The organism is Paracoccus sp. NIOT.M2S5SZ12 (assembly GCF_057748165.1).
The window spans coordinates 108,785-163,741 of record NZ_JBYLFR010000005.1 but is presented as its reverse complement, the minus strand read 5'-3'; the positions used below and the strand labels follow the sequence as shown (position 1 = coordinate 163,741).

General features: G+C 69.3%; 56 protein-coding genes (2 of these 56 only partly in view). 28 read left to right on the top strand and 28 right to left on the bottom strand.

Going from position 1 to position 54,957, the window contains the following annotated elements:
* On the top strand, positions 1-893 hold the final stretch of the coding sequence (metH, locus tag AC2SGK_RS06790) for a methionine synthase (protein ID WP_488322826.1). 1,822 nt of this gene lie to the left of the window's left edge; 893 of the gene's 2,715 nt are visible here — the last part of the coding sequence; its start codon lies off the left edge, out of view; it ends in the stop codon at positions 891-893.
* 33 nt (positions 894-926) lie between these two features.
* On the opposite strand, the gene betA is transcribed toward metH, so the two are convergent.
* Genes betA through betI form a run of 3 tightly spaced genes read right to left on the bottom strand, consistent with a single transcriptional unit; the run spans position 927 to position 4,571 of the window.
* A complete protein-coding gene (gene betA, locus AC2SGK_RS06785; RefSeq protein ID WP_488322825.1) occupies positions 927-2,576 on the bottom strand; it encodes a choline dehydrogenase in 1,650 nt (549 codons plus the stop codon).
* Complete coding sequence (betB, locus tag AC2SGK_RS06780; RefSeq protein ID WP_488322824.1) at positions 2,563-4,008, bottom strand: betaine-aldehyde dehydrogenase; 1,446 nt, start codon at positions 4,006-4,008, stop codon at positions 2,563-2,565. The genes betA and betB overlap by 14 nt, the downstream gene beginning before the upstream one ends.
* A complete protein-coding gene (gene betI, locus AC2SGK_RS06775) occupies positions 4,005-4,571 on the bottom strand; it encodes a transcriptional regulator BetI (protein ID WP_488322823.1) in 567 nt (188 codons plus the stop codon). Before betI ends, betB begins: the two co-directional genes overlap by 4 nt.
* 88 nt (positions 4,572-4,659) lie before the next feature.
* Between betI and choX the strand changes: the two genes are divergently transcribed.
* Genes choX through choV form a run of 3 tightly spaced genes read left to right on the top strand, consistent with a single transcriptional unit; the run spans position 4,660 to position 7,506 of the window.
* A complete protein-coding gene (choX, locus tag AC2SGK_RS06770; protein WP_488322822.1) occupies positions 4,660-5,601 on the top strand; it encodes a choline ABC transporter substrate-binding protein in 942 nt (313 codons plus the stop codon).
* Positions 5,602-5,656: 55 nt separating this feature from the next.
* Positions 5,657-6,505: a choline ABC transporter permease subunit gene (gene choW, locus AC2SGK_RS06765; protein ID WP_488322821.1), complete on the top strand. Its 849-nt coding sequence runs from the start codon at positions 5,657-5,659 to the stop codon at positions 6,503-6,505.
* Positions 6,502-7,506, top strand: coding sequence for a choline ABC transporter ATP-binding protein (gene choV, locus AC2SGK_RS06760; RefSeq protein ID WP_488322820.1), 1,005 nt, complete (start codon positions 6,502-6,504; stop codon positions 7,504-7,506). Before choW ends, choV begins: the two co-directional genes overlap by 4 nt.
* Here the strand turns inward: choV and AC2SGK_RS06755 are convergent.
* Positions 7,503-8,369, bottom strand: coding sequence for an ABC transporter permease (locus AC2SGK_RS06755; protein ID WP_488322819.1), 867 nt, complete (start codon positions 8,367-8,369; stop codon positions 7,503-7,505). The genes choV and AC2SGK_RS06755 overlap by 4 nt on opposite strands.
* A 138-nt stretch (positions 8,370-8,507) precedes the next feature.
* Here AC2SGK_RS06755 and AC2SGK_RS06750 point away from each other — a divergent pair, with 138 nt between their 5' ends.
* From AC2SGK_RS06750 to AC2SGK_RS06740, 3 genes are all read left to right on the top strand, one after another.
* Complete coding sequence (locus AC2SGK_RS06750) at positions 8,508-9,893, top strand: KpsE/RkpR family capsule polysaccharide export protein (protein WP_488322818.1); 1,386 nt, start codon at positions 8,508-8,510, stop codon at positions 9,891-9,893.
* A complete protein-coding gene (locus AC2SGK_RS06745) occupies positions 9,890-10,558 on the top strand; it encodes an ABC transporter ATP-binding protein (protein WP_488322817.1) in 669 nt (222 codons plus the stop codon). The genes AC2SGK_RS06750 and AC2SGK_RS06745 overlap by 4 nt, the downstream gene beginning before the upstream one ends.
* A gap of 109 nt (positions 10,559-10,667) precedes the next feature.
* On the top strand, positions 10,668-11,843 hold the full coding sequence (locus tag AC2SGK_RS06740) for an NAD-dependent epimerase/dehydratase family protein (RefSeq protein ID WP_488322816.1): 1,176 nt from the start codon (positions 10,668-10,670) through the stop codon (positions 11,841-11,843).
* Between the two features lie 36 nt (positions 11,844-11,879).
* On the opposite strand, the gene AC2SGK_RS06735 is transcribed toward AC2SGK_RS06740, so the two are convergent.
* Complete coding sequence (locus AC2SGK_RS06735) at positions 11,880-12,695, bottom strand: alpha/beta fold hydrolase (protein ID WP_488322815.1); 816 nt, start codon at positions 12,693-12,695, stop codon at positions 11,880-11,882.
* 85 nt (positions 12,696-12,780) lie between these two features.
* Positions 12,781-13,164, bottom strand: coding sequence for a DUF2147 domain-containing protein (locus AC2SGK_RS06730; RefSeq protein ID WP_411836893.1), 384 nt, complete (start codon positions 13,162-13,164; stop codon positions 12,781-12,783).
* A gap of 133 nt (positions 13,165-13,297) precedes the next feature.
* Between AC2SGK_RS06730 and hisA the strand changes: the two genes are divergently transcribed.
* The 6 genes from hisA to aat all read left to right on the top strand — a co-directional run bounded on the left by hisA (position 13,298) and on the right by aat (position 17,830).
* Entirely contained in the window at positions 13,298-14,014 is a 717-nt protein-coding gene (gene hisA, locus AC2SGK_RS06725; RefSeq protein WP_488322814.1) for a 1-(5-phosphoribosyl)-5-[(5-phosphoribosylamino)methylideneamino]imidazole-4-carboxamide isomerase, read from the top strand.
* A 122-nt stretch (positions 14,015-14,136) separates the two neighbouring features.
* A complete protein-coding gene (gene hisF, locus AC2SGK_RS06720) occupies positions 14,137-14,898 on the top strand; it encodes an imidazole glycerol phosphate synthase subunit HisF (RefSeq protein ID WP_488322813.1) in 762 nt (253 codons plus the stop codon).
* Entirely contained in the window at positions 14,895-15,212 is a 318-nt protein-coding gene (locus AC2SGK_RS06715) for a phosphoribosyl-ATP diphosphatase (RefSeq protein ID WP_488322812.1), read from the top strand. The genes hisF and AC2SGK_RS06715 overlap by 4 nt, the downstream gene beginning before the upstream one ends.
* A gap of 107 nt (positions 15,213-15,319) precedes the next feature.
* Positions 15,320-15,832, top strand: coding sequence for an acetyl-CoA carboxylase biotin carboxyl carrier protein (gene accB / locus AC2SGK_RS06710; protein ID WP_488322811.1), 513 nt, complete (start codon positions 15,320-15,322; stop codon positions 15,830-15,832).
* Positions 15,833-15,837: 5 nt separating this feature from the next.
* A complete protein-coding gene (accC, locus tag AC2SGK_RS06705; RefSeq protein ID WP_488322810.1) occupies positions 15,838-17,184 on the top strand; it encodes an acetyl-CoA carboxylase biotin carboxylase subunit in 1,347 nt (448 codons plus the stop codon).
* A 7-nt stretch (positions 17,185-17,191) separates the two neighbouring features.
* Entirely contained in the window at positions 17,192-17,830 is a 639-nt protein-coding gene (gene aat, locus AC2SGK_RS06700; protein WP_488322809.1) for a leucyl/phenylalanyl-tRNA--protein transferase, read from the top strand.
* On the opposite strand, the gene AC2SGK_RS06695 is transcribed toward aat, so the two are convergent.
* The 5 genes from AC2SGK_RS06695 to AC2SGK_RS06675 all read right to left on the bottom strand — a co-directional run bounded on the left by AC2SGK_RS06695 (position 17,811) and on the right by AC2SGK_RS06675 (position 21,161).
* Positions 17,811-18,164: a DUF2155 domain-containing protein gene (locus AC2SGK_RS06695; protein WP_488322808.1), complete on the bottom strand. Its 354-nt coding sequence runs from the start codon at positions 18,162-18,164 to the stop codon at positions 17,811-17,813. The genes aat and AC2SGK_RS06695 overlap by 20 nt on opposite strands.
* A complete protein-coding gene (gene mlaD / locus AC2SGK_RS06690; RefSeq protein WP_488322807.1) occupies positions 18,161-18,640 on the bottom strand; it encodes an outer membrane lipid asymmetry maintenance protein MlaD in 480 nt (159 codons plus the stop codon). Before mlaD ends, AC2SGK_RS06695 begins: the two co-directional genes overlap by 4 nt.
* Position 18,641: 1 nt before the next feature.
* The gene (locus AC2SGK_RS06685) at positions 18,642-19,016 is read right to left on the bottom strand and encodes an NADH:ubiquinone oxidoreductase subunit NDUFA12 (protein ID WP_488322806.1); all 375 of its coding nucleotides are present in this window, start codon (positions 19,014-19,016) and stop codon (positions 18,642-18,644) included.
* Positions 19,017-19,099: 83 nt separating this feature from the next.
* The gene (gene clpX / locus AC2SGK_RS06680) at positions 19,100-20,365 is read right to left on the bottom strand and encodes an ATP-dependent Clp protease ATP-binding subunit ClpX (RefSeq protein ID WP_411836903.1); all 1,266 of its coding nucleotides are present in this window, start codon (positions 20,363-20,365) and stop codon (positions 19,100-19,102) included.
* A 163-nt stretch (positions 20,366-20,528) separates the two neighbouring features.
* Positions 20,529-21,161, bottom strand: a complete 633-nt coding sequence (locus tag AC2SGK_RS06675; protein WP_488322805.1) for an ATP-dependent Clp protease proteolytic subunit — start codon at positions 21,159-21,161, stop codon at positions 20,529-20,531.
* A gap of 154 nt (positions 21,162-21,315) precedes the next feature.
* Between AC2SGK_RS06675 and pth the strand changes: the two genes are divergently transcribed.
* Genes pth through AC2SGK_RS06660 form a run of 3 tightly spaced genes read left to right on the top strand, consistent with a single transcriptional unit; the run spans position 21,316 to position 23,423 of the window.
* Entirely contained in the window at positions 21,316-22,005 is a 690-nt protein-coding gene (pth, locus tag AC2SGK_RS06670; protein ID WP_488322804.1) for an aminoacyl-tRNA hydrolase, read from the top strand.
* The gene (locus tag AC2SGK_RS06665; RefSeq protein ID WP_488322803.1) at positions 22,002-23,027 is read left to right on the top strand and encodes a DUF2332 domain-containing protein; all 1,026 of its coding nucleotides are present in this window, start codon (positions 22,002-22,004) and stop codon (positions 23,025-23,027) included. Before pth ends, AC2SGK_RS06665 begins: the two co-directional genes overlap by 4 nt.
* Positions 23,028-23,048: 21 nt before the next feature.
* Positions 23,049-23,423: a DUF2237 family protein gene (locus AC2SGK_RS06660; RefSeq protein WP_488322802.1), complete on the top strand. Its 375-nt coding sequence runs from the start codon at positions 23,049-23,051 to the stop codon at positions 23,421-23,423.
* 21 nt (positions 23,424-23,444) lie between these two features.
* Here AC2SGK_RS06660 and trpB read toward each other — a convergent pair whose 3' ends face one another.
* Positions 23,445-24,671: a tryptophan synthase subunit beta gene (gene trpB / locus AC2SGK_RS06655; RefSeq protein ID WP_411836908.1), complete on the bottom strand. Its 1,227-nt coding sequence runs from the start codon at positions 24,669-24,671 to the stop codon at positions 23,445-23,447.
* A 250-nt stretch (positions 24,672-24,921) separates the two neighbouring features.
* Here trpB and AC2SGK_RS06650 point away from each other — a divergent pair, with 250 nt between their 5' ends.
* From AC2SGK_RS06650 to AC2SGK_RS06630, 5 genes are read left to right on the top strand one after another with little or no spacing between them, the layout of a single operon-like run.
* Positions 24,922-25,734 carry a MetQ/NlpA family ABC transporter substrate-binding protein gene (locus AC2SGK_RS06650; RefSeq protein WP_488322801.1) on the top strand — a complete coding sequence of 271 codons (813 nt, stop codon included), beginning with the start codon at positions 24,922-24,924 and terminating at the stop codon, positions 25,732-25,734.
* A complete protein-coding gene (locus AC2SGK_RS06645; protein ID WP_488322800.1) occupies positions 25,734-26,531 on the top strand; it encodes a MetQ/NlpA family ABC transporter substrate-binding protein in 798 nt (265 codons plus the stop codon). The genes AC2SGK_RS06650 and AC2SGK_RS06645 overlap by 1 nt, the downstream gene beginning before the upstream one ends.
* A complete protein-coding gene (locus tag AC2SGK_RS06640) occupies positions 26,528-27,643 on the top strand; it encodes a methionine ABC transporter ATP-binding protein (protein WP_488322799.1) in 1,116 nt (371 codons plus the stop codon). Before AC2SGK_RS06645 ends, AC2SGK_RS06640 begins: the two co-directional genes overlap by 4 nt.
* Entirely contained in the window at positions 27,624-28,277 is a 654-nt protein-coding gene (locus AC2SGK_RS06635; RefSeq protein WP_488322858.1) for a methionine ABC transporter permease, read from the top strand. The genes AC2SGK_RS06640 and AC2SGK_RS06635 overlap by 20 nt, the downstream gene beginning before the upstream one ends.
* A 56-nt stretch (positions 28,278-28,333) precedes the next feature.
* Positions 28,334-29,071 carry a sulfite exporter TauE/SafE family protein gene (locus AC2SGK_RS06630; RefSeq protein WP_488322798.1) on the top strand — a complete coding sequence of 246 codons (738 nt, stop codon included), beginning with the start codon at positions 28,334-28,336 and terminating at the stop codon, positions 29,069-29,071.
* Here the strand turns inward: AC2SGK_RS06630 and AC2SGK_RS06625 are convergent, their stop codons facing one another.
* Genes AC2SGK_RS06625 through AC2SGK_RS06600 form a run of 6 tightly spaced genes read right to left on the bottom strand, consistent with a single transcriptional unit; the run spans position 29,072 to position 35,442 of the window.
* Positions 29,072-30,457, bottom strand: a complete 1,386-nt coding sequence (locus tag AC2SGK_RS06625) for an LLM class flavin-dependent oxidoreductase (protein ID WP_488322797.1) — start codon at positions 30,455-30,457, stop codon at positions 29,072-29,074.
* A complete protein-coding gene (locus AC2SGK_RS06620; protein ID WP_488322796.1) occupies positions 30,458-31,657 on the bottom strand; it encodes an SfnB family sulfur acquisition oxidoreductase in 1,200 nt (399 codons plus the stop codon).
* A gap of 3 nt (positions 31,658-31,660) precedes the next feature.
* Positions 31,661-32,869 (bottom strand): SfnB family sulfur acquisition oxidoreductase, encoded by a 1,209-nt coding sequence (locus tag AC2SGK_RS06615; protein WP_488322795.1) that lies wholly within the window; start codon positions 32,867-32,869, stop codon positions 31,661-31,663.
* A 9-nt stretch (positions 32,870-32,878) separates the two neighbouring features.
* On the bottom strand, positions 32,879-33,625 hold the full coding sequence (locus AC2SGK_RS06610; protein ID WP_488322794.1) for an ABC transporter ATP-binding protein: 747 nt from the start codon (positions 33,623-33,625) through the stop codon (positions 32,879-32,881).
* 3 nt (positions 33,626-33,628) lie between these two features.
* The gene (locus AC2SGK_RS06605) at positions 33,629-34,450 is read right to left on the bottom strand and encodes an ABC transporter permease (RefSeq protein WP_488322793.1); all 822 of its coding nucleotides are present in this window, start codon (positions 34,448-34,450) and stop codon (positions 33,629-33,631) included.
* 20 nt (positions 34,451-34,470) lie between these two features.
* The gene (locus AC2SGK_RS06600; protein WP_488322792.1) at positions 34,471-35,442 is read right to left on the bottom strand and encodes an aliphatic sulfonate ABC transporter substrate-binding protein; all 972 of its coding nucleotides are present in this window, start codon (positions 35,440-35,442) and stop codon (positions 34,471-34,473) included.
* Positions 35,443-35,761: 319 nt separating this feature from the next.
* Between AC2SGK_RS06600 and AC2SGK_RS06595 the strand changes: the two genes are divergently transcribed.
* Genes AC2SGK_RS06595 through AC2SGK_RS06580 form a run of 4 tightly spaced genes read left to right on the top strand, consistent with a single transcriptional unit; the run spans position 35,762 to position 39,744 of the window.
* Positions 35,762-36,304 (top strand): NAD(P)H-dependent oxidoreductase, encoded by a 543-nt coding sequence (locus AC2SGK_RS06595; RefSeq protein ID WP_488322791.1) that lies wholly within the window; start codon positions 35,762-35,764, stop codon positions 36,302-36,304.
* 8 nt (positions 36,305-36,312) lie between these two features.
* Positions 36,313-37,440, top strand: a complete 1,128-nt coding sequence (gene ssuD, locus AC2SGK_RS06590) for an FMNH2-dependent alkanesulfonate monooxygenase (protein ID WP_488322790.1) — start codon at positions 36,313-36,315, stop codon at positions 37,438-37,440.
* 10 nt (positions 37,441-37,450) lie between these two features.
* Positions 37,451-38,314, top strand: coding sequence for an amidohydrolase family protein (locus AC2SGK_RS06585; RefSeq protein ID WP_488322789.1), 864 nt, complete (start codon positions 37,451-37,453; stop codon positions 38,312-38,314).
* Positions 38,311-39,744: an FAD/NAD(P)-binding protein gene (locus tag AC2SGK_RS06580; protein WP_488322788.1), complete on the top strand. Its 1,434-nt coding sequence runs from the start codon at positions 38,311-38,313 to the stop codon at positions 39,742-39,744. Before AC2SGK_RS06585 ends, AC2SGK_RS06580 begins: the two co-directional genes overlap by 4 nt.
* Here the strand turns inward: AC2SGK_RS06580 and guaD are convergent.
* From guaD to xdhA, 4 genes are read right to left on the bottom strand one after another with little or no spacing between them, the layout of a single operon-like run.
* A complete protein-coding gene (guaD, locus tag AC2SGK_RS06575) occupies positions 39,711-40,991 on the bottom strand; it encodes a guanine deaminase (RefSeq protein WP_488322787.1) in 1,281 nt (426 codons plus the stop codon). The genes AC2SGK_RS06580 and guaD overlap by 34 nt on opposite strands.
* On the bottom strand, positions 40,979-41,710 hold the full coding sequence (gene xdhC / locus AC2SGK_RS06570) for a xanthine dehydrogenase accessory protein XdhC (RefSeq protein WP_488322786.1): 732 nt from the start codon (positions 41,708-41,710) through the stop codon (positions 40,979-40,981). The genes guaD and xdhC overlap by 13 nt, the downstream gene beginning before the upstream one ends.
* On the bottom strand, positions 41,707-44,016 hold the full coding sequence (gene xdhB, locus AC2SGK_RS06565; protein WP_488322785.1) for a xanthine dehydrogenase molybdopterin binding subunit: 2,310 nt from the start codon (positions 44,014-44,016) through the stop codon (positions 41,707-41,709). Before xdhB ends, xdhC begins: the two co-directional genes overlap by 4 nt.
* Positions 44,017-44,019: 3 nt before the next feature.
* Positions 44,020-45,468 carry a xanthine dehydrogenase small subunit gene (gene xdhA / locus AC2SGK_RS06560; protein WP_488322784.1) on the bottom strand — a complete coding sequence of 483 codons (1,449 nt, stop codon included), beginning with the start codon at positions 45,466-45,468 and terminating at the stop codon, positions 44,020-44,022.
* Between the two features lie 105 nt (positions 45,469-45,573).
* On the opposite strand from xdhA, the gene AC2SGK_RS06555 reads away from it, so the two are divergent.
* Positions 45,574-46,467 (top strand): LysR family transcriptional regulator, encoded by an 894-nt coding sequence (locus AC2SGK_RS06555; RefSeq protein WP_488322783.1) that lies wholly within the window; start codon positions 45,574-45,576, stop codon positions 46,465-46,467.
* 93 nt (positions 46,468-46,560) lie between these two features.
* Here the strand turns inward: AC2SGK_RS06555 and AC2SGK_RS06550 are convergent, their stop codons facing one another.
* The 5 genes from AC2SGK_RS06550 to AC2SGK_RS06530 all read right to left on the bottom strand — a co-directional run bounded on the left by AC2SGK_RS06550 (position 46,561) and on the right by AC2SGK_RS06530 (position 51,609).
* Positions 46,561-47,964, bottom strand: a complete 1,404-nt coding sequence (locus AC2SGK_RS06550) for a PepSY-associated TM helix domain-containing protein (RefSeq protein WP_488322782.1) — start codon at positions 47,962-47,964, stop codon at positions 46,561-46,563.
* A 72-nt stretch (positions 47,965-48,036) separates the two neighbouring features.
* Complete coding sequence (locus tag AC2SGK_RS06545) at positions 48,037-48,387, bottom strand: hypothetical protein (RefSeq protein ID WP_488322781.1); 351 nt, start codon at positions 48,385-48,387, stop codon at positions 48,037-48,039.
* Positions 48,388-48,429: 42 nt separating this feature from the next.
* A complete protein-coding gene (locus AC2SGK_RS06540) occupies positions 48,430-49,683 on the bottom strand; it encodes a urate hydroxylase PuuD (RefSeq protein ID WP_488322780.1) in 1,254 nt (417 codons plus the stop codon).
* A 1-nt stretch (position 49,684) separates the two neighbouring features.
* Positions 49,685-50,035 (bottom strand): hydroxyisourate hydrolase, encoded by a 351-nt coding sequence (gene uraH / locus AC2SGK_RS06535; RefSeq protein WP_488322779.1) that lies wholly within the window; start codon positions 50,033-50,035, stop codon positions 49,685-49,687.
* 95 nt (positions 50,036-50,130) lie between these two features.
* Positions 50,131-51,609, bottom strand: a complete 1,479-nt coding sequence (locus AC2SGK_RS06530) for a nucleobase:cation symporter-2 family protein (protein ID WP_488322778.1) — start codon at positions 51,607-51,609, stop codon at positions 50,131-50,133.
* Between the two features lie 290 nt (positions 51,610-51,899).
* Between AC2SGK_RS06530 and bhcR the strand changes: the two genes are divergently transcribed.
* On the top strand, positions 51,900-52,712 hold the full coding sequence (bhcR, locus tag AC2SGK_RS06525) for an HTH-type transcriptional regulator BhcR (protein ID WP_488322777.1): 813 nt from the start codon (positions 51,900-51,902) through the stop codon (positions 52,710-52,712).
* 18 nt (positions 52,713-52,730) lie between these two features.
* On the opposite strand, the gene AC2SGK_RS06520 is transcribed toward bhcR, so the two are convergent.
* Entirely contained in the window at positions 52,731-54,032 is a 1,302-nt protein-coding gene (locus tag AC2SGK_RS06520; protein ID WP_488322776.1) for an NCS2 family permease, read from the bottom strand.
* Between the two features lie 238 nt (positions 54,033-54,270).
* On the opposite strand from AC2SGK_RS06520, the gene puuE reads away from it, so the two are divergent.
* Positions 54,271-54,957 carry the beginning of an allantoinase PuuE gene (gene puuE / locus AC2SGK_RS06515; RefSeq protein WP_488322775.1) on the top strand. 720 nt of this gene lie beyond the right edge of the window, so 687 of the gene's 1,407 nt are visible here — the first part of the coding sequence; it begins with the start codon at positions 54,271-54,273; its stop codon lies off the right edge, out of view.

The following is a 54,957-nucleotide window of genomic DNA, read 5'->3' as shown; positions in this document are numbered from 1 at the left end:
GGGATCTGGCCGAGATCGCGCGATACATCGACTGGACGCCGTTCTTCCAGACCTGGGAGCTGAAGGGCGTCTATCCGCGCATCCTGGAGGATGAGAAGCAGGGCGAGGCCGCCCGTGCGCTGTTCCAGGACGCGCAGGAGATGCTGGCCCGGATCATTGAAGGGCAGTGGTTCCGGCCCCGCGCCGTGCTGGGCTTCTGGCCCGCCAATGCCATAGGCGACGACATCCGCCTGTGGACGGACGGCACGCGCCGGACGCCCCTGGCCACGCTGCACACGCTGCGCCAGCAGGTGACCAAGCGCGGCGACCGCCCGAACGTGGCCCTGTCCGATTTCGTGGCCCCCGAAGGCATCCCCGATCATGTCGGCGGCTTCGTCGTGACCGCCGGTCCCGAGGAGGCCGAGATCGCCGCCCGCTACGAGCGCGCGAACGATGATTACGGCGCGATCATGGTCAAGGCGCTGGCCGACCGCTTTGCCGAGGCGATGGCCGAGATGCTGCATGAACGCGTCCGCCGCGAGCATTGGGGCTATGCCCCGGACGAGGCGTTCAGCCCCGAGGAGCTGGTGGCCGAGCCCTATGCGGGCATCCGCCCCGCGCCCGGCTATCCGGCGCAGCCCGACCATACCGAGAAGCTGACCCTGTTCAGCCTCTTGGATGCCGAGGCCGCGACGGGGGTCACGCTCACGGAAAGCATGGCGATGTGGCCGGGGTCGTCGGTCTCGGGCCTCTATATCGGCCATCCCGACAGCTATTACTTCGGCGTGGCCAAGATCGAGGAGGATCAGGCCCGCGATTATGCGACCCGCAAGGGCTGGTCCCTGGAGGAGGCCGAACGCTGGCTGGCCCCGGTGCTGAACTATCAGCCGGGCCGCACCGCGGTCGACGCGTAGGAAAAAGGCCCGGAGCGATCCGGGCCTTTTGCATTACAGGGTCTCGCGCAGCATCGCACGGCCCAAGATATGATCGGCGGCCTTCTCTCCGGTCATGATCGACGGGCCGTTCAGGTTGCCGTTGGTGATGCGCGGAAAGATCGAACTGTCCGCGACGCGCAGGCCCTCGACTCCGATCACCCGCAGCTCCGGGTCCACGACCGCCATCGGATCGTCCGCCGCCCCCATCATGGCCGAGCCGCAGGGGTGATAGGCCGATTCCGCATGCTCGCGGACGAAGGCGTCGATCTGATCGTCGGTCTGGACGTCCGCGCCCGGCTGGATCTCGTCGCCGCGATATTCGGCGAAGACCGGCTGATCGAAGATGCGGCGCGTGTGGCGGACGCAGGCGCGGAACTCCTCCCAATCCTCGGGCTGGGACATGTAGTTGAAGCGGATCTCGGGGGCCACGCTCGGATCGCCCGAGGCCAGCCGGATCGTGCCGCGCGACTTCGACCGCATCGGCCCGACATGGGCTTGGAACCCGTGCCCCTTGGCCGCCGACTTGCCGTCATAGCGCACGGCCAGCGGCAGGAAGTGATACTGGATGTCGGGATAGTCCTTGTCGTCGCTGGACCGGATGAAGCCGCAGCTTTCGAACTGGTTCGACGCGCCGAGGCCCGTCTTCTGCAGCAGCCATTCGACCCCGACCCGGCCTTTGCCCAGCAGGTTGTAGTAGGTGTAGAGCGTCACCGGCTTCAGCGACTTGTACTGCATGTAGATCTCCAGGTGATCCTGCAGGTTGCCGCCCACGCCCGGCCGGTCGGCCAAGGCGGTGATGCCGTGCTGGGCCAGATGCTCGCGCGGGCCGATGCCCGACAGCATCAGGAGTTTCGGTGTGTTGATCGAGCTGGCCGAGACGATCACCTCGCGCGCGGCCATCACGGCCATGATCTGGCCCTTGTGCTCCAGCTCGACCCCGATGGCGCGACGGTCCCGGAACAGCACGCGGCGCGCCAGGCCCCGGACCACGGTCAGCAGGCCGGTCTTCTTCGCCGGGCGCAGATAGGCGTTGGCGGCGGACCAGCGGCGGCCCTTCCAGATGGTCGCCTCCATCGGGCCGAAACCCTCCTGCTTTTCGCCGTTATAGTCGTCGGTGCGCGGCCAGCCGGCCTCCTCGCCCGCCTTGATGAATGTGTTGAACAGCGGGTTCTTGCGCTTGCCGCGGGTGATGTGCAGCGGCCCGTCGGTCCCGCGCCAGGGCGAGGTCTGCGCCCCGGTCGGATCGCCGTGCCAGGTCTCCATCCGCTTGAAATAGGGCAGCACGCCCGCATAGTCCCAGCCCGCGGCGCCGCTGTCGGCCCAGTGCTGATAGTCCAGCGGGTTGCCCCGCACGAAGACCATGCCGTTGATCGAGGACGACCCGCCGATCACCTTGCCGCGCGGCGTGGCCAAGGTCCGCCCGCCCAGATGCGGTTCGGGCTGGCTGGCGAAACCCCAGTCATAGCGGCTCATGTTCATCGGATAGGACAGCGCGCCCGGCATCTGGATGAAGGGGCCGACATCGCTGCCGCCATATTCGATCAGCGTGACGCTGCGCCCGGCCTCGGTCAGGCGGTAAGCCAGCGCGCAGCCCGCGCTGCCCGCGCCGATGATGACGTAATCGGCCTGCTTGGCCGCTTTCGGCAGATCAGTAGGGTGCATCGACGCCTCCCATGCCCACATAGACGGATTTCAGCTGGCTGTAATGCTCGATCGCGGCGGCGGCATTCTCGCGGCCCAGACCCGACAGCTTGACGCCGCCGAAGGGCATCTCGACCGGCGTCAGGTTGTAGGTGTTGATCCAGCAGGTCCCGGCCTCCAGCGCCGCGATGACGCGATGGGCACGGGTCAGGTCCTGGGTGAAGACGCCCGCGGCCAGGCCGAAGCCCGTGCCATTCGCACGGCCGATCACCTCGGCCTCGTCGACGAAGCTCAGCGCGGTCATGACCGGGCCGAAGATCTCGTCGGTCGCAATGGTCATGTCGTCGGTCGCGTCCGCGAATACGGTGGGCGGGATGAAGGCCCCCTCCCCCTCGCCGCCGCAGACCAGCCGCGCGCCAGCATCCACGCCCGCGCGGATCGCGGCGCGGATCTTGGCGGCCTGGGCCGGGTTGATGATCGGGCCGTGGTTCGTGTCGGGGTCCAGCGGGTCGCCCATGCGGACGCCCTGCACGCGCTCGGCCAGGCGGGCCAGGAATTCGTCCTTGATGCCCTCCTGCAGGAAGACGCGCGTGCCGTTCGAGCAGATCTGCCCCGAGCTGTAGAAGTTCGCAAGGATCGCGGCGCTGACCGCATCCTCCAGGTTCGCGTCGTCAAAGACGATCAGGGGCGACTTGCCGCCCAGCTCCATCGTGACATGGCGCATGCCCTCGGCGGCGGCGGCATAGACGCGGCGGCCCGTGGGCACCGATCCGGTCAGCGAGACCTTGGCCACGTTCGGGTCGGTCACCAGCGCGGCCCCCACCGCGCCGCGGCCCTGCACGACGTTGAAGACGCCCGGCGGCATCCCCGCCTCGATGAAGATTTCCGCCAATTTCAAGGCCCCTAGCGGCGTTTCCTCGGACGGCTTGAAGACCATGGTGTTGCCCATGACCAGCGCGGGCGCGGCCTTCCAGCAGGCGATCTGGCTGGGATAGTTCCAGGCCCCGATGCCCGCGCAGACGCCAAGCGCCTCGCGCCGCGTATAGGCCCAATCTGCGCCCAACGGAATCATCTGCCCGGTCAGGGTCGCGGCCAGCCCGCCGAAATATTCCAGCGACGCCGCCCCCGAGGGCCAGTCCGCGACCAGCGTCTCCTGGATGGGCTTGCCGGTGTCCAGGGTCTCAAGGCGCGCGAGCTCCTCGTTGCGCTCCAGGATGAGGGCGGCGGCGCGCGACAGGATGCGGCCGCGTTCGACCGGGGCCATGGCGGCCCATGCGGGCTGGGCGGCGCGGGCCACGGCGCAGGCATGGGCCACCTGATCGGTCGTGGCCTCGCGCAGCGTGGCGATGGTGCTGCCGTCGAAGGCATAGCGGACGTCCAGCGTCTCGCCCTGCCCCTCGACCGGCTTGCCGCCGATGAAGAGGGACGCGGGGGGTTGTGCGGAAAGGCTCATGCAAGGGCCTCCTTCAGATAGGACATGATGGTGTTCAGCGCCGCATCGGCATCGGTCGGACCGGGGGTCAGGACCGCGCGCAGATAGACGCCGTCGATCAGCGCACCCAGGGTGTCGGCGGTGCGCGCGGGATGGTCGGTCAGCCCGCGCAGCGCCACGATCAGGTTCGAGTGCAGCCGGCGGTGATAGACGCGCAGGAGGCGCGCGGCCTCGGGCGAGGTCAGGGCCAGCGCATAGAAGTTCAGCCAGGCGCTGACCGTCTCGCGCTGAAAGTTCTGCGGGGCAAAGCTGGCCGCGATGATCGCGTCCAGCCGGCCCCGCGCGCCCCGCCCCGGCAGGGCATCCGACACGGATTGTCCGTAGGTGCGCAGGATGTAACGCATCGCCGCAAGAAAGATCTGCTCCTTGGAGCCGAAGTAATGATGCGCCAGGGCGGGCGACATGCCGGCCCGCTTGGCGATCTGCGCCACGGTCACGTCCAGCGACCCGGCGCGGCCGACCTCGAAGATCGCGGCATTGATCAGCGCTGCTTTTCGGATAGGCTCGGCCCCGAGTTTCGGCATGATTTGCACCTGCGGCAGAAGAAATTTGTTGCGTTGCCGTCTCCATGTAGCGTTAATTGACTGAACAATCAAGAACAGAGAGCCCATCATGACCCTTTCCCGCATTCTCGCGGCCCTTGCCGTGACGCCAGCGCTGGCCCTGCACCTGGCCGCGCAGGAGCCTGACAGCTGCCGCAAGGTGGTGTTCTCGGATGTCGGCTGGTCCGACATCACCGCGACCACGGCCATCGCCTCGACCGTGCTGCAGGCCTTGGGCTACGAGACCGAGACGCGCATCCTCTCCGTCCCGGTGACCTACACGGCGCTGTCCACCGACGACGTGGACGTGTTCCTGGGCAACTGGATGCCCACGATGGAGGCCGACATCGCCCCCTATCGCGACGCGGGCACCGTGAACACGGTCCGTACGAACCTGACCGGGGCGAAGTACACGCTGGCCGTGAACAAGGCGGGCGCCGATCTGGGCATCGCTGACTTTGCCGACATCGCCGCCCAGAGCGAGGCGCTGGACGGCAAGATCTACGGCATCGAGCCGGGCAATGACGGCAACCGCCTGCTGCTGGAGATGGTGGCGATGGACCAGTTCGACCTGGGCACGTTCGAGGTCGTCGAATCCAGCGAACAGGGCATGCTGGCCCAGGTCCAGCGCGCCACGAACAGCGATCAGCCGGTCGTGTTCCTGGGCTGGGAGCCCCATCCCATGAACGCCCAGTTCGAGATGACCTATCTGACCGGCGGCGACGCGATCTTCGGCCCCGACCTGGGCGGCGCCGAGGTGCGCACCAACACCCGCGCGGGCTATGTCGCAGAATGCCCGAACGTGGGCAAGTTTCTGCAGAACCTGGAATTCACTCTGGACATGGAGAACGAGGTCATGGGCGCAATCCTGAACGACGGCCAGGACCCGATGGAGGCCGCCCGCGACTGGCTGGCCGCCAACCCGGACGCGGCGACGCCCTGGCTGGTCGACGTGACCACCGCCGACGGCAACGACCCGCAGACCGCGCTGACCGAGGCGCTGGCGCAGTGACGGACCGGCCCCGGAGGCGACCGCCGGGGCCGTCGAACAGGCGAAGGGTGCAGGCATGGAACAGCTGACCGCGTGGGTCACCGACACCAAGATCCCCGTCGGCCGGACCGCCAAGACCGCCTTCGACTGGCTGAACGCCAATGCGGCAGGGGTCTTCGACGCGGTCTCGACCGTGATGGAGGCGCTGATCGACGCGGTGCTGACCGCGTTGGAGGCGCCCCACCCGTTCCTGTTCATCGCCCTGGCCATGGCGCTGACCTGGGCCCTGCAGCGGCGCGTCGGCACCTGCCTGCTGGTGGGGCTGGGCCTGCTCTTCGTGCTGAACCAGGGCTACTGGTCCGAGATGATGCAGTCCCTGACGCTGGTCCTGTCGGCCTGCATCGTCTGCATGGGGCTGGGCGTGCCCATCGGCATCGCGGCCGCCCACCGGCCGCGCCTCTATGCGGCGATGCGGCCGGTCCTGGACCTGATGCAGACGCTGCCGACCTTCGTCTATCTGATCCCGGCCATCGTCTTCTTCGGCATCGGCATGGTGCCGGGCCTGCTGGCCACCGTGATTTTCGTGCTGCCCGCGCCGATCCGCCTGACGCAGCTGGGGATCGCATCGACCCCGCCCGCGCTGGTCGAGGCCGCGACCGCTTTCGGCGCCACGCCCCGGCAGCTGCTGTGGAAGGTCGAGCTGCCCAGTGCCCTGCCCCAGATCATGGCCGGGCTGAACCAGACGATCATGCTGTCGCTCTCCATGGTGGTCATTGCCGCGCTGGTCGGTGCATCGGGCCTGGGTGTGCCGGTGGTGCGGGCGCTGAACAGCGTGAACACCGCCCTGGGGTTCGAATCGGGCATGGTGATCGTGGTCGTGGCGATCCTGCTGGACCGGATGCTGCGCATGGAGGGCCGCAAATGAACGCCGTCGAGTTCGACCGGGTCTGCATCGTCTTCGGCGATCATCCCGACCGCGCCCTGCCGCTGATGGACGAGGGGCTGGAGCGCGGCCCGATCAAGACCGAGACGGGCCAAGTCCTGGGCGTGCACGACTGCACCCTGTCCGTGGCGACCGGAGAGATCCTGGTCCTGATGGGCCTCTCCGGGTCGGGAAAATCCACGCTGCTCCGGGCGGTGAACGCGCTGAACCCGGTCTGTCGCGGAGAGGTCCGCATCCGGCGCGGCGGCCAGATGGTCAGCGTCACCGGCGCGGGCGGCCGCGCGCTGCGCGACATCCGCCTGCGCGACGTGGCCATGGTGTTCCAGCAGTTCGGCCTGCTGCCGTGGCGCAGCGTGCGCGAGAACGTGGGCCTGGGGCTGGAACTGGCGGGCCTCTCCGCCGCCGCGCGGCGCGAGGCGGTGGACCGCTATCTGGCGACCGTGGGCCTGTCGGACTGGGCCGAGCGCAAGGTGGGCGAGCTGTCGGGTGGCATGCAGCAGCGCGTGGGCCTGGCCCGCGCCTTCGCGACCGAGGCGCCGATCCTCTTGATGGACGAGCCCTTCAGCGCGCTGGACCCGCTGATCCGCGCGCGTCTTCAGGACGAGCTCCTGGAGCTGCAGGCCAAGACCGGGCGCACCATCATCTTCGTCAGCCACGACCTGGACGAGGCGTTCAAGCTGGGCAACCGCATCGCGCTGATGGAGGGGGGGCGCATCGTCCAGGTGGGCACCGCCCGCGACATCATCGCCAAGCCGGCCAACGGCTATGTGGCGGATTTCGTGGCGCACATGAACCCGCTCGGCGTGCTGACCGCCGAGGACGTGGCCGAGCCGGGCACAGCCGACGGCGATCCCGTGCCGCGCGACATGCCGGTCCGCGCGGTGATGGGCCTCTTGGCGGACCGCCCCGCCCTGCCGGTCGCGGGGGGCGGGCGCATCACGCAGGCGGCGGTTCTGGCGCGGCTGATCGACCCGCGCGGCTAGCTGTTCTGCAGGTCGCGGTGATAGCGCACCAGCAGCCCCAGCCCCAGGGCGAACAGCCCCAGACCCAGCCCGAACACATAGACATGGCTGACATAGTCGCCGACATAGCCCGGATAGAACGACCGCCGGATCTGTCCGATCACATGGATCATCGGGTTCCACCACAGCCAGTCCTGATAGGGCTGCGGCACGTCATCGAACATGAAGAAGATGCAGGACAGCAGGAAGAAGGGCCGCATCAGGATGGCCCACATCGGCTGCCACCAGCTGACCGCCTCGAACATGAAGCAGTTCATCGCGCCCACGCCGGAGGCCACCACCAGCATCATCGCCATGCCGACCGCGATCGCGTCCAGCTGCGGGTCGGCGCGGCTTTCGGATGTCATGTAGATGAAGCCGAAGATCACCGTGGCGACCATGATCTGCGTCACCGCGTTGAACAGGATCCGCGCGACCAGGGCGTCCACGAAGGTCACCGCCGGATAGGAGAGCAGCGCCGCCGAATAGCGCACAGATCCCGCGACCTTGCCCGACACATCCAGATAGCCCATGAACGGCACCATCCCCGTCGCATAGAACAGCGCGAAGCTGGTCCCGATGGGCGGCTGCGCGAAGGCGACCGAGAAGATCGCCGTCAGCAGGATGATGCCGCCCACCGGCTCGGCGATGGCCCAGAAATAGCCGCCGGCATTGCGGCCGTGGCTGGTCTGCATCTCGCGCAGGATCAGCGCGGCGATGGCACGCAGGCTGGCGAAGCTGCGATGCTTGCGCACCTCGCGCAGCATGCGCGGGCCGGTCGGCGCACGGCGCTGCGGCAGGGGGGCACCGGTCGGTCCGGCGGGCGGAGGCAGGGTCTGCGTCATGACATCACGGCTTGGGGATCATGGGCGGAGGGGTCGGGCTCCGAGGCGCGATCACGTCTTCGGATCGGTGCTGGAACTGTTCTGCGCGCTTATGTATGACGGCGCCAGCAAGATCAACAAGACAGGCGGGGTAAGCGCATGTCCGCCCAGGACCCGAAATCCGGACCCGACACCACCGAGACCGGCACCGCGTCGGATCCCGCCCTCACGCCCGACGCCCCGGCTCAGGCCCAGACCGAAGCCAGGACCGCGGCCGAGGATCAGCCCAGACCCGCGCGGCAGACGCCCGCACAGGTCCGTCAGGCCCGTGCCAGGGCCGCGGCCCAGGCCGCCCGCGCAAGCCGCCTGCCCCCGCCCACGCCCGAGATGAAGGCCCGCATGCAGGCCGCGCTGGACCAGCCGGTCCTGCCGCCGGCCAGCACGGCGCAGCTGAAGCGCCGCCATTACGGCATGGCGCTGAGCTTCGTGCTGGTGGTGCTGCTGCCGGCGCTGCTGAGCGCAGCCTACATCTATACGCGCGCGGCCGATCAGTACGCCTCCTATGTCGGCTTCTCGGTGCGCAGCGAATCCGCGCCCAGTGCGACGGACGTGCTGGGGGGCATCGGCTCGCTTGTGGGGGTCACCTCCAGTTCGACCAGCGACACCGACATCCTCTACAAGTTCATCCAGAGCCGCGACTTGGTCGAGCGCGTGAACCAGCGCATCGACCTGCGCGCGGTCTGGTCCAAGGCGCCGGGCGATCCGGTCTTCGGCTTCAACGGGGGCGACGCGCTGGAGGACCTGGTCGAGGAATGGGAGCGCAAGGTCCGCATCCATTACGATTCGGGCATGATCGACCTGCGCATCCTGGCCTTCGATCCGCAGGACGCGCAGGACATCGCGGTCGCCATCCTCGAGGAGGGCGGCATCCTGATCAACCAGCTGAACGACATCGCCCGCGAGGACGCGCTGCGCTATGCCCGCGACGAGCTGGAGCGGGCCGAGGACCTGCTGCGCGAGGCGCGCCAGAACGTGACCGAGTTCCGCAACCGCTATCAGCTGGTCGATCCGGTGGCCGACGTGCAGGGCCAGATCGGCGTCGTCACCTCGCTCCAGCAGCAGCTGGCCGAGCAGCTGGTGGCCCTGGGCCTGCTGCGCGCCAACGCCCAGGACGGCGATCCGCGCATCGCCCAGTCCGAGCTGCGCATCCAGGTCATCCGCGACCAGATCGAGGCAGAGCGCCAGAAGTTCGGCTCCACCGGCGGCGAGGAGGCCCTGTCCGACGTGGTCGGCCAGTTCGAGATCCTGACCGTGGACCGCCAGTTCGCCGAGACCTCCTACACCGCCGCCCTGGCCAGCTTCGAGAGCGCCCGCGCCGAGGCCGTGCGGCAGTCGCGCTATCTGGCGCCCTACATCCGCCCGACCTTGGCCCAGGAGGCCGAGTTCCCGCAGCGCGAGCGCCTCGTCCTGATGATCGCGGGCTTTCTGGCGCTGTTCTGGGTCATCGGCAGCCTGATGTTCTACAGCCTGCGCGACCGGCGATGATCCATCTGCAGAACCTCTCCAAGACCTACACGCTGAACGGCAAGCACAAGGTGGTGGCCGACAACATCACAGCCACCTTTCCATCCGGCGTGTCGGTCGCGCTTCTGGGGCGCAACGGCGCGGGCAAGTCGTCGCTGCTGCGGATGATCTCGGGGGCGATGCTGCCGACCTCGGGCAAGGTCCTGTCCACGGGCACGATCAGCTGGCCGGTGGGCTTTGCCGGTTCCTTCAGCAAGGAGCTGACCGGAGAGCAGAACTGCCGCTTCGTCGCGCGCGTCTATGGCGTGGACACGGACGAGCTGCTGCATTTCGTCGAGGATTTCGCCGAGCTGGGCGACCATTTCCGCATGCCGATCCGCACCTATTCCTCGGGGATGCGGTCGCGGCTGGCCTTCGGGCTGTCCATGGCCGTCCCCTTCGACACCTATCTGGTGGACGAGGTCTCGGCCGTGGGGGACGCGGCCTTCAAGGCCAAGTCGAACCGCGTCTTCAACGAGCGCATGTCCAAGGCCGGCGCGATCGTGGTGGCCCATTCGATGGGTCTCCTGCGCCAGATCTGCCACATGGGCGCGGTGCTGGAGAAGGGTCGCCTGACCTTCTATGCCGATGTCGAGGAGGCGATCGAGGCGCATATGGCCAACATGCAGCCCGGCGCCTCCGGCTGATCCCTGCCTGTTTCATGACGCTTTGACGTCGCCGCACGATGCGCACTGGCGCGGCATCGCCATGCCCTATATTGATCCGAATGAATTGGACCCATTCGCAAGGCATATCATGAAGATCATCGTTCTGGGCGGAGACGGCTTCTGCGGCTGGCCCACGGCCCTGCACCTGTCGGCCCGCGGCCATGAGGTCGTGATCGTGGACAACCTGTCGCGCCGCAAGATCGACGTCGAGCTGGAGGTGACCTCGCTGACCCCGATCCGCCCCCTGGGAGAGCGTCTGCGCGCCTGGACCGAGGTGTCGGGCAAGGCGATCCGCGCGGTGGACCTGACGGTGGGCCAGAATTTCGACCGGCTGCTGGACCTGCTGGCCGAGGAGCGTCCCGACGCCATCGTCCACTTCGCAGAACAGCGCGCCGCGCCCTATTCGATGAAGTCGGCCCGCCACAAGCGCTATACGGTGAACAACAACCTGAACGCGACGCATGACGTGCTGGCCGCCATCGTCGAATCGGGTCAGGACATCCATCTGGTGCATCTGGGCACGATGGGCGTCTATGGCTACGGCACCGCGGGCATGAAGATTCCCGAGGGCTATCTGGACGTCACGGTGCAGACCGCGAACGGCCCCCACAGCCAGCAGATCCTCTACCCGGCCAATCCGGGCAGCATCTATCACATGACCAAGACGCAGGATCAGCTGTTCTTCTTCTATTACGCCAAGAATGACGGGCTGCGGATCACCGACCTGCATCAGGGCATCGTCTGGGGCACCCAGACCGCCGAGACGCAGATGGACGACCGGCTGATCAACCGCTTCGACTATGACGGCGATTACGGCACGGTGCTGAACCGCTTCCTGATGCAGGCGGCCATCGGATATCCGCTGACCGTGCATGGCACGGGCGGGCAGACCCGCGCCTTCATCCATATCCAGGACACCTGCCGCTGCATCGAACTCGCGATCCAGACCCCGCCCGCCCGGGGCGACCGCGTGCGCATCCTGAACCAGATGACCGAGACGCATCGCGTGCGCGACCTGGCGCAGATGATCGCGGCGCAGACCGGGACCGAGGTCGCCCATCTGCGCAATCCGCGCAATGAGGCCGACGAGAACGACCTCCATGTCGTGAATGACGGTTTCCTAGGGCTGGGCCTGAAGCCGATCACCCTGGCCGAGGGGCTTCTGGCCGAGGTCCGCGACGTGGCCCGCCGCTATGCCGACCGCTGCGACCGGGACAAGATCCCCTGCCTGTCGCAATGGCGCGCGGCGCAGGCGGCGGAGTGACGGATCGGGGCGGGTCCAAAGCCCGCCCCGATACTCTCAGGCCAGGAACGCCTTGAGGTCGTCCAGCAGCCGGTCGGCGTGGGTCGCGCCCAGACCGTGCGGGGCGCCGTCATATTCGATTAGCCGGGCCGCGGGCAGCATGCGCGCCAGCCGGCGGGCGGTGGCGTCGATGGGCACGATCTTGTCGGCCGTCCCATGCACGATCAACGTCGGCAGGGTGATGCCCGTGACATCGGCACTGAAATCGGTCATGCCGAAGGCGGTCACGCATTCCAGCGTCGCGCGGGAGCTGGCCATCATCGCCATGCCCTGCGTCCAGTCCAGCACCGCGTCGCTGACGCCGCTCATCAGGCCCTGACCGTAGAAATCCTTGAAGAAGCCGCGCAAGAAAGCGGGGCGGTCCTTGCGCAAGCCCTCCCGCATTCCCTCGAACAGGTCGGCTGTGGCACCGTCCGGATTGGCCTCCGACTTCAGCAGCCCCGGCGCGACCGATGCGATGAAGGCCAGCCGCCCGACCCCGCGCGCCCCATGCCGCGAGACATAGCGCGCGACCTCTCCGCCGCCCATGGAAAAGCCCACGATGGCCGCGTCCTGCACGCCGGTCGCCTCGATCACCGCGGCCAGATCGTCGGCCAGCGTGTCGTAGTCGTATCCGTCCCACGGCTGCTCCGACCGCCCGAAACCGCGCCGGTCATAGCTGATGACGCGATGCCCGGCCTCGGCCAGACCCACGGCCTGCGTCTCCCAGCTGTCGGCGTTCAGCGGCCAGCCGTGGGTCAGGACGACCGGTCGCCCCTCGCCCCAGTCCTTGACGTAAAGCTGCGTGCCGTCGCGGGCAGAAATCATCGGCATGGCGGTTCTCCCCTGGCTGCCGTTCACAGGGGGAACGTGCCGCGGGACGGACGGGTTGCCGCCCCCCCGCGACCGTGATCGCGCGCTACTGCACCCGCGCCCAGGTCTGGCTGCTGCACAGCAGCCCGCCCGCGACGCAGCCCGACAGGCTCATGCGGTCGCCCGCGACGCTGGCCTTGCCGCGATAGATCTTGTCGTTCGACGGACGCCAGACGCGGCCGGCATAGTCGGCGCCGCCCTGGGGGGCCATGTCGATGATGATCTGGCGACCCAGATTGGGCGACTGGTATTCCGCATTGTCGCGGAAGGTGCGGGTGATCGTGCCGCAGAAGGCCCCGCCGCAGGGGGCGACGGTGACATGGGCAAAGGCGCCCTCGTCGGGCTGGGTCTGCCAGACACCCTCGATCGGATCGGCGGCGGCGGCTCCGGCGCTCAGCGCGAGGGCGGCGGCCAGGATGAAGTGACGCATGAAACTCTCCTCCTCAGGATGCGCCCAGATTGCGCGCGCCGCCCCCCGCCGGGCAAGCATGACGTCAGGTCCCTTGCCGATCCGGTCCGCCCCGTGGCAAAGGGAGCGCGACCGACAGACCGGAGCGCGTGACATGATCCTCTACCCCGCCATCGACCTCAAGGACGGCCAATGCGTGCGCCTGCTGCGCGGCGACATGGAGGCGGCGACCGTCTTCGGCAGCGATCCGGCGGCCCAGGCCCGCGCGTTCCAGGACGCGGGCGCGCAGTGGCTGCACCTGGTGGACCTGAACGGCGCCTTCGCGGGGCAGCCCGTGAACGCGGCCGCGGTCGAGGCGATCCTGGCGCGCGTCACCGTGCCCGCGCAGCTGGGCGGCGGCATCCGCGACATGGCCACGATCGAGACCTGGCTGACCCGCGGCCTGGAGCGCGTCATCCTCGGCACGGTCGCGGTCGAGAACCCCGACCTGGTGCATGAGGCCGCCCGCGCCTTCCCGGGCCGCATCGCCGTGGGCATCGACGCCCGCGCGGGCCGCGTCGCCACCCGGGGCTGGGCGACCGAGACCGACATCGACGCCACCGACCTGGCCCGACGCTTCCAAGACGCGGGCGTCGCCGCGATCATCTACACCGACATCGACCGCGACGGCGCGATGGGCGGTCCCAACGTGGCCGCGACCGAGGCGCTGGCTCGCGCCGTCTCCATCCCCGTCATCGCCTCGGGCGGCGTCTCGTCGCTGGACGACCTGCAGGCGCTGGCCGCGACCGGCGTCATCGCCGGGGCCATCTCGGGCCGCGCACTCTATGACGGCGCCATCGACCTGAAGCAGGCGCTGCAAGCCCTCGCCTGACCCTTCTTCTTCACGAAAATATCCCGGGGGGGCCGCGGCACGCGGCGGGGGGCAGCGCCCCCCTCTGGCCCAACGACCCTCACCGCGCTAGAACAGCCCCGAACCAGACAAAGGCCCAAGCGATGCTCAAGACCCGCATCATCCCCTGCCTGGACGTGGCCGACGGCCGCGTGGTCAAGGGCGTGAACTTCGTCGACCTGCGCGATGCGGGCGACCCGGTCGAGGCCGCGCGCGCCTATGACGCCGCCGGCGCCGACGAGATCTGCTTTCTGGACATCCATGCCACGCATGAGAACCGGGGCACGATGTTCGACCTGGTGACCCGGACGGCCGAACAGTGCTTCGTGCCCCTGACGGTCGGCGGCGGGGTGCGGACGCATCACGACGTCCGCGCGCTGCTGCTGGCGGGGGCCGACAAGGTCAGCTTCAATTCCGCCGCCGTGGCCGACCCGGACGTGGTCGCCGCCGCCGCGGACCGCTTCGGCAGCCAGTGCATCGTCGTGGCCATCGACGCCAAGACCGTCGCCCCCGGCCGGTGGGAGATCTTCACCCATGGCGGGCGCAAGCCCACCGGCATCGACGCGGTCGACTTCGCCCGCCTGGTCGAGAGCAAGGGCGCCGGAGAGATCCTGCTGACCTCCATGGACCGCGACGGCACGCGGGCGGGCTTCAACCTGCCGCTGACGCGCGCCATCGCCGATGCGGTGGGCATCCCGGTGATCGCCTCGGGCGGGGTCGGCACGCTGGACCACCTGGTCGAGGGCGTCACCGAGGGCCGCGCCAGTGCGGTGCTGGCCGCCAGCATCTTCCATTTCGGCACCCACACCATCGCCGAGGCCAAGGCCCACATGGCCGCGGCGGGCATCCCCATGAGGCTGACATGAGCGCGATCCACCGCCTGGCCGCGACCGTCCAGGCGCGTCGCGGCGCCGATCCCGACAGCAGCTGGACCGCCAAGCTTCTGGCCAGGGGTCCCGAGAAATGCGCCGAGAAGTTCGGCGAGGAGGCCGTCGAGGCGATCATCGAGGCGGTCAAGGGCGACCGCGAGCGGCTGACCTCCGAGGCGGCCGACGTGATCTTTCACCTTCTGGTCATGCTGGCGGCGCGCGACGTGACGCTGGAGGATGTCGAGGCCGAGCTGGCCCGGCGCGAGGGAACCTCGGGCCTGGCCGAAAAGGCCGCCCGCCCCGGCGCCTGAGCGCGCAAAACGCGAGGGGACCCTTCCCCTTGGACAGGCACAGCGGCTATAAGCCCTGCAATCGCCGCACAGGGATGCGGCCCGACCAGAACACGGCAGAGGATGGCATGAGCAACGATTCCCACCACGACAAGCACCACGAGGGCGACGTGGCCTTCATCCGCTCGCTGGCCGAGCTGCTGAACGCGAGCGAGCTGAACGAGATCCAGGTCAAGCGCGAGTACGGCGAGCACGACCGCCTGACCGTCAGCCTGACCAAGCAGGGCAAGCAGGTCGTCTATGCCCAGGCCCAGGCCCCCGCGGCACAGGCGCCGGCGCAGGCCACCGCCGCGGCACCCGCGGCTGCCGCAGCCGCCCCGGCGGCCGCGGCCGATCCCGCCAGCCTGCCCGGCGCGGTCACCTCGCCCATGGTCGGCACCGCCTATCTGGCCGCCGAGCCGGGTGCGGCGCCCTTCGTCGCGGTCGGGCAGACCGTGGCCGAGGGCGACACGTTGATGATCGTCGAGGCGATGAAGACCATGAACCACATCCCCGCCCCCCGCGCGGGCACGGTCCGGCGCATCCTGATCGACGACGGCACCCCGGTCGAGTTCGGCACGCCCCTGATGATCGTCGAGTGACGCCGATGTTCGACAAGATCCTCATCGCCAACCGCGGCGAGATCGCGCTGCGCGTGATCCGCGCCTGCCGCGAGATGGGCATCGCCTCGGTTGCGGTCCATTCGACCGCCGATGCCGATGCGATGCATGTCCGCATGGCCGACGAATCGGTCTGCATCGGCCCGCCCTCCTCGGCCCAGAGCTATCTGTCGATGCCCGCGCTGATCTCGGCCTGCGAGATCACCGGCGCGCAGGCGATCCATCCGGGATACGGCTTCCTGTCCGAGAATGCCGGCTTCGTGCAGATGCTGGAAGATCACGACATCACCTTCATCGGCCCGCGCGCGGAGCATATCCGCATCATGGGCGACAAGATTACCGCCAAGGACACGATGAAGGCCCTGGGCGTGCCCTGCGTGCCCGGCAGCGACGGCGGCGTGAACGACGTGGACGAGGCCAAGCGCGTGGCCGCCCAGATTGGCTATCCGGTCATCATCAAGGCCACGGCGGGCGGCGGCGGTCGCGGCATGAAGGTCGCGCAGGACGAGGCGGGCCTGGAGGTCGCCTTCCGCACAGCGCGCGCCGAGGCCAAGGCCGCCTTCGGCAACCCCGACGTCTATCTGGAGAAGTACCTCCAGCGCCCGCGCCATATCGAGATCCAGGTCTTCGGCGACGGCAAGGGCCGCGCCGTCCATCTGGGCGAGCGCGACTGCTCGCTGCAGCGCCGCCACCAGAAGGTTCTGGAGGAGGCCCCCGGCCCCGCCATCACGCCTGAGCAGCGCGCCCGCATCGGCAAGGTCTGCGCCGACGCGGTGGCCAAGATCGGCTATTCCGGCGCCGGCACGATCGAGTTCCTGTTCGAGGATGGCGAGTTCTACTTCATCGAGATGAACACCCGCCTGCAGGTCGAGCATCCGGTGACCGAGGCGATCTTCGGCGTCGACTTGGTGCGCCAGCAGATCCGCGTCGCCGCCGGACTGCCGATGGAGTTCCACCAGGAGGACCTGGTGATCAACGGCCATTCGATCGAGGTGCGCATCAACGCCGAGAAGGTCCCGACCTTCTCTCCCTGCCCCGGCAAGGTCACCCAGTATCACGCCCCGGGCGGCCTGGGGGTGCGGATGGATTCGGCGCTCTATCAGGGCTATTCGATCCCGCCCTATTACGACAGCCTGATCGGCAAGCTGATCGTGCACGGCCGCGACCGCGACGAGGCGCTGGCCCGCCTGTCGCGCGCCTTGGGCGAGCTGATCGTGGACGGGGTGGACACCACGGTGCCGCTGTTCCGCGACCTGCTGGCCGAGCCGGACATCCAGTCGGGCAACTACTCGATCCACTGGCTGGAACGCTGGCTGGCCCAGCACTACAGCTAAGGCGGCGATGCTGACCCCCGCGCAACTGCTGGCCGGCTATGCGCGCGGGGTGTTCCCCATGGCCGAGAGCGCGGATGACGACCGCCTCTACTGGTTCGATCCGCCGATGCGGGGGGTCCTTCCGGTAGGCGGCGTCCATGCCGCGCGCTCGCTGCGCCGCGATCTGCGGCGCGGCGGCTGGAGCGCGCATCTGGACGGCGACTTCGACCGCGTGGTCGCAGCCTGCGCGGATCGCGAGACGACCTGGATCAACGCCCCGCTGGCCGAGCTCTACCACCGCCTGCACCGCGCGGGACATGCCCATGCGATCGAGATCCGGCACGACGGCATCTTCGCCGGGGGCATCTTCGGGGTCACCCTGGGCGCGGCCTTCTTCGGGGAGTCGATGGTGTCGCGGCGCAGGAACGGATCGCGCATGGCGCTGCTCTGGACCTCCGCCCATCTGGCGCGCTGCGGATTCCGGCTGTTCGACACGCAATTCCTGACGCCGCATCTGGCGCGCATGGGCGGGGTAGAGATTCCCCGTGCGGCCTATCGCAAGCGCCTGTCGGCGGCCTTGGCACTGCAGGCCGATTTCCTGGCCCATCCCCTTCCGGACGTGGACGGGCTTCTGGCCAGCCTGCCGGTCAGATCTGGCAGTTCATGACCCAGACATCATAGCGCGCATCGTCCAGCGCCGACAAAGCCGGAGAGCTGGCGATCATCCAGCCGCTGAACACGGTGGTGTTCTGGCGCAGATCGGTGACGGTCAGCTGCGCGAAAGCGTCCGAGCTGGGATCGCCAGCCGGATAGCGGCATTCGCCGAGCCGGATCTCCAGACGGCCATAGCGCACCGCCTCACCGACCGCCAGGGGCAGGTCGGTCGTGCGCCCCGAGACTTTGTCCAGCCCTCGCAGCATGGCGCCCGAGGCACGCACGCCTTCCTGGGCGGCAGCCGCCGCGGGCAGCAGGCACAGGACGGTCGCAAGGGCGCGGATCATGGGGCGTCGCCGTCGTCGGCGGACTGGCTGTCCACGAATTTCAGCATCAGCTGCAGCAGGCTGACGGCGCCCTGAACATCCTCGATCTCGTCTCCGGGACCCAGATTGTCGGGGCTGCCGCCCGGCTGCAGCTGAATGTAGGCGCCACCCAGCAGCCCGTCCGACTGGATCAGCGCCGCGCTGTCGGAGGGCAGCACGATGTCCGCCGGGATCGTCAGGACCGCATCGGCCAGATAGGTTTCGGGATTCAGCCGAACATCGCTGACGCGCCCGATGCGCACGCCGGCCAGTCGCACCTCGGTCCCTATCGAGACCCCGTCGACATCGGGAAACGAGGCGGTGACGTCGTAACCGCCGCCCCGCTGGATCTGTCCCTGCGCGGCCCAGGCCAGAAAACCGGCCGCCACGGCCAGGACGATCCCGCCCGCGATCAGCTCGGCGCGGGCTTCGGCTGACTGTCCGGTGGTGGCGGACATCCTATTCGGGACGCCACGCGTCGTAATCGCTGCGCACCGCGGGCTGCGCCCGGTACAGCGATCCGGCCGGAACGTAGGCGCCTGGCGTGCCGGTCAGGTTCGGCTGATGCGGCGCCTCCCACGGCTTGTGGGCCAAGGGAACCTCGGTCGGCGGCTCGTTCCAGGTGTGGTGCAGCCAGCCGTGCCATTCGGGGCTGATCTTGCTGGCCTCGGATTCGGCCTTGTAGATCACCCAACGGCGCTTGCCGTCCTTGCTGCTGTAGAAGACGTTGCCCTGCGCGTCTTCGCCGACCTTCACGCCGTGGCGCCAGGTGAAGAACTGGGTGTTGAGCGTCTGGCTGTTCCACCAGGTCAGAAAACGCAGCATGAACGACATCGACGGAACCCTCAGCGATCAGATTTGCCCTTGGCATATGCCCCAGATCCCGCGCAAGGTCCAGCCATGCGCGGGCAAGGCGATCATCCGGCGGACGCGCTTTCCTTCTTCGCGTCCACATGGATCAGCAGGGGCTTGGCAGCGGCGTTCTCGACCGCCTCGTCGTTCACGACGACCTCCTGCACGCTGTCCATGCCGGGCAGCTCGAACATGGTGTCCAGCAGGATCTCCTCCATGATCGACCGCAGGCCGCGGGCGCCGGTCTTGCGCTTGATCGCGCGCTTGGCGATGGCGGTCAGGGCGTCTTCGGTGAAGGTCAGCTGCACGCCCTCGAGGTCGAACAGGCGCTGATACTGCTTGACCAAGGCATTCTTCGGCTTGGTCAGGATGATGATCAGCGCTTCCTCGTCCAGATCGGTGAGGGTCGCGATCACCGGCAAACGGCCTACGAATTCCGGGATCAGGCCGAATTTCAGCAGGTCCTCGGGCTCGAGCTCCTTGAACAGCTCGCCCACGCCCTGGTCGGTGTTCTCCTTGACGGAGGCGCCGAAGCCCATCGCCGTGCCCTTGTTGCGCTGCGCGATGATGCGGTCCAGCCCGGCGAAGGCGCCGCCGCAGATGAACAGGATATTGGTCGTGTCAACCTGCAGGAACTCCTGCTGGGGATGCTTGCGGCCGCCCTGGGGCGGGACGCTGGCGACCGTGCCCTCCATGATCTTCAGCAGGGCCTGCTGTACGCCCTCGCCCGACACGTCGCGGGTGATCGAGGGGTTGTCGGACTTGCGGGTGATCTTGTCGACCTCGTCGATGTAGACGATGCCGCGCTGCGCACGCTCGACGTTGTATTCGCTGGCCTGCAGCAGCTTGAGGATGATGTTCTCGACATCCTCGCCGACATAGCCGGCCTCGGTCAGCGTGGTGGCGTCGGCCATGGTGAAGGGCACGTCCAGAATGCGCGCCAGCGTCTGCGCCAAGAGCGTCTTGCCGCAGCCGGTCGGCCCGATCAGCAGGATGTTCGACTTGGCCAGCTCGATATCGGTCTTGGAGCCGTGGTTCAGGCGCTTGTAGTGGTTGTGGACAGCCACCGACAGAACCCGCTTGGCATGCTCCTGCCCGATCACGTAATCGTCCAAGACGCCGCAGATCTCGCGCGGGGTCGGCACGCCGTCGCCGGACTTCAGCCCGCTGGTCTTGGTCTCCTCGCGAATGATATCCATGCACAGCTCGACGCATTCGTCGCAGATGAACACGGTCGGTCCCGCGATCAGCTTGCGGACCTCGTGCTGGCTCTTGCCGCAAAAGCTGCAGTAGAGCGTGTTCTTGCTGTCGCTGCCGGACTGGTTCGCCATCGTCCATTTCCTTGACTGCCGCCACACGGGTGTTGCGTGGCGGGCGGCTGCGGGTCCGTTGCCCCGCGCACCGCCTTTTCGGATATCCCGCGCCGGATCGGCCGGCGCAGGTCGTTCACGTCATGTTACGGGCGTGCCGGTCCCGTCACAATCCCCAACGCGGCTATTTCTTCTCGGGGACGGCCTTGCCACGCGGCGCCAGCACCTCGTCGATCAGGCCCCAGTCCTTCGCCTCGTCGGGCGACATGAAGCGGTCGCGCTCCAGCGCCTGCTCGACCTCGTCCAGGGTCCGGCCGGTATGGGTGACGTAGATCTCGTTCAGGCGCCGCTTCAGCTTTTCGGTCTCGCGGGCGTGGATCAGGATGTCGGTCGCCTGACCCTGATAGCCGCCGGAGGGCTGGTGGACCATCACCCGGCTGTTGGGCAGCGAATAGCGCAGCCCCGGCTCGCCCGCGGCCAGCAGCAACGAGCCCATCGACGCGGCCTGGCCGACCACCAGCGTGGACACGCGCGGCTTGATGTACTGCATCGTGTCATAGATCGACAGGCCCGAGGTCACGACGCCGCCGGGGCTGTTGATATACATGCTGATGTCTTTGGACGGGTTCTCCGCCTCCAGGAACAGCAGCTGCGCGCAGATCAGCGTGGACATGCCGTCATGGACGGGCCCCGAGACGAAGATGATCCGTTCCTTGAGCAGCCGCGAGAAGATGTCATAGGCCCGCTCCCCGCGCGAGGTCTGTTCGACCACCATGGGAACGAGGGTGTTCATGTAGAATTCTGCCGGATCGCTCATCGTCTGTCCTTGCCTTTACGTCCCTGTCCCCGCGATTCGTCCGGGCCTGAACCCCTGTCTTAGCCGCGATAGGTTGACAGAGTCTTAGTAACGGGCAAGGACAGCCGCAAGGGATGGAACGCAAATCGCCCGGCCGTCCGGGCAGGAGGCAGCGATGAAGCTGATCGTGGGGCTGGGCAATCCCGGCGCGAAATATGCGGCGAACCGCCACAACATCGGCTTCATGGCGCTGGACCGCATCGCCTCCGATCACGACCTGTCGCCCTGGCGCGCGCGCTTTCAGGGGCTGGCGGCGGAGGGCAGGCTGGGCGACATGCGGGTCACGCTGCTCAAGCCGCAGACCTTCATGAACCTGTCCGGGCAGTCCGTTGGCGAGGCGATGCGCTATCTGAAGCTGACGCCCGCGGATGTCATCGTCCTGCATGACGAGTTGGACCTGGCCCCTGGCAAGGCGCGGGTCAAGCAGGGCGGCGGCCATGCGGGCCATAACGGCCTGCGCTCGATCCACCAACATATCGGGGCCGAGTACGGCCGCGTCAGGCTGGGCATCGGGCATCCGGGTCACAAGGACCGCGTCGCGCCCTATGTGCTGTCGGATTTCGCCAAGGCGGAGGAGGCGTGGCTGGACGACCTGATGCGCGGCATCTCGGACGGGGCGGCGGCGCTGGCGGCGGGCGACGCGGGACGCTTCCAGAACGCGGTCGCGAACCGCACCGCCCCCGCGCGCAACAGCGGCACCGAGCCCCCTGCCCCAAAGCCCGCCGCCAAGCCGCAGCCCGAGCCCGCCCCGCAGCCCACGACCCTGTCCGACCGCCTGCGCGCCCTGGGCGAGCGGTTCAAGTGAGCGTCGATCAGGCCTTCGCCCATCAGGCGGGGGCCTGCGCGGCGCTCGGCTCGCCGCTGACGGCAGCGCTGTGCCGGACGCTGCCGCACGTGCTGACCGATGGCCCGGTCGCCGCGCGCGTGCGGAACTGGCCGGGCGATCCGTCCACGGCGGCGGATTCCCTGGCGCTGCGGCTCTGCGGGGCGCTGCATGCGCTGGTGCTGACGGGGGCCGATGCGCCGCTGGCGGCGGCCTATACGGCGGGCGCGGTGCCGGCGGACCTGCTGGCGCGGGTGCTGGACGATCACGCGGACCGCATCCTGTCCTGGCTGGACAGCCCCCCGCAGACCAATGAGGTCGCCCGCGCAGCGGCCCTGATCGGGGCGGCACGCCTTCTGGCAACGCTGTCGCCCCTGCCGCTGCGCCTGCTGGAGCTGGGCGCGTCGGCGGGGCTGAACCTGAATTTCGATCGCTATCACCTGGGCGCAAACGGTGCGGGCGTCGTGCTGACGCCGGACTGGCGCGGCACCATGCCGCAAGGCGCGATCACGGTCGCCAGCCGGCGCGGCGTGGACCTGAACCCGCTGGACCCCGAACGCGACGGGCAGAGGCTGATGGCCTATTGCTGGGCCGACCAGCAGGAGCGCCTGACGCGGCTGCGCGCGGCGCTGGACCTGGCGCGGCGCGACCCGCCGCCGGTGGACCGGGACGATGCCGGGGCGTGGCTGGCCGCGCAGCTGGCCGATCCGGCCGCCGGGCGGCTGACGCTGGTCTATCACACCGTCGCCGCACAGTATTTTCCGCCCGAAACCCGGCAGGCCTGTCACGATGCGCTGGAGCGGGCGGGCCGGGCCGCGACCGCCGCGGCAGCGGTGGCGCATCTGCGCATGGAGGCCGATGGCGGCGAGGGCGCGGCGCTGGACCTGACGCTGTGGGACGGGACGCGGCGCGACTGGTCCCTGGGGCGCGCCGATTTCCACGGGCGCTGGATCGACTGGCGGCCGACGCTCTTCGATCTTTCCCCCGCGCCCGACCCGGCATAGGCTGGCCGCAAAGGAGACCCTATGGAGCCTTCGATCAACGTTCTGGGCGGCGCGCTTCAGCCCTGCTCGACCGCGCCGGTGACCGGCTTCTTCCGCAACGGCTGCTGCGACACCGGGCCCGAGGATCGCGGCAGCCACACGGTCTGCGTCGTGCTGACGGACGAATTCTTGGCCATGTCACGCTATCTGGGCAACGACCTGACGACGCCCCGCCCCGAATGGGGCTTTCCGGGGCTGAAGGCGGGAGACCGCTGGTGCCTCTGCGCCAGCCGCTTCCTGCAGGCCGCGCAGGAATTCGCGGCCCCGAAGGTGGTGCTGGACGCGACCCATCGGCGCGCGCTGGACATCGTGCCGCTGGACCTCCTGCGCCGTCACGCGGTGGACGCGGCGGACTGAAGGCCCGCCGCGACGCCGATCTCAGGTCTGGATGTCGAAGCCCAGATGCTTGGCGACGGTGAAGATGTCCTTGTCGCCGCGCCCGCACATGTTCATCACGATGATGTGGTCGGCGGGCAGGTCCGGCGCGATCTTGATGACATGGGCCAATGCGTGGCTGGGCTCCAGCGCGGGAATGATCCCCTCCTGCGCGCAGCACAGCTGGAAGGCGGCCAGGGCCTCGTCATCGGTGATGCTGACATATTCCGCGCGGCCGATGTCCTTCAGCCAGGCATGCTCCGGCCCGATGCCCGGATAGTCCAGTCCCGCGCTGATCGAATGCCCTTCCAGGATCTGGCCGTCATCGTCCTGCAGCAGATAGGTGCGGTTGCCGTGCAGCACGCCCGCGCGCCCGCCCGACAGGCTGGCGCAATGCTGCATGCGGTCGTCCACGCCCTTGCCGCCGGCCTCGACGCCGATGATGCGGACCTCCTTGTCGTTCAGGAACGGATAGAAGAGGCCCATCGCGTTCGACCCGCCACCGATGGCCGCGACGATCGTGTCGGGCAGGCGCCCCTCGCGCGGCATGATCTGCTCGCGCACCTCCTTGCCGATGATCGACTGGAAGTCGCGCACCATGGCCGGATAGGGATGCGGCCCCGCGACCGTGCCGATGCAGTAGAAGGTGTCGCGGACGTTGGTGACCCAATCGCGCAGCGCATCGTTCATCGCGTCCTTCAGCGTGCCGCGACCGCTGGTCACGGGCACGACCTCGGCGCCCAGCAGGCGCATGCGGAAGACGTTGGGCGCCTGCCGCTCGACATCATGCGCCCCCATGTAGACCACGCATTTCAGGCCGAAGCGCGCGCAGACGGTGGCGGTCGCCACGCCGTGCTGGCCCGCGCCGGTCTCGGCGATGATGCGGGTCTTGCCCATGCGGATCGCCAGCAGGATCTGGCCCAGCACGTTGTTGATCTTGTGCGCGCCGGTGTGGTTCAGCTCGTCGCGCTTCATGTAGATCTTGGCGCCGCCCAGATGCTGGGTCATGCGCTCCGCGAAATAGAGCGGGCTGGGACGGCCTACGTAATGCGTCCACAGATCGTTCATCTGGTCCCAGAAGGCCGGATCGGTCTTGGCGCGTTCGTATTCCGCCTCCAGGTCCAGGATCAGCGGCATCAGCGTCTCGGAGACGAAGCGGCCGCCATAGATGCCGAAACGGCCCTGATCGTCGGGCCCGGAGGTGAAGCTGTTCAACAGGTCGTCGGCCATGGGATGCGCCTTTGGGTCAGGGTGGGGTTGCGGGCAGAACCCGGTCGGCCCCCGTTCTAGACCCGTTCCGCGGCGGATTGAAGCCCGTGCGTCGGCCCGCGGTCGAGAACGCCCGTCTCCGCGCCTCGCACGGTGCGGCATGATTGTTCCCTGCCGCAGCCCAACAAGAGAATGGAGGCCGGGGCCAAAACACGACAATCTAGGTCATGTTTTATGGCGCTGATGCCGCCGCTCAATGACGGAGATTCCCATGCGTTCCTCAACGGCCATTCTGGCGACCCTGCTGGCGATGGGGGCCGGCGCGGCGATGGCCCAGGACCTGACCATCGGCGTCGTGCCCGGCGCCTATGCCGATGCCGCCAACACCGCCGCGACCGAGGCCGCCCGACAGGGCCTGACCGTCGAGGTGGTCGAGTTCAGCGACTGGACCACGCCCAACATCGCGCTGGATGCGGGCGACATCGACGTGAACTTCTTCCAGCACCGCCCCTTCATGGAGAACACCGAGGCCGAGCGCGGCTTCGACTTCGAGCTGGTCGCGCCGGGCATCCTTCAGAACATCGGCCTGTTCTCGTTGCGCCACGACAGCTTCGACGCCATCCCCCAAGGCGGCACGGTGGCCATCGCCAACGACCCGGTGAACCAGGGCCGCGGCCTGCTGCTGCTGGAGCGTGCGGGCCTGATCACGCTGCGCGAGGGCGTGGGCTTTCTGGGCACGGTCGACGACATCGTCGACAATCCCAAGGATCTGCAGTTCTCGGAGGTGGAGGGGCCGCAGCTGGCGCGGGTGACGGGGGACGTGGACCTGGCGCAGGGCTATCCGCATTTCATCGTGGCCGCCGGGACCTTCGATCCGACCAGCGGGCTGATCTATTCCGGCATCGAGGATCTGCAGTTCAACGTGGGCTTCGTCACCCGCGCCGACCGGGCGGACGATCCGGACGTCGCCCGCTTCATCGAGATCTTCCAGAACTCGGACGCGGTGAAGCGGCAGATCCACGAATCCTTCGCCGAAAGCGACCAGCTCTATCTGCTGGCCTGGGAGCAGGAGCCGGCATCGTGATGCGCGCGACCCTTCTGTCCACGGCCCTGGGCCTGTTGGCCGGTCCCGCGCCGGCGCAGGACCTGACCATCGGCACCGTACCGGGCGCCTTCGGGGATTCCGCCGCGGTCGCCGCAGTGGAGGCGGCCCGCGAGGGGCTGGAGGTGCGGCTGGTCGAGTTCAGCGACTGGACCACGCCCAATGTCGCGCTGGGTGCGGGCGACATCGACGCCAACTTCTTCCAGAACCCCGTCTTCATGGCCAATGCCGAAGCCGAGGGGGGCTGGGATTTCGAGTTCGTCTATCCCGGCATCCTGGGCAATATCGGCCTCTATTCGCTGCGCCATGACAGCTTCGACCAGATCCCCGAGGGCGGCACCGTCGCCGTGGCCAGCGATCCGGTCAACCAGGGGCGCGGCCTGCTGCTGCTGCAGCGCGCCGGGCTGATCACGCTGCGCGAGGGCGTGGGCTATCTGGGCACGCTGGACGACATCACCGACAATCCGCGCGACCTGCAGTTCACCGAGGTCGAGGGGCCGCAGCTGGTGCGGATCACGGGCGATGTCGACCTGGCGCAGGGCTATCCCTATTTCATCGTCGCGGCGGGCGCCTTCGATCCGGCCAGCGGGCTGATCTATACCGGCCCCGAGGACCTTCAGTTCAACGTGGGCTTCGTCACGCGCGCCGACCGCGCCGACAATCCGCAGCTGAAGCGCTTCGTCGAGATCTTCCAGTCATCGCAGGCGGTGCGCGACCAGATCCACCGCTCCTATGGCGAAAGCGACGACCTCTATATCCTGGCATGGGAGCATCTATGACCCGCGCTCTGACCGTCAGCGAATTGCGCGCCTCGGGCCATGTCGCGGCCCTGCCCGATGCGGCGCGCGCCCATCCCGTCGCGGGCAGCGTCCGGTTCGAGGGCCTGGGCAAGACCTACCGCTCGGGCGGGGGCGATGTCCGGGCGCTGGACGGGATCGACCTGGACATCCGCCCCGGAGAGGTCTTCGGCATCATCGGGCGCTCGGGCGCGGGCAAGTCCAGCCTGATCCGCACCATCAACCGGCTGGAGCGTCCGACGACCGGCCGGGTGCTGGTCGATGGCCGCGACATCGGCGATCTGTCCGAATCCGGGCTGGTCGCGCTGCGCCGCCGCATCGGGATGATCTTTCAGCATTTCAACCTGCTGGCCGCCAAGACGGTGCGCGAGAACGTGGCCCTGCCCCTGCGCGTGGCGGGCGTCCCGCGCGCCGAGATCGCGGCCCGCGTGGCCGAGGCGCTGGACCTGGTGGGCCTGGCGGACAAGGGCGACACCTATCCCTCGCGCCTGTCGGGCGGGCAGAAGCAGCGCGTGGGCATCGCCCGCGCGCTGGTCAGCCGCCCCGAGATCCTGCTCTGCGACGAGGCGACCAGCGCGCTGGACCCCGAGACGACGCTGTCGATCCTGACGCTCCTGCGCGACATCAACGCGCGGCTTGGCCTGACCATCGTGCTGATCACCCACGAGATGGCCGTGATCCGCGAGATCTGCGACCGGGTGCTGGTGCTGGAGGCGGGCCGCATCGCCGAGACCGGCCCCGTCTGGCAGGTCTTCGGCGCGCCGCGCCACCCGGCGACGCAGGCGCTGCTGGCGCCGCTGCTGAAGAACCTGCCCGGCGATCTGGCCGCGCGGCTGCGCGCCGACCCGCGCGGCCCGCGCGACGAGGTCATCCTGGAGCTGCGCTACGCGGGCGTCACCCGGCCCGATCTGGGCGCGCTGTCGCAGGCGCTCGGTCCGCGCGGCCGGCTGCTGACGGCCGACATCGACAGCATCCAGGGCCGTCAGGTCGGGCGGGTGCTGGTCGCGGCGCCCGCGGATGCGGATCTGGCGCCGCTTGTCCATCTTGGCGATCACGGAAAGGTTCTGGGCCATGTTGACCCCGCAGATGATTGACCGCCTGTGGCAGGCGTTCCAGGACACGGCGCTGATGGTGGGCGTCTCCGCGGGCATCGCGGTGCTGGCGGGCATTCCGCTGGCGGTGTTCCTGGTCACCTCCGGGCCGCAGGGCATCTTTCCCGCGCCGCGCCTGAACCGGATCGTGGGCACCATCGTGAACGGCTTTCGCGCGGTGCCCTTCATCGTGCTGCTGGTGGCCCTGATCCCGCTGACGCGGCTGCTGGCGGGAACCACCATCGGGGTCTGGGCGGCCATCGTGCCGCTGTCCATCTCGGCCACGCCCTTCTTCGCGCGCATCGCCGAGGTCTCGCTGCGCGAGGTCGATCCCGGCCTGGTCGAGGCCGCGCAATCCATCGGCTGCCGCCGCTGGCACATCGTGCGCCACGTCCTGCTGCCCGAGGCGCTGCCCGGCATCGTCGGCGGCTTCACCATCACGGTCGTGTCGATGATCGGCGCCTCGGCCATGGCGGGGGCGGTGGGCGCGGGGGGCCTGGGGGACGTCGCGATCCGCTACGGCTATCAGCGGTTCGACACGACGGTGATGCTGGCGGTGATCGCCATCCTGATCCTGCTGGTCTCGGCCGTGCAGATCGCGGGCGATGTCACGGTGCGCCGCCTGAAGGCGCGCTGAGGCTGGACGCGCCCCCGCGCCCGGCCTAAGCACGGCGGCGACAGCGGAGGCGGCCCATGTCCGACACCATCACGATGGCCCTGGGGTTCCTGGTCGTCGCCGTGCTTTATGCGGCGGTGGGCCAGGCCGGGGCCTCGGGCTATCTGGCGCTCATGGCGCTGACAGGCAGCGCGGCCGGGACCATGAAGGTGACGGCGCTGGCGCTGAACACGGCGGTCGCGGGCATCGGGTCATGGGTCTTTCTGCGCGCGGGCCGCCTGTCCTGCCGCAGCATCTGGCCCTTCGCGGCGCTCGGCTTTCCGTTCTCGATGCTGGGCGGCGCGATCCACCTGCCGGCGGAGGTCTATTTCCCCGTCGTGGGCGGGGTTCTGATCCTGTCAGCCCTGCAGATGGCGCGCCGGGCCCTGGGCCGCGCGGACCCCCGCACCCCGCCGCGCCATCCGCCCTTTCCGGCGGCGCTGCTGACCGGGGCGGGGATCGGGCTGGTCTCGGGGATGACGGGCACGGGGGGCGGCGTGTTCCTGGCCCCGGTGATCCTGATGATGGGATGGGCCAGCGCGCGCGACACGGCCTCCATCACCGCGGTCTACAACTTGGTCAATTCGGCGGCCGCACTGCTGGGCGCGTGGGCGATGTGGGACCGGCTGCCCGCCGCCATGCCGGCCTGGCTGGCGGCGGTGGTGCTGGGCGGCACGCTTGGCGCGGCCATCGGCGCGCGCCACCTGCCGGAACGCGCGCTGCGCCTGCTGCTGGCGCTGCTGCTGTTCGTCAGCGGGCTGCGGATGCTGGTCTGATCACTCGGCCGCCTGCGCGACGCCGCCGGGGCGGAAGGCCGCGACCGCGTGATCGGCGGGCAGGCGGTCCCCCTGCCCCGTCAGCTTGTTGCGCCAGCTGCCCGGCGCGTATTCCGTCTTGTAGCTGCCGCGGCTCTGCAGTTCGGGCACGACCAGCCGGGCGAAATCCTCATAGGTGCCGGGCGAGGCCAGCCGCGTCAGGTTGAACCCGTCCACGCCCGCCTCCCGCACCCAGGATTCCAGCTCCTCCGCGACCTGACCCGGCGTGCCCACCGCCAGCGGATAGCGCCCGCCAAGCGCCAGCTGCGCCAGCAGGTCGCGCTTGGTCCAGCCGCGGCTCTGCGCCAGGGCGGTGGCCGACTGGATCGCGTTGGTCGGACCGTAGGGGATCACGTCATCCAGCCCATAGGGCGCAAAGTCGATGCCGGTCGAGGCCGAGAAATGCGCCAGCCCCGCCTCGGCGCTGGCATGGCGGCGATGCTCGGCCAGCTTGTCCTGGGCGCCCGATGCGCTGTCATCGGTGATGACGTTCACGCCGATCAGCACCTTGACCGCATGGGGGTCGCGCCCCGCATCCGCCACCGCCTGGCGCAGCGCCGTCACGGCCTTCCGCGCCGCCGCCTTGTCGGGGGCCGAGATGAAGACGCATTCCGCGTGCCGCGCCGCAAAGCGCAGGCCCCGCCCCGAGCTGCCGGCCTGCAGCAGGACCGGCGTGCGCTGCGGCGAGGGTTCGGACAGATGCGGCCCCTCGACCTTGTAGAACGGGCCGTCATGGCGGATCGTGCGGACCCGCGCCGGGTCGGCATAGACGCGCGCGGCCCGGTCGCGGATCACCGCATCGTCGTCCCAGGACCCCTCCCACAGCTTGTAGAGCACATCCAGATAGTCGTCCGCCTGATCGTATCGCAGATCGTGATTGGTCTGCCCCGCCTGCCCCAGGGCCCGCGCCGCGCTGTCCAGATAGCCGGTGACGATGTTCCAGCCGATCCGCCCTTCGGTCAGGTGGTCCAGCGTCGACATGCGCCGGGCAAAGGTATAGGGCGCCTCCTGGTTCACGTTCACGGTGACGCCGAAGCCCAGATGCGTCGTGACCGCCGCCATGGCGGAGATCAGCATCATCGGGTCGTTCACCGGCAGCTGCACGGATTCGCGCAGGGTCACGTCCAGCCCGTTCCCATAGACGTCATAGGTGCCGATGATGTCGGCCAGGAACAGCCCGTCGAACAGCCCCGCCTCCAGCGTGCGGGCCAGGTCGGTCCAGTGCGACAGCCGGGTATAGTCCGACGACCGGTCGCGCGGATGGGTCCATTGCCCGTGGTTGATATGGCCCACGCAGTTCATGTTGAAGGCGTTGACGATGATGTGGCGGCCGAGCGGAGTGGTCATTCAGATGGCTCCGTGTCGGGGCGGGTTGACGCCGTTCAGGCGGTGGTTGCCGATGGCGTGATACTTCCAGCGCACCGGATCGTGCAGCGTGTGGACGCGGACATTGCGCCAGTAGCGGTCCAGATTGTCCGCCCCCGACGTGGCCGAGGTTCCCGTCAGCTCGAAGAGCCTGTTCGCCGCCAGAAGCCCCGCCGTGGTGGTTAGCGCGCGCGCCGCGGCCACCGCCAGCGAGGCGTCGGCCACGGTGCGTTCGGTCGGATCGGCCTGCGCCGCATCCAGTGCGCGCCCCGCACGCTCCGACAGCGCCTCGGCCGCGCGCAGGCGGACCGAGACCTCGCCCACGCCCGCGATGGTCAGCGGGTCCTGATCGGCGCGCTGCACCCCCGCGTCGATCCAGGGGCGCGCGCGGTCGCGGATGAAGGCCGTCATCTGCGCGAAGGCCCCCTGCCCGATCCCCAGGTCGATGGCCGCATGCATGATCTGGGCATGCGGGCCGATGGGTGTGGCGCGGTCAAAGCTGTCCTGGAACGGCACCACCCATTCGGGACGGATCGCCACATCGTCGAAGGTGACCGAGCCGGAGCCGGTCACGCGCTGCCCGAAGCCGTCCCAATCATCGGTGACGCGGACGCCGGGCGCGTCGCGCGGCACGAAGACCATCTGCTGGCGGTCGTCGTCATCCACCGACAGGGTCGGGATCCAATGGGCATAGATCGCCCCGGTGCAATAGAACTTGGCCCCGTTCAGCCGCAGCCCGTCCGCGCGGCTCAGCCGGGTGCGGCGCTTGAAGTCCTTCGCGCCGATCTCGGCCACGGCATTGCCGAAGCGGTGGCCGGTCAGGGCGAGGCGGTGGAAGAACCGCCGCTGATCCGGGCTGCCGCCGCTGCGCACGATCTGCAGCGCGTAGAAATGGTTCTGCGGGATCTGCGCCAGCGACCCGTCCGCGGCCGCGATGATCGCGATGACCCGCGCCAGGGTGACGGCGGAGACGTCCGCCCCGCCATCCTCGCGCGGGACGGTGATCCCCCAGAGGCCCGAGGCGGAATAGCGGCGCAGCTCCTCCCACGGCAGGATGCGATCCCGGTCCCGGTCAGAGGCGCCGGGGGCGAATTCGGCGGCCAGGCGCTGCGCGACGGCGATGGCCTCGGCATCATCGGCGATGACATGGGGCAGATCGGGCGGCGGGGCGATGTCGGTCATGGCTCAGTTCCACTGATGGCGGGCGGGGGCGGCCCCGTTCAGGTGCCAGTTGCCCAGCAGGTGATGCTTCCACCGCACCGGGTCGTGCAGCGTGTGGACGCGCGCGTTGCGCCAGTGCCGCCCCAGATTGGGCCCGGCCCGGACGGACGACGTGCCCGCCAGCTCGAACAGCTTCTCGGTCGCGGCCAGGGCGATCTCGGTGGTCAGGATCTTGGCCTCGGCCACGGCGACCGAGGCGCGGGCGCTGTCCTCGGCCGTGACCGGCGCGGCGGCCAGGGCGTCCACCAGCGACGCGGCCTGGTGCAGCACCTCGCGCGCGGCCCAGAGGTCGATCTGCAGCCGCCCGACATCCGCGATGATGTAGGGGTCGTCCTGCGCGCGGGTGACGCCGCTGTCGACCCAGGGGCGCGATTTGTCGCGGACGTAGGTCACCGCCTCGTCCAGCGCGGCGATGGCGATGCCGCTGTCGATGGCGGCCTGGATCAGCTGCGATGTCGGTCCCGACAGGCCCGGCACGTCGGCGCGCTGCCATACCGGGATGATCTGGTCGTCGCCCACGGGCACGTCTTCGAAGATCACCGTGCCCGACGCGGTTGTCCGCTGGCCGAAGCTGTCCCAGTCATCGACCACCGTCACCCCCGGCGCGTCGCGGTGCACCCAGACCTGGACCGGGCGGCCCTGGTCGTCATTGGCCCGCGTGGGAATCCAGTGGGCAAAGATCGCCCCGGTCGAATAGAACCGCCGCCCCGTCAGGCGCAGCCCCTCCGCGGTGCGGTGCAGGCCTGTGCGGTTGTGGGTGATGATCCGGCGGCCCTTCTCGGGGCCGGCATTGCCGATGCGCTGCCCGGCCAAAACGTCGCCGAACCAGCGGCGCTTCTGTTCGGGGCTGCCCGCCTCGGCCAGAAGCTGAATCACCCCGAAGTGGTTCTGCGGGACCTGACCGGTGGAGCTGTCGGCGGCGCAGAGGATCTCGAACACCTCGACCAGCGTGCGCCGCCCCAGGCCCGGCCCCCCATAGACGCGCGGCACCGTGATCGCGCCCAGGCCGCTGTCGCTGAAGGCCGCCATCTCGGCATAAGGCAGGATGCGCTCCGCGTCGCGCGCGGCGGCCCTGGGCGCCCAGTCCGCGGCCAGCCGCCGGGCGGCGGTGATCGCGTCCTCATGCGTGGTGATGGCGGCCGCCCTGGGCGGGGTCTTGTCGTGATGGGTCATGGCGTCCTCTCAGGCCGTGGCCGGGATGGGAAGGGTGCGGTCCAGCACGCCCATGACCTCGCGGCGCAGCGCCTCGAAGGCGGGGGCGGTGCGGTCGCGCGGGCGCGGCAGGCCGACTGCGATGTCGGCCTCGATCCGGCCGGGGTCAGGGCGCATCACGACCACCCGGTCGGCCAGCAGCAGCGCCTCGTCCACGTCATGGGTGACGATGACCAGCGTCGGGCGCGGATCGACCGAGGCCCAGACCTGCAGCAGGTGCCGCTGCAGGTCCAGCCGCGTGAAGGCGTCCAGCGCCGAGAAGGGCTCGTCCAGCAGCAGCACCTCGGGGCGGGTCACCAGCGCGCGGGCAATGGCCACCCGCTGCGCCTGCCCGCCCGACAGCTGGCGCGGCCAGACGCCCGCCTTGTCGGCCAGACCCACGCGGGCCAGCACCTCCGCCGCCCGCCGCGCGCGATCCGCGCCGCCGGACAGGCCGAAGCCCACGTTCTGCGCCACCGTCAGCCAGGGAAACAGGCGCGGCTCCTGAAAGACGATGCCGATCCCGGGATGCGGCCCGGTCACCGTCGCGCCGTCGATGGCGACCTGGCCCTGGCTGGGCTTGTCCAGCCCGGCCACGATCCGCAGCAGGGTGGACTTGCCGCAGCCCGAACCGCCGACGATGGCGACGACCTCGCCCTCGGCCACGCTCAGGTCGATCCCCTGCAGGGCGCGGGTGCCGCCCGGATAGGTCTTGGACAGATGTCGGATGGCAAGCATGGCCTACTCCTCCCGGCGGGCGGTTGCGAAACTGTCCTGCCAGCGCAGAAAGGGCGTGGCGGCCACGGCCAGCAGCGTGTCGGTGGCCTTGCCCAGCACCGCGAAGGCGATGATGGCGGCCACGATCTGGGCGGGCTTGCCCAACTGCTGGCCGTCGATCAGCAGATAGCCCAGCCCCGCCGAGGCCCCCATGAACTCGGCCGCGACGACGAACATCCAGCCCAGGCCCAGCCCGGCGCGCAGCGCGGTCACATAGGCGGGCAGGATCGCGGGCAGCAGGATGCGCCGCACCATGGCGGACCCCGACAGGCGAAAGACGCGCCCGACCTCGACGATCTTGCGGTCCACGCCGCGGATGGCCTCCATCACGCCCAGATAGACGGGAAAGAACACGCCGACCGCGATCAGCGCGATCTTGGGCGCCTCGAAGATGCCGAACCACAGGATGAACAGCGGCACCCACGCGATGGACGGGATCGCGCGCAGCGCCTGCAGCGTCGGGTCCAGAAGACGCGACAGCAGCCGCGAATAGCCGGTGACCGCGCCCAGGGCGGTCCCCGCCGCGACCCCCGCCGCAAAGCCCAGGGCCACCCGGATCAGCGTGGCCTGGGCGTGATGCGCCAGATCGCCGCGCAGCCACAGATCGGACAGCGTGGCCCAGATGACCGAGGGCGGCGGCAGCAGCCGCCCGCTGTTCCATCCAAGCGCCACCACCGCCTCCCAGGCCAGCGCCAGGCCCAGGGGCAACAGCACGCCCAGAAGCGGTCTCAGCGTCACCACCGGGGCGCGCGCAGGCCGCGAGGCGTCGGTCAGGGTCTCGACCATCGGGCTCTCCTTCGCGGGTGTCAGGACGATGCGGGCAGGCGGTCGTCGATCAGCGAGTCGACGGTGCCCGCCACGTCCACGGCGGCGTCGATCACGCCCGCGCCCTGCAGCGCCAGGCCCGCGGCCAAGATCGTGTCGCGCTGCGCCTGGACCAACCGGGGCTGGGTCAGGTCGGTGCGCTGGTCCAGCTGGATGGCGATGACCTCGGGGGACAGGCCGGTCGCGGCGACGGTGACCGCCTTCAGGTCGTCGGGGTTGTCCAGCGCGTGCCGGCGCGCGCGCTCATAGACGGCCAGCACGCGAGCCACGACCTCGGGCCGTTCGGCCAAGAAGGCGTCGCGGGTGTTCAGGATGCCATAGGTGTTGGCCGCGGGATTGCGGAAGAACAGCTGCGCACCGTCCTCGATCTCGGCTGCGGCCATCATCGGGTCCAGCCCCGCCCAGGCATCGACATCGCCCCGGATCAGGGCCGTCTTGCCATCGGCATGCTGCAGCAGGACGGCGGTGATGTCGCGCTCGGACAGGCCCTGATCGGCCAGCGCGCGCAGCAGGAAGATATGCGCATCGGTCCCGCGCGTCACCGCCACGCTGCGCCCGGCCAGGTCGGTCACGCCGGTGATGCCGGTATCGGCCCGCGTCACCAGCGCCGTCCATTCCGGCCTGGAATAGCTGTAGATCGACGTGACCGGGTTGCCGTTGATCCGGGCGACCAGCGCCGCCGATCCGGCGGTCGAGCCGAAGTCGATCGCGCCGGCGTTCAGGAATTCCAGCGCCTTGTTCGAGCCTGCCGACTGGACCCAAGTGATCGCGGTGCCGTCGGCGGCGAACTCCTCCTCCAGCCAGCCCTTGTCCCTGAGCAGCATCGACACCGGGTTGTAGGTCGCCCAATCAATCCGCAGCTCGCGCAGCTCCTGCGCGCGCAGCAGGGACGGTGCCGCCAGCGTCGCCGCACCGGCGGCGGCGGCGGTCCGAAGAAGGTCGCGTCTGTTCATCTGAGCCATCGTCATCACCCGGGATCAATTTATGTCGATAAAGGTGATCGTGTTTTCGCGATGATGCAATCCGCCCGCCATTCTCATTTCACCCGCCCCCGGAGATGCCCGATCTCTGCGGCACCCCGCGTGGGAGAATGTCGTTCTCCGCCCGATCCGGGGGCCGGGCGCGCCCCGGCTTGGCGGGAGAAAATCCATGCTGCCGGGACGTGTGCCGACGATCATCGGCTTCTCTGCCGCCCGCGCGCTTTGGAATGGGCAATGTGCCCGGCCGGGGCCTAGGATACACGACAAAGGAAATCGTCTTTAGGAGACCGCCATGCCCTCCCCCAGATTCGCAGCCTTTGCCGGGTCCTGGAGCCAGCCCTCGAAAACCCGTGCGCTGGTCACGCAGGCGGCCGACGCGGCCGTCGCCCGGTTCGGCGGCACGGCCGAGGTCTTCGACATCGCCGATCTGGGTGCGGATTTCGGCCTGGCCACCGTGCCCGGCCACGCGCCGGCGCTGGACCGCCACCTCCGCGCCTTCACCCAGGCCGATGCGGTCATCGTCGCAAGCCCCGTCTACAAGGGCAGCTACACCGGTCTCTTCAAGCATTTCATCGACCTGATCGCGCCCGAGGCCCTGGCCGGCAAGCCCGTGCTTCTGGCCGCCACCGGCGGCGGGCACCGCCACGCCCTGATCATCGAGCATCAGCTGCGCCCGCTTTTCGGCTTCTTCGAGGCGCATGTGCTGGGGACCGGCATCTACGCCTCCTCCGGCGACTTTGCTGACGGGCGGCTGGTCGATGCGGAGGTGCTGGCCCGACTTGATCGCGGCGTCGCCCAGTTCGGCGCCTATCTGCCCACCGCCAAAGCCGCCTGAGGTCGCCCATGTCCAGCCCCGACATCTTTTGGTTCCTGCCCACCTCGGGCGACACGCGCTATCTGGGCACGTCCGATTTCGGCCGCGCGCCCAGCACCGCCTATCTGCGCGAGATCGCGCAGACCGCCGACCGCTTGGGCTATGACGGAATGCTGATCCCGACCGGGGCCAGCTGCCTCGACCCCTGGATCGCCGCCGCGGTCCTGGCGCCGGTGACGCAGCGGCTGAAGCTGCTGGTGGCGCTGCGCACGTCGGTCACCGGCCCCACGGTCGCCGCGCGCCAGGCGGCCGCGCTGGACGAGGCGCTTGGCGGGCGGCTGCTGCTCAATGTCGTGCCGGGCGGCGATCCGCGAGAGCTGGCCGCCGACGGGGCCTTCTTCGACCATGACGGCCGCTATGAGAACGCGCATGAGTTCCTGACCGTCTGGAAGCGCCTGATGGCGGGCGAGACCGTCGATCACCACGGCAGGCATGTCCGGGTGGAGGGGGCGCGCAACTTCCATCCCGGCCCGCAGCAGCCCCATCCGCCGCTCTATTTCGGCGGCTCCTCTCCCGCGGCGCATGCGCTGGCAGGCGAGCATGTCGACGTCTACCTGACCTGGGGCGAACTCCCCGCCGCCGTCGCCGCCAAGATCGCCGATGTGCGCGCCAAGGCGGCGGCCCATGGGCGCACGGTCCGCTTCGGCATCCGCCTGCACGCCATCGTCCGCGAAACCGAGGCCGAGGCCTGGGCCGCCGCCGAACGCCTGATCAGCCGCCTGACCGATGACGACATCGCCCGCGCGCAGGCCAATTACGCGCAGATGGATTCGGTGGGCCAAGGCCGCATGGCCGCGCTGCATGGCGGGCGTCGCGACCGGCTGGAGGTCGCGCCGAACCTCTGGGCCGGGGTGGGCCTGGTGCGCGGCGGCGCGGGCACAGCACTGGTCGGCGACCCCGAGACGGTCGCGGCGCGGATGCGCGAATATCAGGACCTGGGCATCGAGAGCTTCGTGATGTCGGGCTATCCCCACCTGGAGGAGGCGATCCGCTTTGCCGAGCTGGTCTTCCCGCTGATCGGCAAGGATGCCGTGACGCTGCGCGGCGTCGCCCAGACCGGGGGCGCCTTCGACGTGCGCGCCCGTGCCGCCAACTGAAGGACCGACCATGACCCGACCCATCATCGACATGCGCTGCCGCCCGGCCTATCTGCATGACTTCTTCGGCAGGACGCCGGGCACGCCCGACTTCGACGTGGTCCGCTGGCTGAACCGCCGCGTCGGCACGCGCGGCGACGACCGGCATTTCACCCGATCCGCCACGCCCGACGGTTTCCTGGCCGAGATCGCGGATGCCGGCCTGACCCGCGCCGTGGTCGTGGGCCGCCACACGCCGACCCAGCACCTGCCCAATGACGACATCGCGGGCATCGTGGCGCTGGACCCCGCGCGGCTGACCGGCATCGGCGCCGTCGATCCCGTCGTGCAGGGCGAGGCCGCCGCCTTGGCCGAGGCCGAACGCGCCATCCGCACGCTCGGCCTGCGCGGCATCGACGTGGAGCCGGGCTTCGGCAGCCCGCCGCGCCATCCCGACGACCGCGCCTATTTCCCGGTCTATGATCTGGCGCAGGCGCTGGACGTGCCGATCTTCCTGATGAGCGGGCCGACCACGCCCGATCCGCGCTTCAACGACCCCGCGGGCATCGCCGCCATCGCGCAGGCCTTTCCGCGGTTGCGGATCGGGGTCTTTCACGGCTACTGGCCGAACGTGCAGGCGGTGCTGGGCCTTGCCTTCCGGTGGGAGAACGTCCACCTGATCCCCGACATGTACCTGTTCCAGACCGGCTCCCAGGCCTATGTGGACGCCGCCAACGGTTGGCTGGGCGATCAGCTGCTGTTCGGGTCCAGCTATCCGTTCCGACCCATCGGGCAGTCCATCGACGATGCGCTGGCCCTGGGCCTCAGGGACGCCGTGCTGGACCGGTTCTTCCACGACAATGCCGCGCGCCTTCTGGGGTTGGAGGGGGCGTGAGCGGGGTCGCGATCATCGGGGGCGGCTTCACCGGCGCGCTGACGGCGTGGCACCTGGCCCGACAGGCCCCCGGCGCGCAGATCACCGTGATCGAGCCGCGCGAGCGTTTGGGCGCGGGACTGGCCTATTCCACGACCGATCCGGCGCATCGCATCAACGTGCCCGCCAGCCGCATGACCATGCGCACCGACATCCGCGACGGGCTGCACCGCTGGATCGCGGCGCGGGGCATCGCCCTGTCGCCCGGCAGCGCGACCGCCGAAGGCGCGCTGTTCCCGCAGCGGGGCATCGTCGCCGATTATGTGGCCGAGGCGCTGGCCCCTGACCTTGCCGCGGGCCGCATCCGGCATCTGCGCGCCCGCGCGGTGGCGCTGACCCGCCCCGGCCGGTTCCGCCTGCTGCTGGAGGATGGCGCGGCGCTGGAGGCTGATCACGTCGTCATCGCGACCAGCCACCCGCCCCCGGCCCTGCCCGCCGACCTTCAGGACCTGCGCGACGACCCGCGCCTGATCGCCGATCCGTCCGATGCCGCGGCCATCGGCGCTGCGGCGCGGACGCGGCGGGTGCTGGTGCTGGGCACCGGGCTGACCTCGGCCGACGTGATCGCCAGCCTGGACGCGCAGGGGTTTCGCGGCGCGGTCCTGGCGCTGTCGCGGCGCGGGCAGCGGTCGCGCGGTCATGCGATGGGCCACCCCGAAAGCCCCGCCGATTTCGCGGCCGATCCCGCGCGGACGGCCCTGTCGCTGCTGCGCCGCGTGCGCGCGGAGGTCGCCCGCGATGCCGCGCGCGGCCTGCCGTGGCAGGCGACGCTGGACAATCTGCGCCGCGACGGCCCCGCGGTCTGGGCCGCGCTGCCACATCCCGAACGCGCGCGTCTGGTCGCGCGGCTGCGGGTCTGGTGGGATGTCCACCGCTTCCGCATCGCCCCGCAGGTCGAGGCCGTGCTGGACCGCCTGATCGCAGAGGACCGCCTGCGCATCCGGGCCGGTCGGCTGACCGGCATCGCGGCGGACGAGGCGGGACTGGTCGTGACCTGGGCCCCCAGGGGCCACACCGCCCGGCGCGAGGTCTTCGACCGGGTGATCCTGACCACCGGCCCCGCGCATGACCGCATCATCGCCGGATCGCCGGTCCTGTCCTCGGCCGCGGCGCAGGGGCTGCTGCGCGCCGACGCGCTCGGGCTGGGACTGGACGTGACCGAGGGCTGCCGGGCGGTCGGGGCCACGGGCGCGGCGGTGGACGATCTGTGGGTCGCGGGACCCCTGGCGCGCGGCCATGTCGGAGAGCTGATGGGCATTCCCGAGGTCACCGCCCATGCCGAACAGGTCGCGTCCCGGCTGGCGGAGGCCCTTGCCGCGGATGACCGCGCCCCCCAGGATCGCCGTGCGGGGCCGTCCTACTCTGCCTTGCGCGGACGGCCGGCCACATAGGTCTGAGCGACGGCACGGTCGTCGCCCATGATCTGCAGGATGAACAGCTCCTCGGCCAGCGTCTCGGCCTGCTCGGCGCGCAGCGCCATGGCGGGCGTCGCGCACGGGTCCAGCACCACCAGATCGGCGGCGCTGCCGGGTGCGAGCGTGCCGATCTCGGCCTCCAAACCCAAGGTCAGGGCGTTGCCGCGCGTGGCCCAGTGGAAGGCCGTCAGCGGGTGCATCTTCTGGCCCTGCAGCTGCAGGATCTTGTAGCCCTCGGCCAGCGTGGTCAGCATCGACCAGCTGGTGCCGCCGCCCACATCGGTGGCGATGCCGCTGGTGATGCCGCGCCCGCGCAGGCCCTCGGCGTCGAACAGCCCCGACCCCAGGAACAGGTTCGAGGTCGGGCAGAAGACCGGGCGGCTGTCGGTCTCGACGATGCGGTCGATCTCGCGCGGCTCCAGATGGATCGAATGGCCCAGCAGGCTGCGCGGTCCCAAAAGGCCGTAATAATCATAGATATCCAGATAATCCCGGGCCTTGGGATACAGATTTAAGGTGAATTCGATCTCGTCGCGGTTCTCGGACAGATGGGTCTGCAGATGCAGGCCGGGGTTCTCGCGGACCAGCGCGCCCGCCATCTCCATCTGTTCGGGGCTGGAGGTGATCGCGAAGCGCGGCGTGATCGCATAACGCTGGCGGCCCTTGCCGTGCCACGCTTCGATCAGCGCCGCGCTGTCGTCATAAGACGATTGCGGCGTGTCATGGACCGCCGCAATCGCGTTGCGGTCCATCATCACCTTGCCCGCGACCATGGCCATGTCACGCGCATGGGCGGCGCTGAACAGCGCATCCGCACTGGCCTTGTGGCTGGAGCAGAAGGCTACCGCCGTCGTCGTGCCATGGGCGGTCAGCTGGTCCAGGAACAGCCCCGCCATGCGCGCGGCGTGGTCGGGGTCGGCGAACTGCGCCTCGGCCGGGAAAGTGTAGGTGTTCAGCCAGTCCAGAAGCTGCGCGCCCCAGCTGGCGATGACCTGCAGCTGCGGGAAATGGATATGCGGGTCGATGAAGCCCGGCAGGATCAGATGCGGACGGTGGTCGATCTCCGCCAGCCCCTCGCGGGCCAGATCGGCGTGATCGCCGACCGCGACGATGCGGCCATCCTCGACCAGGATCGCGCCATCCTCCCAGAAGCGGTGGTTGTCCGCGCTGTCGCGCGGGTCGGCGTGGAAGTCGAGGACGCGGCCCCGGATCAGCTGTTGCATGCGGTCTTCTTCGTCAGGGTCGTGGTCAGGCACGCCATCAGTTCGGCGGCGGTGAAGGTGGCGATGATCTCGGGACGCTTGTCCCGCGTGAAGCCCCCCCCGATGGGACAGGTCAGAGGTGCCGGATCGATCCCCCGGTCGCGGGCAAAACGGGCGAACTGCGCGCGTTTCGTGGCGCTACCGATCATGCCGACATAGGCCAGGTCCGACCGCGCCAGCGCCTCGGTCGCCAGCAGGAAGTCCAGCGCGTGATCATGGGTCAGGATCACGACCAGGCTGCCGGGGCGTGCGGCGCGGATCTGCGCCTCGGGCAAGGCTGTCAGCAGCCTGGGGCCGGAGGCGCGGGCCAGCTCCTCGGCGCGGCTGTCGATCAGCAGCGCGTTGACCGGCAGGTGCTGCATCAGCGCCGCCAGCGCCCGGCCCACATGCCCCGCGCCGAAGATCAAGAGGTCGGGCCGGTCCTCGGGCGTCGCCGCCTGCCGGTCCAGCGCCAGAACTACGCGCCCGCCGCAGCATTGCCCGATCTCGGGTCCGAGCGGGATGTCCATGCGCGCCTCGGCCTCGCCCCGCGCCATCATCTGGCGGGCGCGGTCGATGGCCATGTATTCCAGCTGGCCGCCGCCGATGGTGCCCTGCGTGGCATCCGGGGTCACGATCATCTCGGCCCCCGCCTCGCGCGGGGTCGATCCGCGCGCGGATATGACCCTGACGCGGATCATCCGCGCAGTCGCTCCACCGCCATCAGCACGCGTTCGGGCGTGGCCGGGGCGTCCAGCCGCGCGGGTTCGCGATAATCGCCGACGGACGCGACAGCCATGTTCAACGCCTCGAAGACGCTGATGCCCAGGACGAAGGGCGGCTCTCCGACGGCCTTCGAGCGCTTGATGGTGCGTTCCGTCGCCTCGGACCAGTCGGCCAGCGCCACGTTGAAGACGCGCGGCCGGTCCGAGGCCAGCGGCACCTTGTAGGTCGAGGGCGCATGCGTGCGCAGGCGGCCCTTCTGGTCCCACCACAGCTCCTCGGTGGTCAGCCAGCCCGCGCCCTGCACGAAGGCCCCCTCGACCTGGCCCCGGTCCAGCGCGGGGTTCAGGCTGCGGCCCACGTCATGCAGGATGTCGGCGCGGTCGATGACATATTCGCCGGTCAGCGTGTCCACCGACACCTCCGACACCGCCGCCCCATAGGCGAAGTAGTAGAAGGGCCGCCCCTGCCCCGTGCTGCGGTCCCAATGGATCTTGGGCGTCTTGTAGAAGCCCGCCGCCGACAGCTGGATGCGCGCCATGTAGGCCGCGCGGATCACCTGATCGAAGGCGATCATCTGGTCGCCCGCGCGCACATGGCCCGGAACGAAGGCCACCTGATCCTCGGCGACCTTCCAGTTCTCGGCGACGAAGGCCGTCAGACGCGCCTTGATCTGGTTGGCCGCGTCCAGCGCCGCCATGCCGTTCAGGTCGGTCCCGGATGAGGCCGCCGTGGCCGAGGTGTTGGGCACCTTCTCGGTCGTCGTTTTCGTGATCCTGATGCGGGTGATGTCGCATTGGAAGGCTTCGGCCACGACCTGCGCGACCTTGGTGTTCAACCCCTGCCCCATCTCGGTCCCGCCATGGTTCAGGTGGATCGAGCCGTCGGCATAGATGTGGATCAACGCCCCCGCCTGATTGAACCAGGTCGCGGTGAAGCTGATGCCGAACTTCACCGGCGTCAGCGCGATGCCCTTGCGGATCACGCCGCCCTTGGCGTTCCAGTCCAGCACCGCCCGGCGGCGGGCCTGATAATCGCTGCTCTCCTCCAGTTCCGCGATCAGGCGCGGCAGGATCTGGTCCTGCACCTCTTGGTGATAGGGGGTCAGCTGGCCGTTCCGATAGAGGTTGCGCTTGCGCACCTCCAGCGGGTCGAGGCCCAGGGCATAGCCGATCTCCTCCACCATACGTTCGGCCATGATCGCGCCCTGCGGCCCGCCGAAGCCCCGGAAGGCGGTGTTGCTGACCGTGTTCGTGCGCATCGGATGCGACGACACCCGCACATCGGGATAGAAATAGGCGTTGTCGGCATGAAACAGCGCCCGGTCCGTGACGGGGCCGCTGAGATCCGCCGAAAACCCGCAGCGGGCGTAAAGATCACCCTCCACCGCCCGGATGCGGCCCTCATCGTCGAAGCCCACCGCATAGTCGATCACGAAGTCATGCCGCTTGCCGGTCGCGGTCATGTCGTCGTCGCGGTCGGGGCGGATCTTGACCGCGCGGTGCCAGCGCTTGGCCGCCACGGCGGCGACGCAGGCAAAGAGGTTCATCTGCGTCTCCTTGCCGCCGAACCCCCCGCCCATGCGGCGCACGTTCACCACCACCGCGTTGCTGGGCACGCCCAGGACATGGGCCACCATGTGCTGCACCTCGGACGGGTGCTGGGTCGAGACATGCATCGCGACCTCGTCATCCTCGCCTGGAATGGCCAGAGCGATCTGCCCTTCCAGATAGAAGTGATCCTGCCCGCCCACGGCGAAACGCCCGGTGATCTTGCGCGGCGCATCCGCCATGGCCGCAGCCGCATCGCCGCGACGCAAGGTCAGCGGATCGGTCACATAGCCCATCCCCGCATCCCGCGCCGCGATCGGGTCCAGCGCATGGGGCAGCGCGTCATAGGCGATCCGCGCCTTGTGCGCCGCGCGCCGGGCCTGGTCGCGGGTCTCCGCGATGACCGCAAAGACCGGCTGGCCCCAGAAATGCACCATGCCGTCGGCAAAGATCGGATCGTCGTTCTTGCCGTTGGGCGAGACGTCGTTGACGCCGGGCAGATCGTCGGCGGTCAGCACGCCGATGACGCCGGGCTGGGCCAGCGTGTCGGTGAAATCCATCCCGGTGATGCGGCCATGCGCGCAGGTGGACAGGCCCAGATAGGCGTGGATCGTGCCGGTCGGCTCAACCAGATCGTCGGTATATTCGGCGCGGCCGGTGACATGCTTGATGGCGCTGTCATGGATGGTGTCCTGATGGGCCTGGCCGGTGATGGGGGCGGTGTCGTCCTTCATGGCTCAGACTCCTTCGCTCTGGCGCAGCCGCACGGGCAGGCCGGGTTCGGATTGCTCCAGCCAGAAGCGGCGGATCAGGTTGCGCGCGACGGTGGCGCGGTATTCCGCGCTGGCGCGCATGTCGGTCATCGGCTGGAAGTCACCCGCGATGGCGCGGGCGGCGGCCTCAAAGGCGGCCTCGGCGAAGGGCTGGCCGCGCAGCGCGTCCTCCGCCGCGCGGGCGCGTTTGGGCGTGCCGGCCATGCCGCCGAAGGCCAGCCGCGCATCGGTGATGATGCCGTCCGCCACATCGACGCGGATGCCCGCGGCGACCGAGGTGATGTCGCTGTCGCGCCGCTTGCTGACCTTGTAGGCGGCGATGCGGGCGCCCTGCGGGACGGGGATCACGACCGCCTCGACGAACTCTCCGGGCTGGCGGTCCTGCTTGCCGTATTCGATGAAGAACGCCTCCAGCGGCATCTCGCGGCGCGCGTCCCCCCGGCGCAGCACGATCCGCGCATCCAGCGCGATCAGCAGCGGCGGCGTGTCCCCGATGGGCGAGCCGTTGGCGATGTTGGCGCCGATGGTGCCCGCGTTTCGGACCTGCCAGCCGCCGATGCGCGACCAGTACTCGGCGGCCTCGGGGATGTGGCGGGTCAGGATGGGCGCGGCCTCGGAATAGGTGACGCCCGCGCCGATCCGGATCAGGCCGTCCGCGACGGTGATCTCCTTCATCAGATGGCCGATGAAGATCGCGGGGCTGATGTCGCGCATGAACTTGGTGACCCAGAGGCCCACATCGGTCGCGCCCGCGACCAGCGTGGCCCCCGGCTCCTCCAGAAGCGCCGCGGCCAGATCGTCCGTGTCGGCGGGGATCAGCGCCCGGTCCGCGCCGCGCGCAAGAGATACCCTCCCGTCCCGCATCCCGGCCAGGCGCGCGGCCACCGCCTCGCGTTCGCGGGCCAGCGCGTCCTGGGCCTGCCCTCCGGCAGCGCCCGCGGCCTGCGCCGCCCGGATGATCGGCGCATAGCCGGTGCAGCGGCAGATGTTGCCCTGCAGCGCGGTCTCGATCTCGGCCTCGCCTGCATCGGGATTGGTCATCCACAGCCCGTAAAGGGCCATGACGATGCCCGGCGTGCAGAAGCCGCACTGGCTGCCGTGATGCGCGACCATCGCGGCCTGGATCGGGTGCAGGCCGCCCTCGGGGCCGCGCAGATGCTCGACCGTGACGATATGGGTGGCATGGCAGGACGCCATCAGACGGATGCAGGCGTTGATCGGCTCATAGACCAGGCCATCGGAGGTCAGGCGGCCCGCCAGCACGGTGCAGGCGCCGCAATCGCCCTCGGCGCAGCCCTCCTTGGTGCCGGTCATGCGGCGCGCCAGGCGCAGGTGGTCCAGCAGCGTGTCGGAGGCGCCGACCTCGGTCAGGGCCACCTCGGTGTCGTTGAGTAGAAAACGCAGCTGGGTCATGGGGGTCTTTCCTTGCATGGCGCGATGCTAGGCCCGAACTTGCGGTCGGGAAATCGCTCGTGGCATAGAAGACTTTACACGAAACGTTGAAAGCGGGCCAATCTCATGTCCTATCTGGAAAGCCTGCGCGTCTTCGTGCGGGTGGTCGAACTGGGCTCGATCACCGCCGGAGGCAGGGATCTGCGGCTTTCCCCGGCAGTTGCCTCCAATCGCATCAAGGATCTTGAAAATCGCTTCGGGCTGCGGCTGCTGAACCGCACCACGCGCAAGCTGACGCCGACCGAGATCGGACGCGCCTTTTATGACCATGCGCGGCGCGTCATCGACACGCTGGACGAGGCCGAGGCGCTGGTCAGCAGCTTCTCGGGCAAGCCGCAGGGGGTGATCCGGCTGACCGCGCCCCTGGGTCTGGGGCGGCGGTTGATCGCGCCGCTGATCCCCGCGTTCTGCGCCGACAATCCGGGCGTCGAGATCCGGCTGCGCCTGTCGGACCGCAACGTCAACATCGTCGAGGACGCGATCGACCTGGCGTTCTTTCTGGGCGAGCCTGCGGATTCGGCGCTGAAATGGCGCAAGATCGCGGATTGTCCGCGGGTGCTGGTCGCCTCGCCCGATTACCTGGCGCGGGCGGGCGTGCCGGGGGTGCCGGACGATCTGGCCGGGCACAACTGCCTGCTGCTGCGCTATCCGCGCAGCCCGGAATATTACTGGGTGCTGCAGACCGAGGACGGGCCGCGCAAGATGATGGTGCATGGGCGTTTTGACACGGATGATGGCGACGTGCTGCGCGATTGGGCGCTGGCCGGGCACGGGATCGCGAACCGGCCGCTTTACGAGGTGGCGGGCGACATCGAGGCCGGGCGGCTGGTCGAGCTGCTGCCGGATCACCGTCCGCTGCCCGCGCAGTTCGGCTGCCTGACGCCGCATCGGCGCCTGCAGGACCCGAAGGTGCGGATGTTCGCGGATTTCGCCGTCCGGGAGTTGCGCCCGAAGTTCTGACGGACGGCCCCCTGCCGGGGGCGGTGGCAGGCGCCGCGGCCCCCCATCGAGGGGGACCGCGGCGCCCGGGGCCTTGCGGCCCCGCCGCGCGCCCTAGCTGACGGCGTGCCTGAGCGCCGGGATGCGCGACAGGACCAGCCAGTCCAGCGCCAGGACGGCGGCGAAGGTGATCCCCGCCATCGGGAAGGCGATGCCGATGACGAGGCCCACGGCGACCGCGCCCTTCCACAGCGGCATGTCGCGCGGCATGGGCGGGGCCACGAGACGCGACTGCCCCGCGGGCCGGCGCTTCCACCACAGCAGCATGGCCGAGACGCAGAGGAAGATCACCGCGAGGCAGAAGGCGGTGTTAGCCAGCACGCTCCACAGGCCCAGGGTGCCCATGTGCAACGCGATGCCCACCGCCATGGCCTTGCCCGCGAGGCTGTAATCGGCATAGCCGACATCGGCCAGGATGCGGCCCGTATACTGGTCCACATGCACCGTCCGGTCGGTGGTCGGGTTCAGGCTGTCGGTGCTCATGCTGTCGCGGCTGAGGGTCCAGACGCCGGTCTCTCCCTGCGGCAGGTTCAGCTGATAGCGGCCGTCGAAGCCGATCTCGCGGGCCAGCGCGTCGATGCTGTCGATGCCGACCCGCGTGCCTGCGGGCACGCCCGGCTGGCCGGCGGGGCTGCCCGAGGCGGGCATGGGGGTCTGCTCCAGCGCCCAGGGAACCTCCTTCGGGCCGTCGTTCATGCTGGCATGGGTGACGTCCGAAAGCGGCACCGCGTCCCATTTGGCGGCCGGAAAGGTGGACCAGGCCTGGACCATGCGCCCGCCCCAGATCCCAGCCCAGGACAGGCCCGAGATCAGGAAGAAGATCAGCACGACGGAAATCCAGACCCCCGTGACCCCGTGCAGCGACTTCCACAGCGCCCGGCCCCGCGCGCCCAGGTTCGGGACCAGCGCGGCGCGCAGCCCCTGCCCGCGCGGCCACCACAGATAGAGGCCCGTGGCCAGCAGCATGACGCCGAGCGAGGCCGCGATCTCGATCATGCGGTCGCCCGCGACGCCCAGAAGCAGGCTGCCATGGACATTGTCGGCCCAGTCATACCAGCCCCCGCGCCGGGGAAAGTCGGTCACCACCTCGGCGGCATAGGGATCGACGGCGACGGTCCGGGGGCCGTCCGCCCCGTCGATGCGGAAGATCGCCGCCAGATCGGGGGCGCGCGGCGCGATGTACTGGACCGGCTCGCCGCCCGGCACGGCGGCGATGGCCACGGCGGCCTGCAGGGTCAGGCTGGCGGGTTCCCCCTGCGGGACGACGGGGATGCGTTCCCCGTCGCGGCCGTCCAGATGGGCGATCCACAGCATCATCATGCCGGTCACGGCCAGGATCAGGAAAAAGGGGATCACGAAGAGTCCGGCATAGAAATGCCAGCGCCAGGCGGCGCGATAGAGTTTTGCGGCGCGGCCGGGATCGGCGGCCTCCGCCGGGGTGGTGTCGATGATGGTCATGGCGATATCCTTGGCGCGGGCGTCCGTCGGGACGGGCCGCAGGGCTGACAGGCGGTCGGAGGAAACGGCGTGTCAGGCCAAGGGCGGCGCGCGGGCATGGCCCGGGCCGGGCGCATCGACGGCGCGCCACAGGTGGCGGCCCGCCGGCCGCGCCGGTGCGCCCGCCAGCGCGACCCAGACCGGCACCGCCAGGGGCGCCGCGCCGTCCGAAGGCGCGACCAGCAGGCAGGGCGCGTCATGGACCTGCGGCGGCAGCGGACGGTCATCGTCGGAGAGGGTGATGGTCTGCATGCCGTGGCCGGTGCAGATCACCACCACGCGGTCATCGACCAGGCCAAGCTGCGCCAGCGCCGCCGAGGATTTCGGCAGCACCACGCCAAGGATCACCCCCAGCAGCAGGACAAGGCGCAGGACGGTCAGCATCACCGATGCGTTACACCGCGCCGGGCCGCCTGTCAGCCGAAATCACAGGCCCGCGACACCCAAGGGGCCGACCTCGCGGAACCAGCGCAGGATGGCGTCGCGTTCGGCGTCCTCCATGCCGGTGACGTTCGCCGGGGGCATCGCGTCGGTCAGCCCGGCCTGGACATAGACCTGATGCGCGGCGCGGGCGATGTCGGCGGGCGTCTCCAGCAGGACGCCCTTGGGGGCGGTGCGGATGCCCTCCCAGGACGGCTCGCGCGCGTGGCACATGGAGCAGCGGCCGAGGACGGCCTGGCTGGCCTCCTCGAAGCCGGGGGCCTCGGCGAAGCGCGCCTCGATGGGCGTCAGGGGGCGGGCCGACGATTCCTCGTAGCTGTCCTGGTTGACCCCGGCCGAGGCCAGCCACATCACCCCGATGAACAGCATCGCGGTCACCGCCCAGGTCCACCACTGATAGCCCTTGCGGGCGTGCATGGTGTTGAAGAAGTGCCGGATGGTCACGCCCATCAGGAAGACCAGCGCCGCGATCAGCCAGTTCCACCGGCTGGCGAAGGCCAGCGGATAGTGGTTCGACAGCATCAGGAAGATGACCGGCAGCGTCAGGTAGTTGTTGTGGGTCGAGCGCAGCTTGGCGATCTTGCCGTATTTCGGATCGGGCGCGCGCCCGGCCTTGAGGTCGGCCACCACGATGCGCTGGTTCGGCATGATGATCAGGAACACGTTCGCGGTCATGATCGTCGCGGTGAACGCCCCCAGATGCAGCAGCGCCGCACGGCCGGTGAAGACCTGGTCATAGGCCCAGCCCATCGCCACCAGCGCCGCGAACAAGAGCAGCATCAGCACCGTCGGGCGGTTGCCCAAAGGCGACTTGCACAGCCCGTCATAGATCAGCCAGCCCACCGCCAGCGACCCGCCGGAGATCAGGATCGCCTGCCAGATCGCCAGATCGGCCTTGGCCGGTTCGATCAGGTAGAGGTTCGCGCCCGCCCAGTAGGTGACCATCAGCAGCGCCGCGCCCGAGAGCCAGGTCGAATAGCTTTCCCATTTGAACCAGGTCAGATGCTCGGGCATGCGCTCGGGCGCGACCAGGTACTTGCGGATGTGATAGAAGCCGCCGCCATGGACCTGCCATTCCTCGCCATGGGCGCCCTTGGGCAGGTCGGGCGCCTTCTGCAGGCCCAGATCCAGCGCGATGAAGTAGAAGGACGATCCGATCCAGGCGACGGCGGTGATGACATGCACCCACCGCACGGCAAAGGACAGGAACTCCCACAGGATGGCGGTTTCCGGTATCATCTCAGCTGCCCCGATAGGTGGAATAGCCGAAGGGCGAGATCAGCAGCGGGACGTGATAGTGGTCGTCCTGCGACATGCCGAAGCGGATCGGGATCACGTCCAGAAAGCGCGGGCTTTCGGGGGCGATGCCGGTCGCATCCATCCAGGCCCCGGCATGGAACTCCAGCTCGTAGATGCCGGTGGCGAAATCGTCGGCCGCCAGGATCTGGCGGTCGGTGCGCCCGTCGGCATTGGTCCGCAGGCGCGCCAGCTCGACCCGCGCGGGGTCGAGGCGATAGAGCACGATCTCCATTCCCTGCGCAGGCAGGCCGCGCGCGGTGTCCAGAACATGGGTCGTCAGAAAGCCCGGCATGAAGTCTCCCTTGGTCTTTGCCTGTCCTGATAGCCCATTCGCCGGATCGCGGCAGGGGCATCATGGACAAGGCAGTCTTTACGATCCGTGCATAATCAGTGATCGGCCAGACGCCCGGCCTCGGCCATCTCGGCCTCATCAGTGGGGGCGGCCCCGTTGTAGAACCAGTTCAGCGCCACCGCGCTGACCGCGGCCAGCAGGATGCCCGAATGGATCAGCGGGTGGATCGCATGGGGCAGCCACTGCTTGAAGTTGGGCGCGACCAGCGGGATCATCGCCATGCCGATGCTGATGGCCACCACGAACAGGTTGTTGCGGTTGGTGCTGAAATCCACGCGGGACAGGATGCGGATGCCGGTGGCCGCGACCATGCCGAACATCACCAGCCCCGCGCCGCCCAGGACCGTGGTGGGCAGGCTCTCGACCAGCGCGCCCATCTTGGGGATCAGGCCCAGCACGATCATGATGACGCCCCCCGCCACGCAGACGAAGCGCGAGCGGATGCCCGTCACCCCCACCAGCCCCACGTTCTGCGAGAAGGAGGTATAGGGGAAGGTGTTGAAGATGCCGCCTAGCATGGTCCCCAGCCCGTCGGCCCGCAGACCGGCCGCCAGCCCGCGCGCATTGATCGGGCGGCGGCACATGTCGGAAAGCGCCAGAAACATGCCGGTGGATTCGATCATCACCACGATCATCACCAGCACCATCGTCACGATCATCACCGGATCGAAGGTCGGAAGACCGAAATGGAAGGGCTTGATGACCGCGAACCAGGCGGCCTCGCCCACCTTGTCGAACTGCATCAGGCCCATCGCCGCCGCGGCCACTCCGCCGACCGCGATGCCCAGCAGAACCGCGATGTTGGCCATGAACCCGCGGGCAAAGCGCGACACCAGCAGGATCGTGCCCAGGACCAGCACCGCGATCAGCATGTTCGTCCCCGAGGCATAGGCCGGGTTCGGCATGGCGGGCGCCAGGCGCAGCCCCTCGGGGACGCCGCCCGCGGCGATGGCCCCGTCCAGCCAGGCCTGCTGCGCGGGATCGACCAGCATCGGCGCGGTGGGCCCGACCGGCAGGCCGAAGATCCAGTTGATGCCGATGGGCATGAGGCTGATGCCGATGGCCAGGATCACCGTGCCCGTCACGACGGGGGGAAAGAACCGCAGCACCCGCCCGATCAGCGGAGCCAGCAGGATGGCAATGATCCCCGCCGCGATGATCGCCCCGAACAGCGCGCGCGCCCCTTCGGTGCCGGGGATCTGGCCCGCGATGGCGACCATCGGCCCGACGGCGGCGAAGGTCACGCCCATCATCACCGGCAGGCGGATGCCGAAATACTGGGTCACCCCGAGGCTCTGGATCAGGGTCGCCAGACCGCAGACGAAGAGGTCGGCCGAGATCAGGAAGGCCACCTCCTCGGGGGGCAGCTGCAGGGCGCGGCCCACGATCAGCGGCACCGCGATGGCGCCGGCATACATGACCAGCACATGCTGGAACCCCAGGGTGATCAGGCGCCCGGTGGGCAGCATCTGATCGACGGGATGAACGGCGCCGGGGCCGGTCTGGGCGATCATGGTTCTTCCCCTCTGTCGTTGCGGCGACATGCCGCGCATGTGCGGATTTTTTTCTTTACGCCTAGCGCGCGATCGGCGATTTCCGAAACCAAATTTCCACCCCAGCCTGCGTTCCGGACGCGTCCTGCCCGCCAAAGGGGCAGTGCCGGGCGCGCGGCGACCCGACCGGGCACAGGGCGCGGCGGGGTTAGTGAATTGAAATGGAAACGCTTTCCATGCTGCGGCTTTTCCGCTTGCCCAAGGCGATTTTCGCCCGCATCTAAAGACAGCATCAACAGAAAGACCGATCCATGGCCGAACCGACCCGTCGCCGCGGACGCCCCCGCAAGGAACTGCCCGACGCGCCCGGAACGGTGCAGGCGCTGGACCGGGCGCTGGATCTTCTGGACCTGCTGGCGGCGCGGCCCGGCCTGACCCTGTCGCAGGTGGCCGAGGAGGCGGGCCAGCCCGCATCGACCGTGCACCGGGTGCTGCACACCTTGGCGGCGCGCGGCATGGCCGAGAGCGATCCTGCGACCCAGGCCTGGACCATCGGGCCGCAGGCCTTCCGTCTTGGCACGGCGTTCATGCGCCGGTCGGGCATCGTGGAGCGGGCGCGGCCGATCCTGCGCACGCTGATGGAGCATACCGGAGAGACCGCGAACCTGGGCATCCTGCAGGGCGACGCCGTGCTGTTCCTGAGCCAGGTCGAGACGACCGAGACAATCCGCGCCTTCTTCCCGCCCGGCACCCGCTCAGCGCTGCACGCATCGGGGATCGGCAAGGCGCTGCTGGCCTTCGGGCGGCCCGAGACGCTGCGGACGCTGCTGGCGCGCGGGCCTCTGGCGCGGTTCACCGACACGACGCTGACCGATCCGCAGGCGCTGGAGGCCGATCTGGCCCGCATCCGGCATCGCGGCTTCTCCTTCGACGACGAGGAGCGGACCCGCGGCATGCGCTGCATCGCGGCCCCGGTCTTCGATCTGTCCGGAGAGGCCATCGCGGGCCTCTCGGTCAGCGGACCTACGAACCGTATCGCGCCCGAGCATGTGAAGACGCTTGGCGCGGTGGTGGCCGCCGCGGCGGCCAGCCTGTCGGACGCGATGGGCGGCCCCACCCCCTGAGGGGGCCGCCCGCCGTCCTCAATGTGCGCCGAACAGCGCGAACTTTGCCGCGAACAGCGCGGCGATGACCCAGGTCGCGGCATGCACCTCGCGCGCGCGCCCGGTCAGCAGCTTGATCACCGCATAGCTGACAAATCCGAAGGCCAGGCCGTTGGCGATGGAATAGGTCAGCGGCATGGCGATGGCGGTCAGCACCGAGGGCGCGGCCTCGGTCACGTCGTCCCAGGTGATCTCGGCCAGTTCGCGCACCATCAGCGTCGCCACGTAAAGCAGCGCGGGCGCGGTCGCATAGGCCGGCACCGTTCCCGCCAGCGGCGCCAGGAACATCGCGGCCAGGAACAGCAGCCCCACGACGACCGCCGTCAGCCCGGTCCGGCCGCCCGCCTGAACGCCCGACGCGCTTTCCACATAGGCCGTGGTCGAAGAGGTGCCCAGCAGCGCGCCCGCGGTGATCGCCGTCGAATCGGCCATCAGTGCCCGGCCCAGGTTCTTGTTCGTGTGGGTCGGCCCCTCGGTCAGCAGGCCCGCGCGCTTGGCCACGCCGATCAGCGTGCCGGTGGCGTCGAAGACCTCGACCAGCACCATGACCAGCACCACCTGGAAGATGCCGAAGGTCAGCGCGCCCATCAGGTCCATCTGCAGGAAGGTCGGCGCGATCGAGGGCGGCATCGACACGATCCCCCCGAACTGCGACACGCCCAGGATGATCGCGGCCAGCGTGGTCAGCAGGATGCCGATCAGGATTGCGCCGCGCACCTTCAGCGCGTCCAGCGCGACGATGACGAAGAAGCCGCCGATGGTCAGCAGCGTGCCCGTCGCGGTCAGGTCGCCCAAGCCCACCAGCGTCGCGGGATTGTCCACCACGATCCCCGAGGATTGCAGCGCGATGATCGCCAGGAACAGGCCGATCCCCGCCGCGATGGCGCTGCGCATGGAGGTCGGGATGCCCGAGATCAGCCAGCGCCGGATGCCCGTCAGCGACAGGAACAGGAAGATCAGCCCGCTGATGAAGACCGCGCCCAGGGCCTGCTGCCAGGTGAAGCCCATGCCGCCCACCACGGTGAAGGCGAAGAAGGCGTTCAGCCCCATGCCCGGCGCCATGCCGATGGGCCAGTTCGCCCAGAACCCCATGATCAGCGAGCCCACCGCCGCCGCCAGGCAGGTCGCCACGAAGACCGCGTCGCGATCCATTCCGGTCGTGGACAGGATGTCGGGATTGACGAAGATGATGTAGGCCATCGTCAGGAAGGTGGTGATGCCTGCGATCACCTCGGTCCTGACGCTGGTGCCGGCCTCGGCCAGCCTGAAGATGCGTTCCATAAGTCCCCCATGTCGCGGCCCGCCCGTCCTCCGCGGATGCGCCGGGCCGCCTCCGGGCGGCACGATGGGCGGCGCGACCCTGTGCCGCAATCGCCGCAGGCGCGCAAGTCTTTCAATGCCTCGTTGAAAGACAATGCGATTATGCGGGAACGCTTGAAACAGAATTCGGGCCATGCCCGCTTGCCCTCGCGCCCCGAGCGCGGTTTGCTGACGCAACGACAGCCGAGGGACGACCGAAATGCGCTACAGCCGCGACCTGACTGGGTACGGCCAGACCACCCCCGATCCGCGCTGGCCGGGCGGCGCCCGCATCGCCGTGCAGATCGTGGTGAACTACGAGGAAGGCGGCGAGAACAGCATCGAGCATGGCGACGCCGCCTCCGAGGCCTTCCTGTCCGAGATCATCGGCGCCCAGCCCTGGCCCGGCCAGCGGCACTGGAACATGGAATCGATCTACGACTATGGCGCGCGGTCGGGCTTCTGGCGGCTGCATCGCCTGCTGGAGGGGATTCCCGTCACCTGCTATGGCGTGGCCACCGCGCTGGAGCGCAACCCCGAACAGGTCGCCGCCATGCAGGCCGCCGGATGGGAGATGGCGAGCCACGGGCTGAAATGGATCGACTATCGCAACGTCCCGCGCGAGGTTGAGGAGCGCCATATCGCCCAGGCCGTGGCCCTGCACACCGCCGTCTGCGGCGAACGCCCGCGCGGCTTCTATCAGGGGCGCACCTCCATGAACACGGTGGCGCTTGGCTGCGAGGAAGGCGGCTTCGAATACCTGGCCGACACGATCGCGGACGAGCTACCCTATTGGCACGTCCACAACGGCAAGCCGCAGCTGATGGTGCCCTACACGATGGACGCCAACGACATGCGCTTTTCCTCGGGTCAGGGCTTCGGCACCGGGACGGACTTCTTCGACTAT

Coding starts and splice junctions, on each gene's coding strand:
- AC2SGK_RS06610 (WP_488322794.1), bottom strand. CDS start 33,625: ATGCTTGCCATCCGACATCTGTCCAAGACCTATCCGGGCGGCACCCGC.
- AC2SGK_RS06730 (WP_411836893.1), bottom strand. CDS start 13,164: ATGCGTCACTTCATCCTGGCCGCCGCCCTCGCGCTGAGCGCCGGAGCC.
- choW (WP_488322821.1), top strand. CDS start 5,657: ATGGAACAGCTGACCGCGTGGGTCACCGACACCAAGATCCCCGTCGGC.
- AC2SGK_RS06650 (WP_488322801.1), top strand. CDS start 24,922: ATGCGTTCCTCAACGGCCATTCTGGCGACCCTGCTGGCGATGGGGGCC.
- AC2SGK_RS06625 (WP_488322797.1), bottom strand. CDS start 30,457: ATGACCACTCCGCTCGGCCGCCACATCATCGTCAACGCCTTCAACATG.
- trpB (WP_411836908.1), bottom strand. CDS start 24,671: ATGGCCGACGACCTGTTGAACAGCTTCACCTCCGGGCCCGACGATCAG.
- uraH (WP_488322779.1), bottom strand. CDS start 50,035: ATGCCGGGCTTTCTGACGACCCATGTTCTGGACACCGCGCGCGGCCTG.
- AC2SGK_RS06715 (WP_488322812.1), top strand. CDS start 14,895: ATGAGCGCGATCCACCGCCTGGCCGCGACCGTCCAGGCGCGTCGCGGC.
- AC2SGK_RS06750 (WP_488322818.1), top strand. CDS start 8,508: ATGTCCGCCCAGGACCCGAAATCCGGACCCGACACCACCGAGACCGGC.
- AC2SGK_RS06675 (WP_488322805.1), bottom strand. CDS start 21,161: ATGAGCGATCCGGCAGAATTCTACATGAACACCCTCGTTCCCATGGTG.
- AC2SGK_RS06620 (WP_488322796.1), bottom strand. CDS start 31,657: ATGACCGACATCGCCCCGCCGCCCGATCTGCCCCATGTCATCGCCGAT.
- AC2SGK_RS06555 (WP_488322783.1), top strand. CDS start 45,574: ATGTCCTATCTGGAAAGCCTGCGCGTCTTCGTGCGGGTGGTCGAACTG.
- AC2SGK_RS06530 (WP_488322778.1), bottom strand. CDS start 51,609: ATGATCGCCCAGACCGGCCCCGGCGCCGTTCATCCCGTCGATCAGATG.
- choV (WP_488322820.1), top strand. CDS start 6,502: ATGAACGCCGTCGAGTTCGACCGGGTCTGCATCGTCTTCGGCGATCAT.
- xdhB (WP_488322785.1), bottom strand. CDS start 44,016: ATGAAGGACGACACCGCCCCCATCACCGGCCAGGCCCATCAGGACACC.
- AC2SGK_RS06735 (WP_488322815.1), bottom strand. CDS start 12,695: ATGCCGATGATTTCTGCCCGCGACGGCACGCAGCTTTACGTCAAGGAC.
- hisA (WP_488322814.1), top strand. CDS start 13,298: ATGATCCTCTACCCCGCCATCGACCTCAAGGACGGCCAATGCGTGCGC.
- aat (WP_488322809.1), top strand. CDS start 17,192: ATGCTGACCCCCGCGCAACTGCTGGCCGGCTATGCGCGCGGGGTGTTC.
- bhcR (WP_488322777.1), top strand. CDS start 51,900: ATGGCCGAACCGACCCGTCGCCGCGGACGCCCCCGCAAGGAACTGCCC.
- betB (WP_488322824.1), bottom strand. CDS start 4,008: ATGAGCCTTTCCGCACAACCCCCCGCGTCCCTCTTCATCGGCGGCAAG.
- AC2SGK_RS06685 (WP_488322806.1), bottom strand. CDS start 19,016: ATGTCGTTCATGCTGCGTTTTCTGACCTGGTGGAACAGCCAGACGCTC.
- AC2SGK_RS06520 (WP_488322776.1), bottom strand. CDS start 54,032: ATGGAACGCATCTTCAGGCTGGCCGAGGCCGGCACCAGCGTCAGGACC.
- AC2SGK_RS06605 (WP_488322793.1), bottom strand. CDS start 34,450: ATGGTCGAGACCCTGACCGACGCCTCGCGGCCTGCGCGCGCCCCGGTG.
- accB (WP_488322811.1), top strand. CDS start 15,320: ATGAGCAACGATTCCCACCACGACAAGCACCACGAGGGCGACGTGGCC.
- AC2SGK_RS06660 (WP_488322802.1), top strand. CDS start 23,049: ATGGAGCCTTCGATCAACGTTCTGGGCGGCGCGCTTCAGCCCTGCTCG.
- choX (WP_488322822.1), top strand. CDS start 4,660: ATGACCCTTTCCCGCATTCTCGCGGCCCTTGCCGTGACGCCAGCGCTG.
- pth (WP_488322804.1), top strand. CDS start 21,316: ATGAAGCTGATCGTGGGGCTGGGCAATCCCGGCGCGAAATATGCGGCG.
- AC2SGK_RS06695 (WP_488322808.1), bottom strand. CDS start 18,164: ATGATCCGCGCCCTTGCGACCGTCCTGTGCCTGCTGCCCGCGGCGGCT.
- AC2SGK_RS06550 (WP_488322782.1), bottom strand. CDS start 47,964: ATGACCATCATCGACACCACCCCGGCGGAGGCCGCCGATCCCGGCCGC.
- ssuD (WP_488322790.1), top strand. CDS start 36,313: ATGTCCAGCCCCGACATCTTTTGGTTCCTGCCCACCTCGGGCGACACG.
- betI (WP_488322823.1), bottom strand. CDS start 4,571: ATGCCGAAACTCGGGGCCGAGCCTATCCGAAAAGCAGCGCTGATCAAT.
- AC2SGK_RS06615 (WP_488322795.1), bottom strand. CDS start 32,869: ATGACCCATCACGACAAGACCCCGCCCAGGGCGGCCGCCATCACCACG.
- betA (WP_488322825.1), bottom strand. CDS start 2,576: ATGCACCCTACTGATCTGCCGAAAGCGGCCAAGCAGGCCGATTACGTC.
- AC2SGK_RS06585 (WP_488322789.1), top strand. CDS start 37,451: ATGACCCGACCCATCATCGACATGCGCTGCCGCCCGGCCTATCTGCAT.
- xdhA (WP_488322784.1), bottom strand. CDS start 45,468: ATGACCCAGCTGCGTTTTCTACTCAACGACACCGAGGTGGCCCTGACC.
- accC (WP_488322810.1), top strand. CDS start 15,838: ATGTTCGACAAGATCCTCATCGCCAACCGCGGCGAGATCGCGCTGCGC.
- AC2SGK_RS06640 (WP_488322799.1), top strand. CDS start 26,528: ATGACCCGCGCTCTGACCGTCAGCGAATTGCGCGCCTCGGGCCATGTC.
- AC2SGK_RS06545 (WP_488322781.1), bottom strand. CDS start 48,387: ATGCTGACCGTCCTGCGCCTTGTCCTGCTGCTGGGGGTGATCCTTGGC.
- AC2SGK_RS06600 (WP_488322792.1), bottom strand. CDS start 35,442: ATGAACAGACGCGACCTTCTTCGGACCGCCGCCGCCGCCGGTGCGGCG.
- AC2SGK_RS06595 (WP_488322791.1), top strand. CDS start 35,762: ATGCCCTCCCCCAGATTCGCAGCCTTTGCCGGGTCCTGGAGCCAGCCC.
- xdhC (WP_488322786.1), bottom strand. CDS start 41,710: ATGATCCGCGTCAGGGTCATATCCGCGCGCGGATCGACCCCGCGCGAG.
- mlaD (WP_488322807.1), bottom strand. CDS start 18,640: ATGTCCGCCACCACCGGACAGTCAGCCGAAGCCCGCGCCGAGCTGATC.
- AC2SGK_RS06540 (WP_488322780.1), bottom strand. CDS start 49,683: ATGATACCGGAAACCGCCATCCTGTGGGAGTTCCTGTCCTTTGCCGTG.
- AC2SGK_RS06755 (WP_488322819.1), bottom strand. CDS start 8,369: ATGACGCAGACCCTGCCTCCGCCCGCCGGACCGACCGGTGCCCCCCTG.
- AC2SGK_RS06645 (WP_488322800.1), top strand. CDS start 25,734: ATGCGCGCGACCCTTCTGTCCACGGCCCTGGGCCTGTTGGCCGGTCCC.
- guaD (WP_488322787.1), bottom strand. CDS start 40,991: ATGCAACAGCTGATCCGGGGCCGCGTCCTCGACTTCCACGCCGACCCG.
- AC2SGK_RS06745 (WP_488322817.1), top strand. CDS start 9,890: ATGATCCATCTGCAGAACCTCTCCAAGACCTACACGCTGAACGGCAAG.
- AC2SGK_RS06740 (WP_488322816.1), top strand. CDS start 10,668: ATGAAGATCATCGTTCTGGGCGGAGACGGCTTCTGCGGCTGGCCCACG.
- hisF (WP_488322813.1), top strand. CDS start 14,137: ATGCTCAAGACCCGCATCATCCCCTGCCTGGACGTGGCCGACGGCCGC.
- clpX (WP_411836903.1), bottom strand. CDS start 20,365: ATGGCGAACCAGTCCGGCAGCGACAGCAAGAACACGCTCTACTGCAGC.
- AC2SGK_RS06630 (WP_488322798.1), top strand. CDS start 28,334: ATGTCCGACACCATCACGATGGCCCTGGGGTTCCTGGTCGTCGCCGTG.